This is a genomic window from Caballeronia sp. SEWSISQ10-4 2 (assembly GCF_030464885.1).
In the GTDB taxonomy this organism is placed as follows: domain Bacteria; phylum Pseudomonadota; class Gammaproteobacteria; order Burkholderiales; family Burkholderiaceae; genus Caballeronia.
Window position 1 is genome coordinate 115,343 of sequence record NZ_JALPRJ010000003.1, and the last position, 57,671, is coordinate 173,013.

Consider the following 57,671-nt stretch of genomic DNA (forward strand, 5'->3'; position numbering starts at 1 on the left):
GCGTTGGCCACGTTCGCAAATGCACCTATGGCTACAATCATGCCAAATGACCTTTTCATATTACGAGTCTCCAATTATTTAGTATTACTAATTTAAAATGATGATAGCAATCTTGACTACGATGTCACTCGACCCACGAAAATCGAAGAACCGCCCGGAGCTCCCGGTACATCACTCCCGGAACGCGACGATCAGAACCCGTGCTCGAAGCCAACGCCAGTCTGGGTCGTAGATCTGGCGCCTCATCGCTTCGGGGAGTGCAGGTATCCAAAGCTGAGCCGAACGTATTGAAACGTTCGCCATCGATAAGGCCCAAGAGGTTGCCGGCAGCCAACCAACCATTAGCACGGCAAAGTCCAGTCGCTGTCGGCACGATCCCACGGGCCGGGGTATCAAAAAATTTCGAACAGGCCGGCGGCGCCCATGCCGCCACCGACGCACATGGTGACCACGCCGTACTTAGCGCTACGCCGCTTGGCCTCAATCAGGAGATGACCTGTCGTTCGGGCACCCGTCATGCCATAGGGATGGCCGATCGAGATGGCGCCGCCCGACACATTGAGCAGTTCGTTAGGGATCCCCAGCCTGTCACGGCAATAGAGCAACTGGCTCGCGAACGCCTCATTGAGTTCCCAGATTCCAATGTCGTCAATGGTCAGGCCATGCTGCTTTAACAGCTTGGGTACGGCAAAAACTGGACCGATTCCCATCTCTTCAGGCGAGCAACCTGCGACGGCCATGCCGCGATAGGCACCGAGAGGCGTAAGACCTCGGCGCTCGGCCAGCTTTGCGTCCATAAGCACGACCGCCGACGCTCCGTCAGAGAGTTGGCTAGCGTTGCCGGCTGTTATGTTCCTGCCTTCCTTGGCGAAGTCGCCGCCCTTCCACACAGGCTGAAGCCGCTGAAGATCGCCAAGTGTTGTCTGTGGACGATTGCCCTCGTCAGCTGACAGGGTCACCTCCCGAAAGCTCTGGGCACCGGTCCCCTTGTCCACCACCAGCATGGTAGTGGTCATTGGTACGATTTCCAGATCAAATCGGCCTTCCGCCTGAGCCTGCGCCGTGCGTTGCTGGGATTGGAGCGCATACTGGTCCTGAGATTCGCGGCTAACCTTATAGCGCTCGGCGACGACCTCGGCGGTCTCGATCATCGTGACATACATTCCCGGAGTCGCGATCAGCAATTCAGGATCCTGCGCACGGAAAGTGTTCATATGCTCGTTCTGCACGAGCGAGATCGATTCGACGCCGCCACCAACTACGACGCTCATACCGTCCACTATGATCTGCTTTGCTGTTGTCGCAATCGCCATAAGGCCTGACGAACACTGCCGATCCATGGACTGTGCGGAGACCGTACTTGGTAGTCCAGCACGCAGCCCGGACTGCCGAGCGATGTTATACCCCGTTGCCCCCTGCTGCATGGCAGCGCCCATAACTATGTCATCGACCTCTTCGCCCGCTACGTTGGCGCGTCCCACGGCATGGGCGATGGCGTGGCCACCGAGCATCTGAGCCTGGGTATTGTTGAAGGCGCCGCGATATGCCTTTCCGATCGCGGTACGGGCCGTTGATACAATTACTGCTTCGCGCATATGGATCTCCTTCGGGCAGAATCCACCCGTCACCAAATGGGTTTCACAGGGTCGCCGCTACGGTGATGTTTCGGAGCGCCGACGTCACACGAATTTCGTATTTAGCATTGGAAAACAGCACCGATCTTTATGAGGGAGTCAATCTCTTTCAGCGAAAAATCCCAGTCAGCGAGAACCGCCCGACTGTATTGTCCAGGCTTACAGGGCTCATCGGGCGTCTGCGGAACGGTTCTGCTGAAACGCGGCGCCGGCATGGGGTGACTTACGCCCTTTAAAGTGGCGTACGTTTTCCGTGCTTTGATATGAGGATGTTCGGAAGCCTCAGTGATAGACAGGACCGGAGCGAAACAAACGTCCTTATCCTGGAAAATTTCGCACCACTCGTCTCGCGTGTGTTTAGCAATTGTTGCTGCAATTTTTTCCTCCTGTATTCGCCACTTCGAACGGTCATTCTGTGGCTGCATGTCAGGGTCCTGAGCAAGACCCAGATGTGCAAGGAGGGGGTCGTAGAATTTCTTTTCAATGGCCCCAACCGCAACGTATTTGTGATCTGCCGTTTCGTACGTTCTATAAAAAGGCGCACCACCGTCGAAGGTGTTTGCACCTCTCTCCTCGCTCCAAACGCCCGCCTGTAGGAACCCCACGACCATCGTAAGAAGACTAGCGGCGCCGTCGACCATGGCTCCATCGACTACCTGTCCAACACCGTCGCGCTTAGCGGCAAGGAGACCGCAAACAATTCCGAACGCCAGGTAAGCGGCCCCTCCAAAATCGCCGACCAAGTTCAACGGTGGGATAGGTCTGCCGTTTGGCGGACCAATTGCATGAAGCACACCGGTGAGCGCGATATAGTTAATATCGTGACCGGCTTTTGCTGCGTATGGCCCGTCCTGCCCCCATCCCGTCATGCGGCCATACACCAGGCGCGGGTTCTTCCCAATACATACGTCGGGCCCGAGACCCAGACGTTCCATGACACCCGGGCGGAAGCCCTCAATCAGTGCATCAGCATTTGCGATCAAGCGCAGGACAGTTTCGCGTCCTTCAGGCTTCTTCAGGTCAATGGCAACTGACCTTCTTCCCCTACGCACAAGATTGTATTTAGCCTCGACCTCGATCCCGAGGCCCGCAGACTCGGTGCGATCCACACAAATAACTTCAGCCCCCATGTCCGACAGCATCATTGCGGCATGAGGCCCAGCACCGAGGCCGGCGATTTCGATAATTTTGCATCCCGCAAGAGGTCCTGTGCGCATCACGATCAAATCCCTCCTTCGCGCCGTCCGACTATCCCGAGCAAATCGTTCTCATCAGTCTCAATCTCATCTCGAGCAAGCCCGGGGTCTCGAGCCATGTCAACGCGACCGCCTGCTACGACCGTCACGCAATCACGCATCCAGGTATCCATCGTCTTATTTCCCTTGTCCGGTGATTCTTCCTTCTCGTCCAATGCAAATTCGGATCGAACTAGTCGGCATTGAGTTGATGAGATCTCACCGATTCGCAGAGCTCAATTTCTTTCGTTCGATGAACGCCGTGAGTCGCGTTGCAACATCTTCGGAAGCGAACAGCGTAGCGATATGTCGCCTCTCCATCGCGAAACCCACAGACAGCTGTGAACAAAAGCCGTCATAAATCGAACGCTTGATTTTACTTATTGCCGGCGTCGCCGCTGACGCCATTTGCTTGGCATAGGCGAGCGTCTGCTCAGTGAGCTCCGCCTCAGTGAACAGACGAGTTACCAATCCGAGCTGGAGCGCCTCTTCGGCTGTGACCGTGGTCCCGGTAATCATGAACTCCAGCGCTCGGGCGGGACCGATCAGAGAAGCGAGACGCTGGGTACCTCCGGCTGCAGGGAATAGTCCCAGTTTGACTTCCGGCAGGCCAATTCGATAATTCCCTGTGGACGCGAAACGCAAATCACAAGCCAACGCGATTTCGTAGCCGCCACCGAGAGCATGACCGTCGATTTCTGCAATGTAGATTTTCTCGCTCTGCGTCAATTTGCTGAGTGTTTCGTGCAGAAATGCAATCATCTCCGTGTTCTGTTGCGGCGCATTCTCTCGGAATCGATTAACGTCTCCGCCGCCGGAAAAAAATCCCGACAGGTTGCTGCGGACAACTACAACTAAACAATCCGTGTCTCTTTCGGCAGCCTCAATGGCCGCGTCGAAGTCTCGCACGAAGCTGATGTCGATACCGTTGGCTGGCCCTCGACCCATTACAATCGTTCCAACCCGGTCATGCCGAGAATATGCTATCTGGCTCATGTCCTTTTCTCCACTTTTTGATCGGCGAGAAGTCTCAGGTTGCTTTCACGTTGTCCCGCAGTTTCGACTTCACCACCTTCCCCGTGGGATTCCGTGGCAGTGTGTCCACAAACACGAATTCACTTGGAATTTTGTATCTACCAAGATGCACCTCGCAGTGGGCGCGGATATCTTGTGATTCGATCGTACTTGCTTGCTGCCGGACGATAAAAGCGCGACCAACTTCTCCCCATTTAGCGTCGAGTATCCCCACGACAGCGCATTCGGCTATATCAGGCAGAAGACCAAGAACGCGCTCCACTTCGGCCGGATAGACGTTCTCGCCACCTGAGATAAACATATCCTTCCGGCGATCTACAATATAGAAGTAACCCTCATTGTCTCGATAAGCAACGTCACCGGTGCGAAACCATCCAGACGAAGTAAATGATTCGCGAGTCGCTTCATCTCTTTTCCAATATCCTGAAGTGACGGTCGGCCCACGCACCAATATTTCACCAAGCGTGCCATTTGGCACGGGCTCGTCATCCGGACCAACGATCATTATTTCAGCCAATATGCTTTGAAGACCGGCCGAACGATACTTTTGAGCCGGCATCGCAAGCGGCGAAACGAGTGAGAACCGCCCCGCCTCTGTCATGCCCCAACACTGCCGCACCGGCACCTCCACGTCAGCATATCGTTCAATCGTAGAGGCAGCGCAGGGAGCTCCAGAGCAAGCGAATCCTTGAAGCGACGCCGAACGAAGTCTTTCAAATCCGGGTTCCTTGAGCAGCATCTCGAGAATCGTTGGAACGCCTAACGTGTGTGTTATGCGTCTCTTTGGGTCTATCAGAAGCTGCAGCACCACGCTCGCTTCGAAGTCGCGAACGACGACGTTGGTGCCCCCGAAAAAGAACACGGGATTGGTAAAGGGCAGCAAGCCTCCAGCATGAAACTGTGGCAGCATGACCAGATAGCGACTGTCGGCGCTCAAGCGGAACGCCGAACCCATAGCAATAGCGTCGGCCAACTGCATGCCGTAGGTGAACTGCACTCCCTTCGGAAGGCCAGTTGTTCCCGATGTGTAGAGCAAAGCCCAGATGTCCTCTTCCTTGCGGGCTCCGTAGTTTTCCCGCATCGGTTCGACATTTAAGAACGATTCATATTCACTACTTTCCCCAGCCCTCATTTCAATCGAGTGCTTGACCGAAGCAGTCGAGGCTAACTTTTCAGCCACGCTTCGAAACTCTGCTCCGTAGAAAATAGCGACGGGTTCCGCGTCAGCCACAATCGACTGCAATTCATTTATCGACAGTCGCCAGTTCAAAGGCACAAAAATCGTTGCTGTCCGCATGCAGGCGAACTGTATTTCAAGGACATCAGTATCGTTGCGCGAAAGAACGAGCACGCGATCGCCCCGAAGGGCGTTAAATACCGTCACGAATCCGTTCGTCAAGCGCGCAATCCGATCATCGAATTCAGCGTACGTACGCACGCGTCCCGAACTCACATCTTCACAAGCGACACTGGCCGGCGACACCCTCGCATGATGGGCGATCCAGTCCACCGAAAAAATCCCGTGTTCCATTGCGTCTCCCATGTTTTTAGAATTCATCGCGTCCGTTTTTCGCGATATCTGATTCAATATGGACCAACGATTCTTCCCTGTCTTGAATGAAATTGCGGACTGACTCGCATCTTTTGGATTTGGCCCGCTTAGTGAAAAATATTCAGGTCCTGCTACTTGTCCGCGAGAACGTCGCGATCTTGCAAATTTGGCTTCCGCGACTAGCTGATCGACTACATTCCATTGCCCAATTCGAAAGATTGCGCTTAGAGGGAGCACAGCGCGGCCGGACGCCTGTAAGCGGCAAGTGGCGCTGTTTGTGCAGCGTCAAAAATAATGCCGGGTAATGAACTCGGCAACACATGCTGGCTTGTCGCCGCCTTCAATGTCGAGCGTCACGTCCCACAGCACTTGCACACCTCCGCCTTCGACATCAGTCACGTTCATCACCTGGAAGCGGGCACGCACACGCGTACCCACACGCACCGGCGCGGTGAAACGCACGCGATTGAGTCCGTAGTTGACAACCGCCCGTTGCCGCAGCTCGATCGTCCGGCCGAGCAGTGCGACAATCAGCGACAACGTCAGAAAGCCATGCGCTATGGGCCCGCCGAACGGCGATTCGCGCGCAGCGCGTTCGGGATCGACATGGATCCACTGATGGTCTCCCGTCGCGTCAGCAAACTCGTTGACGCGCGCTTGATCTATTTTGACCCAGTCACTCTTGAGCGGTGCTGCGTCGACCAAGGCCCGAAGAGAATTGATATCGGAGACTCGTATCACGTTGTCGGTTTGTTCCATCTTTGACTCCTTCGGTGTTTCGCTCGTTGTTTGAGCGACAGCGGAACATCTTCAGGCGCACAGAATGCGCGATATCACGGGCTTGAAATTTCTCCAATCGTGAAATCTTTTCTCTCAATTCCTAACTGCGTCCCAGCCGGTCTTATCGAAACAAGGCTTCGCAACCTGTTCCCGCAAGGATCTTGTCGACCGTTGCGCGATCAGCATCCCACAGTGCTTCGTGTCCAGCCCGGAGCCACTTCAAACACTTGCCTTGATACGAAAACGGCACCTGCATCCACGGCTTGCCATCGACCTCTGTCTCGACGGCATCGGAGCCGAGCGCTAATGCCCGAGCGTTGGCTAGCATCACGGGTGGGTAGACGCGTCCGATCTCGCTTAACAAATCGATTAAGGTCGCAGGGACTGAGTCCAAACTCATCCAGTCGCCGTCTACTGGTTCCAGCCCTGACAGATCTTCCATCAGACCAACCCACGCGAATACGCGAGGCGCGATCTTCAGGGTCAGGTCCATGGATGTCGGGTCAAAGCCGGCCAACTGCGTCAGTTGACCATAGACACCAAAGTCGCACGCACCGGGACGGTGGCCAAGAATGAAAGGCTGTAGTTTCAGATGCGATTCGAACGCTTCAAGAAACCGGCGGTAGCTGGCCTCAATCACCGGACCTGTGACCGCATTTGATCCGACAACGTAGAGCCGATTGATTTGGCGCTCGGAGAATCTCCTGACCGATGCCGCATACGCTTCGTCTGACATCGACACGCCATGCCATAGCGGCAAAACACGAGCCGACTTGTCTATATCCTCATCGTTGGACCAGCGATAGTGGTACATCGCCTTGGTCAGCCACTCGTCGGCATAGTCTTCGATCAAGGCATCCAGGAACGCAAGTGCTGGATCGTTTGGGACGACGTTGCGACCCTTTCGCTCAGCATCGAGTCGACAGATGATTGGGGTGGAATCCACGACAGCTTCCAGCACTCCGCCAAGACCAGGCAGGTAGAAAGTCGGCATCAGTTCGACCTTTGGCTTTGGCAGACTGGCAGTGATGTCGCTGCCGGTAATCAAAAGTCGATAAGGAATACGACGATAGCGCAGCACAGCCAGCATCTTGCGTGTGTAGGGTGATCCTGGGGCGCCACTCAGGGCAATACGATCGGTCTGCGTCATGAAGAGGCTCCTTCGTTTATCTGGCTACGACCTATTTTGACGATCGGTCCCGAATGCGGAAATCGTTAGTGATGTTCTTAGTGGGTCGCGTTGGTAACATCCCGCGGATCAACCAGAATCAAGTCAATGCTCGAAACACCCCCTAGATCACAATGGCACCGCCGTCGACGACAAGAATTTGCCCCGTTATATGCCCACCTGCGTCGGAAGCAAGGAGTAATGCAGCCCCCTTCAAGTCGTTCTCTCCGCCAAATCTACCAAGCGGTGTTTGAGCTAACAGGTAGTCACCATGCTGGCTGATAGTCACCCGCGACATTTTCGACGGGAAGTAGCCTGGTGCCAAAGCGTTGACGCGGATACCTCGTGGTCCCCATTCCGCAGCAAGCGCCCTCGTCATGTTCACGATTGCACCTTTCGCCGTGTTGTAGGCAATGGTGCCGATCATCTGTGGATGATGACCGCCAAGCCCTTCGGCCGAAGCGATGTTTAGCACTACACCGCGTCCGTTCGGCAAGAAGGCCTCCTTCGCCGCCGCGCGTACTAATGCGAAAGGTGCAGTTACATTTACACGCATCACGCGCTCCCATCCGTCGGTCGGATAGTCTTCCGCGGGCGCCCCCCAAGTAGAGCCAGCGTTGTTTACAATAATGTCGATTCGCCCGTGGCGACGCATGACCTCCTCCACGAGCGTCTCGGCAGTTCCTTCAAGATTTAAGTCAGCCGCGATAGCGTCCGCTTCAATCCCATCGGCGACAAGAGCGGCTACCGCCTCGTCCAACTCAGCCTGTTTCCGTGCAACCAACACGACGCGCGCGCCAAACTCACCGAGCGCTTCGGCGATTTGAAGGCCAAGCCCGCGTGATCCACCAGTAATGAGGGCTAGGCGACCTGAGAGGTCAAAGAGGTCGCTAAGATGTTTTTTCTTGTCAGACATATTGTTCTCAAAAGTGAACTTGAATGGCTCAGACTGTCGACCCCACAACGGGCACCGACGTTGGCCGAACCGCCTATCTCGACGAACTTTAGGAAGCTTAGAAACCCCGATGTCGGCGACGGACACGGCACCGATTAAGAACGTATCTATTCGCTACATCAAGAACAGCGAATACGGTCGCGAGGTAATCAAAAGTCAGCCCCAGCAAGTTTCTGATCGTTCTCGACCCGCGGAACGAGGAGCGTGCTACGACGGCACTCGGTCTCTTCGATTCGCGGATTTGTCACGTCGTAAATCACGTCTAGTAAAAATTTCAGACAGACTCTAATTAATCCATCAAGCTGTATTCACCGGGAGTTACTCCATATACTTTCTTGAAAATACGAGTCAGATGTGATTGGTCAGAAAAACCGCATTTCATTGCAACATTCGATATGGCGTCCTTTTTAATAAGAAGTTTTGCGGCCTCCCCGGCGCGCGCTTGCATACGCCAAGCATGAGGGGATAAACCATAGCGTTCCGTGAAGCGACGAATAAGCGAATACGTCGAAAATCCAACCTGCTCGGCAACACTGTCAAGCATTGTTCTTTCGAACAGGGTACTGGCCAGTATGTGTCTAGCTCGTTCGAGGCGTATATCCGGGTGCCCGACCCACGGCATCCGTGGCCCGAACGAATCGGTATTTTCTAAAAACCAATGGATCAGTGGCTGCAACAGCCGTTCTTGTTGCGCCGCCGGCTCCGTCGCTTCTGAAGCGCGGTGGAGATCATAGAACAACGCAGCGTCTGGACCTCTGTTCCCGCATACGGGATTAGCAAAGCTAACCACGCCCTTCGCAGTTCGCCACGCATCGTCATGTTTGACGAGCAAACTAGGAGGAAAATGCAGGCTTCGAATTCTCCAACCGTTTCCATCAACGGGATATGCCGATTGGACTTGATGCGCGCCGACCAGAATCATTTGCCCCGCGCCTACGCGCTGAATCATTCTGTCAACGGTCACCTTCACAGTCCCAGCGGTCACCAGAATTGCCGTCATCACGTCGTGCGAGTGAGGAATGAACTCCTGATCATAGTACCCATGGAACATTACGATGTCCGCCTGCGTCTTCAAGCGCCAACATTTTCGAGTGTCGAGTGCCTCTTCTTGCAATACGTTACTGGAGCGCAACATTGGCCCTCTCCTCATTAAGATCACGCCCAATAGTGCCCCGCTAAACGCACGAAATTTGACTGCCTGTTAGACTTCAAGTGTCGAAGCGCAGATGTCAATTGACTTGACGCGAGAGACTTTCCCAATACGGTTTGCGCAGTAGATATTTCTGTAGCTTGCCACTAGCAGTTCGCGGAAGTTCATTGCGAAATTCGACGCGTTTTGGGCACTTGTACCCAGCCACGTGTTGACGGCAGTGTGCAATAAGCTCCGCATCAGTCACGTTTTGACCAGCTTCAAGAACGACGAGCGCAGTAACAAGTTCGCCCCATTTCTCGTCTGGAATGCCAATGACCGCGACATCGCGCACAGCAGAGTGCGCCGTCATCGCGTTCTCTACCTCAACGGAGTCAACATTCTCGCCACCTGAAACGATAATGTCTTTGATTCGATCGGTAATTGTGAGATAACCGTCTGAAATGAATCCACCGTCACCCGTTCGAAACCAGTCGCCATCATGCGCCTTGGCAGTTGCCTCGGGGTCGTTCCAGTATGAGTCGAGAATTCGACTAGAGCGTGCAAGCAATTCTCCGCTGGGATCAATCTTCAGTTTCACATTGAGAGTCGGTACGCCCGCGCGTCCAAGCAACCGGGCTTGCTCAAACGAGTCCAGATTATCCCACTCTGCACGCATGCGATTGAACGTAAGTAAGGTACTAGTCTCCGTCAAGCCATACACCTGGATCAACTCCCAGCCGAGTTCGTCACGCACGCGCTGGATTGTTCGGGTCGGTGGGGGCGCGCCCCCACAAATCATACGCAAGCGACCGTGTCCGGGAATCGGACCATTCCAGGTCTTTGCTCCATCAAGGATCGCCGTCACCACAGCTGGGGCAGCACCTAGATACGTCACGCCGTGCGTCTGGACACGCCTGAGGAGCTCGGTTCCATCCATCTTCCTCATAACTACGTGCTTGACCCCCATCGCAGTAGCGGCATAGATTTGCCCCCACCCGTTTCCGTGGAATGCTTGAACAGCATGCAGATAAACATCCCGATCAGAGACAGACGTCTGCCAACCGAACACTGCCGCATTTAGCCATAGGTGCCGGTGCGACATTTGCACACCTTTTGGCTGCCCTGTGGTTCCCGAGGTGTAGTTGATGACGGCCGTGGCCATCTCATCTTCGACCCACGGCACTGGGTCCGCAGCGCTGCTCCAGATTTTGTCATCGTCGTCCCCAAGCACAAATGTTCTCTGGCATGGGACGAGCTCCGCAAGATGCCGGAACTCAGGGTCAAGCAAAAGAACCTCCGCACCCGAGTGGGCCATGATGTGACGGATCTCGGCAGGGGCGAGGCGGAAATTCACCGGCACGAGAACGCGGCCCCACCCTGACACTCCATAGAAGGTACAGATAAGTCGCGCAGAATTCTGGGAAACGATAGCAACACGAGCACCCACGGGAACTCCCATCTCGTCCAGGGTTGCGGCCTGCGCGCGAGCCTTACGCCCGAGTTCCGCGTAAGTCATCTCGCCCCAAGACTTGGCGGGCTGAACCTCTTCATCGACTATCGCAATGCGGTCGGAGTACGCGGCGAGCGCACGGTCCAGAAAATCGTTGATGGTTAGTGGCTTGTACATAGAAACTCCGAAATGATTCTTGTCGGCGAAACACTCGAGGGCTTTGGGGAGGTGTGTTCACCCCGGGCCAGGATGAGCTGACCGAGTCAGGATCGAAACCTTGGCGAAGACCAGTGCCGACGTATTTCGGTAGTCGAGAAACTCATAGAACTCAATGCCTGTCCCGGTCATGCTAGCGTCTCCAACCGTTTTCGTGCTGTTGCTGCCAACCTTCCCAGGTGGCACCCCTTTACCCACGACTTATCCTTTTAATCTTAACGTCGCCATGCAGAAGAACCCGTACATTACGCTATGCGAACGAAATCAAATTGTGCCCTGCCACAGACACAACATTCGCCGAGCAACGCGTCTCACTGTTGACTAGTTTGACAAGTCTGAGTCAAAACTCTGTATCAACGGATACAGCGCGATACAGGGGTTTTCCCGTGCGGTCGAAGTCCTGAAGAGATCGAAGGTGAGTGATCGCCGTCAGCGGTCGTCGTCGAACGTCGAACTCGAAGGTCGAGGCGAAACGTGTCGCCATCCGGCACGCGCAATCAGAACGTCTAGCAGGCTGTTGAGTTTGGATCCCGTGTAAACGGGGTTTGAGGGACAGGCGATATGAATATTGTTTTCATGATCCTTGGTGCGGATGCGATGCGCGAAATGAATGAGATGCAAGAACCTCTGTCTTTGACGGTCAAGCTGGAGGATTTCGTTTCAGCGGATCACTCGCTGCGACCAATCCGACTGCTGGTCAACGAAGCCTTGAAACAGCTCAACGGGGACTTTCAGCGTCACCTATGCAGATAGCGGCCGGGCCTCGATCGCCCCAAGAAGCTGCTTTGTGCGCTGCTGTTGCAGGTGTCCTACTCGGTGCGTAGCGAGCGCATGCCACTGGAACATGATGTCGTGAAAGAATGTTTCACCGAAGTCATGAGCCTGGCGGAAAATGCATAGACGACGAGGCAGTCCTGGCTGAGGCCTCAGCCACCAATGAAACGGCGCGTCCCGAGTACTCGGTCAGACAGAAAAGCGCTCGTCGCGCTGAAAACTCGCGGCGAGGTGTTCTACGACCGCGCGGCCTGCGGCCCGCGTCGCACGCCCCATGGGGAAATAAGCGTGAACCGGGATGTCAACCGTCTCCCAGTCCACTAGCAACCTGACGAGCGATTCGTCTTTCAGTTCGCGGCGACACGCCCACTCGCTCGTGGAGGTAATGCCAATGCCCGCCGCTGCCGCCGCTACGGAACCTTCGTTTTCGTCGGTCAGAAAGCGCGGTTCGAGATCAATGACGATCTCGTCGACCCCGCGCTTGAACTTCCACGCGGTGGGGATCCCAAACCTGCCGGACAAATGGCTCCATAACGAAGCCCGGGTATCGACACGGTACTGTTCTGCGACTTCATTTCCCGGTGGCCGACACTGTCAGCCGTCAGGCACGCACACCGGAAGACCTTTGAGACGTTCTTCCATTCGCATAACTGCCGGCGACCACGGTTGATCGAAACGCGTCTGGAATCGATCCGCCGTGCCATCGCACTTACCGACGATCCCGGTATCGTCTCACCGTACCGGTTACACGCCCTGATGCTGGTGACACAGCTTCGAACAGTACTCGATGCGATCGATGTATTCGACAAGGAGATTGCGGCAGTTGCGCACACGCTACCCGACTTCGCTCTCTTTGAATCTCTGCCCGGTGCGGGTCCGCATCTGACGCCTCGCCTGCTTGCTGCATTCGGTAAGCAGCATGACCGCTCCCAGAATGCGGCTGAATTGCAGGAGTACTCCTGCATCGCACCGGTCACGCAGCGCAGCGGCAAGAAATGCTGGGTACATTGGCGCCGGCATTGCCCAAAATTCCTGCGTCAGACATTCGTCGAATGGGCCGGTCAGACCATCAACAAATCGTTCTGGGCCAGCGCTTTCTACCGACAGCAGCGCGCGAAAGGCAGCTCCTATCAGGCTGCCGTTCGGGCGCTGGCATTCAAATGGATACGCATCCTCTACCGCTACTGGCAGACTGGAACACGATACGACGAAAGCGTCTATCTAAACGCATTGCGGAAACGAGGCTCACCCCTTCTCGCAAACCTCACGCCCCCCCTCTGCAAGCCTACGGACTGACTCAGGGCGTGAAGCGGCCCGTGGCGCTCGCTGGAAGCATGCATTCAATCGGCCTAGCTAGTCCGTTGATCGACCGCTTCTGGCACATCTCGGCCGGATGAGGATATTTCTTTCGTTTTCATTCGAATTACCAACATTTAAATAACGACCATCTGTCTTCCCTAAGTTTGCGCGACTAATCGTCTCGAAAAGCGCCTCGCTACAGTCGACATGTGACGCTGCATGTGGGGCTCCGAACATTTGTGGCAAAAGCAGCTGGATATGCTTGACCTCGCTTCAGCCGCCGCTTGAAGAAGTTGCACAGCAACCGCATGGCTTATGAACCAACCTTTCCGGCGATCGCAACAAATTACTGAAGGGTTAACGGCTTCTGAAAACTGTAGTCCTCGATTTACCTAACGTTCCTTTCTCGCCATGATTAGGCGGATCGCGAGCAGGCGCTGCTGTCCATTCAGCTTCGTTGTTCACATAGCCTTCGAATATCTCACGCACCACTCCGAAATGAGTCCCGCACCGCACGCAGTCGAGATCGAATGAGGTAGCGAATTGAAAACGCATTCCGGCAGTTGGAAAATGGTCGCGACAATCCTGATTGTATGGATGCTCGGAGACTTGATATTCGCCCATGCGGCCTCGTCCACCGCTGTGCAGCCGATGTTGCGCATTAACACGGAAATGCATTCGGGACCGGTAACGTCGATTGACACCGACGCTGCGGGTCGGTTGGCGCTGACTGCATCGAGCGACGGCACCGCGCGTCTCTGGTCGCTCCCCCAAGGGCATCTACTTCGTGTGTTGCGCGCGCCAGTCATTTCGAACGATCCGTCGAGTTCCGGCCTCGACGTAGGCGCGCTGTCGCCCGATGGAAGAATCGCGGCCGTCACCGGCACGTCGACTCACGACGTCGGCGCCGGAACATATGGCATTTTGCTGTTCGACACATCGACGGGCGCCGTGATCAGAGAAATCCCCGGCATGCCGCAACGAGCCAGAGCGCTGACCTTCTCCCCTGACGGCGCAAGCCTTGTCGCCGCAGTAACATTCCACGGCTTTAGCGTCTGGCGTACCTCGACGTGGGAGCTGGTTCGAAGCGAGCCCGAGGATCGCACTAACCTGATCGTGGATATCGCGTTCGGTCGCGGCGGCCTTTTCGCGACTGCCGACATGCACGACACGGTCAAGCTGTACGACGAGAAATTTCGTCCGCTTGCTCAAGCGTCCGCGCAGGGCGCTCAGCCTGGACGGACGCAACGTATCGTGTTGAGTTTCTCGCCTGACGGCAAACAGTTGGCGGTTGGCCGACAAAGTGGGCGCGAGATAGACATCGTGGCCGCAAAGGATCTGTCGGCGAGGTTCGTTATCAATGCCGAGGCCAGCGAAGCGACAAGCGGAGCCAACTACAACACAGAAGACACAAGCCGGCTCGCATGGTCCGCCGACGGGCGGACGCTGTACGCCACCGGCTACAACCGCGATCAAAATGCGCACATCTCCGCATGGGATGACGTCGGACACGGGCGAGAACGAGTGGTGCCAGTCTCGGCGCCATGGATGATTACCGGCATGAAAGCTTTGCCCAAGGGCGTTGCCTACGTCGCTCTCAGTTCGGCTTGGGGTGTAGCAGACGCCGGACCGAATACACTCGACAAGGCAGCCGAGCTTCCAGACTTCCGTGACGGGCAGAAAAATTTCCGGATTTCCGCGGATGGCATGACGGTATCGTTCGGGCTCGCGCGCTTCGGGAATAACCCCGTCATCTTCTCGCTGGCGACGCGCAGGCTCACGCAAGCGACCACGATACCCTCAACTCTTGTCGCGCCAGTCGCCTCGACTTCAAGCAGCGCTTATTCGGGTAGCAATTACTCTGTCGTCACGGCGACGCGCGTCCTGCTTGGTAGCCCTTTTAGCTTCGGTCTTTCGGACACGAATGGCTCGAGGATATGGAATCGCCCCTCTCCGATTTCCGTCCAGCTGGCCAATCTGTCGGGTGATGCCCGCATGGTTGTGACCGGCAACGCGGACGGCACGATACGCTGGTATCGCGCCACCGATGGTCAGGAGTTGCTTGCGCTGTTCGTCCAACCTGACGGCAAGCGCTGGGTCCTCTGGACGCCATCCGGCTATTACGACGCGGCTCCCGGCAGCGAGGATCTCATTGGATGGCTTGTCAGCCGCGGCGCAAGCCAGGCACCTGATCTCTATCCGGCCTCGCGATTCGCCGACACTCTGCGACGTCCTGATGTCATTTCGCAGTTACTCAAAACGTTCGACGAAGATCAGGCGCTACGCCTCGCCAACGCCGCATCCGATCGCAAAGACGAACGCGTCACGCCAGCCGTTGTTGCTACTCAACTCCCACCAGCGCTGGTACTGGTCTTAGCGCCGCAGCGATTCGACTCGGACCGTATTTCGCTCGACTACAAAGTGAACGCATCGAACAATTCAGAAATAGTGGGTGAGCCGAGAGTGAAAGTGAACGGGCAGTGGCAACCGCGAGCACGCGCTGCCGAACGTGACTCTGTCGACGGCGTGCATCATCTGACCGTGACAGGTTTGCCCCCGCACGACTCGACAATCGAACTCTATGCGGACAACCGCAACGGCACGTCTCCGGCACTCGTTATTCCAATCTCATGGGGCGGTGGGGCTTCGCTGTCTAGCGGCGCGCAGGGCACCGCGGCGGCGCACAAACCACGTCTGTTCATTCTGGCCGTTGGCATTTCACAATATCAGCGCACCGACCTGCAGCTTAATTTCGCAGATCACGACGCTCAACAGTTCGTGGCTGCGATGCAATCTCAGCAGGGCAAGGCTTACGAGAGCGTCAATACGAAGCTCCTCGTCAACGGCGAAGCAACGCGTGCCGCGATTCAGGCGGGCTTGACGTGGCTGCAAGGTCAGGTGACCGGAGACGACGTTGGCATCCTTTTTCTCTCGGGGCATGGATTTCAAACACCCGACCAGAACTATTTCTTCGCACCAACCGAATTCAATCCGAATCAGCCACGGGATACGGGCGTGGATTACAGACAGATTCGCCAGGCGCTGATGACCTTCGCAGGCGCCGGAAACAAAGCGATATTCCTGATCGATACCTGCTACTCGGGCGGTGCGGTCGGCGGTCATCTCAGCGCATCGAATGGGGAATCGCTCGCCACGACTCTCGGCCGTTCGGAGTACGGGGTCGTGGCATTGACCGCCGCCAAGGCAGATCAGCCATCATACGAGGACGCCAAGTGGGGCGACGGTGCATTTACCAAGGCACTTCTGGAAGGCATCGTCGACGCAAAGGCGGATCCGGAGCAGTCCGGCACCATCACTGTTCTTGATCTCGGACGTTATGTGAGCAAACGTGTACCGGTCATGACCGAACAGCGTCAAGCCCCCCTGTTTATCATGCCGACAGGGGGTTTCGAAGACTTCACGCTTGCTACCCGCTGACATACGGTGAAACCTTCAACAGCAAGCCACTGGACCCGGTTCATAGCAACCATCAGGCGCCTTGGCGCGTTGGTAGCTCGTTTGCCACGCGAACCAGCTGACCTGCTCCTCGACATAAGACGAAGGTCCAAGCATCACGTAGAGCACCTTGGAGAATCCACTCACTCATTGGCTTCCCATGCGCGTGATCGATGGCATGCCATCGATCATTGGAAAACGCATTGGATTGTCAATATCGCGATTGGCCTTGGCATCGACTTCTTACTCAGCTTCGCCGGCGATCACGGTCTGGCGATTGGCATGAAAAATTGGGCGATGGATGCGGCTATGCGCGGCAATGCTGCTATCGAATCAAGTGTGGCGCGAGGTGCCCCGCCAGTAACGATGATTGATATCGATGAAGAGACATGGCGGTCTCCAGAGTGGGGCAATGGCCCTTATCGCGCGGCGCGCGCCCCGCTGTTGAATCTGATCAGCTACGCAACGGGCTCCGGCGCGCGACTCGTCCTGGTCGACGTAACCATTGAGGCGCCGAATGACAACGAGGACGAGGTGTTCAAGACTGGCATCCAGCAACTCGTTCCCAGCCTGAAACCCGAACAGCATATTCTGTTCATGAAAACCGCTCGCCGCCCATTGGTTTTCGCTGACCGGCTTGCTCCGGTGTGGCAACCGTCGATCCTTGATCCAATTGTGTCCGCGTCACATGGCAAGTTGGACTACGCCGCGCCCTACTTCGAGGTATCGACAGACGGGGTGGTGCGCAGCTGGTTGCTATGGCGCGCAGGCTGTCAGCCGGATTCGAACGATGTTGCCGGCAACAATACGGGGCTCGGCCGCTGGACGGTGATTCCCTCCGTCCAGCTCGCCGTGTATCGACTCGAGCACGGCCGCCCCGCTCAGACATCGACAAAGCCGGGCGGCGTTTGCCTGACCGCTCCCGAGGGCATTGGAAAAGAACCGGAAGAGTCTCCGGACAGCGACTGGCGACGTGAGACGGCGCACTTGTTTGGAAACGAAGCTGAGTCCGGAATAGACGAACCGAAAATTAATGGCATACCCCGGTTCGACCCTTCCAGCCGGATTCTCTACCAGGAGCGATATCCCCCTCAAGCCGCGGGAATTAGCGTGTTGTCTGCGTTGAAGGTGCTCCAGCACGATGCGCACGTCCCAGCAAACTTGAGCGGACGTATCGTTGTAATCGGTCAATCTTCCGACTCCGCGCGCGACTGGCACTCCACGCCCCTCGGCGCGATGCCTGGCTCCATGATTATCGCCAATGCACTGCAGTCGCTGCTCACGTTCGGCCCGATCAGGGAATTGCCGAAGTATCTGGAAATGCTGAGCAGCATCGTGCTGATTGTGGTTGTTGGACTGGTGTTCGCGCGGGCGGATTCGTGGGTCGGCGGGGTCTTGATACTGGTCACGTTCGTGCCACTTCTGATTCTTCTGAATCTGGCGGTCCTACGCTCAGGTTACTGGTTCGAATTCTCGACGCCTCTGCTCGCTATGTATGTCCACCGAATCGTATCGAATTTCGAAGAATATCTTGTGTACCGCAAATGGCGACAAGCTCACGAGGCAAACCACTCTGCAACACACCATTCAGGCTGATAACCATGCGAAAGATCCGATTGCTGGCAGTCTTCGTGTTCACTATGTTGGCCGTATGGTTCGGTGCGGCGCGCGACGCGTTAGCGGCTGCGGAACCCGTCGCCTACATCGAACACGTCTATCCAAACAGCCTGAAAATCCGTGATGTCGTACGCATCAAGCGAGATGGTCAATGGGTCAATGTAGCCAATGACAGCGTTCCCCTGTATCCGGACGATCAGATTTACGTGAGCGACTCCAATGGCGTCGTAACGCTGCGATACATTGCGGATAATCTGGTGGAAGGCGCGCGGAGTCATTCACACGGCGCATCAGATGCTTCGCCTGATTACGTCGTCCGGCGCCCGGCACTGTCCGGCCTGCCTCACGCCCTGGGTGCCTGGTTTGAAGCTCAGTTGAAGGGAGCGGATCAAAGCGAAAACGGTTTGACGCTTACTGCTAGCAAAGGTGCCTTTGACCAACAGACCTGCTACAACACCGGCGGAAAGACAGACGAACCAACCAAGTTTGACGTTCCGATTTTCGCGGCAGATCAGTCGGAAATCCTGTCCGGTGATCGCGCTTTGTTCGTAGCGTGGCACGGCGGCGCCGCACCATTTGTGGTCCGACTGAGCCCTGTGGACAACGGCACCCCCGTAGCAGAAATTTCGAACATTCAGAGCCGATGCTCGGTCACGCTACCCCGCACGCACCTCTTTCCCGGTCGCTACCGCCTCTCAGTCGTCGATGCAAACGGCACGGCCGAAACAGAAACAAGCCTCATCGCAGTAACGCAAGTACCGGGCATGCCTGCGACGCTTGAGAGTGCATCGTTGCCCGACAACGAGCGCGCCCTTTACTACCAAACCTGGTTATCAGCCACGGATCGCGGCCGCTGGGCATTCGAGGCGATGCAGAACGTTGCCGCGATGGATTGCAAGTGGGCACCTGCGAAAGAATGGCTCGCGCGTTGGGGAGACGTGCCGGAGTGCCAGCCCTGACTCATGATCAATGGCGGGACCGCAGAAACAGACTTCTACTTATTGGAGATTGGCCATGCCGAAAATCAGACTTGCTTGCGCGACCTTACTTGCTACATGTGCAATACCTGTATGCGTCGTCGCGCAGGACGCGCCACGTCCACCAGGTATTGACCCATACACCGAAACTTGGGTTCAGGTGACAGGCAAGTACTGCTGGCTTTACATCTACGACGCAATGGGAGGGTCCAAGGCCGAATGGACTGGCGCTTGTAAGGACGGATTCGTAACGGGCCCCGGCACAGCCACGATCCATTCCGGTTATAGCGGAACCAAAGTGATTTTCGGCAACTTTACAAAGGGCTTATTTAACGGACACGCGGTAGTTGATGTGATATTGGACGGCGTCCATACGCGTTTGGAAGTCGATGACGCAGAGAGCGGCAGGACGGGCGGCCAGGGAACGATCAACCGTGACAGCGCAGGCCAAAAGATCTTTGAATATACGGGGCAAATTCGAGGCACCTATCCACAGGGCCAAGGGCATGGAGTGCTCTACGATCCGCAAAGTGGAGCGGTTGTTGCGGATTACACCGGTCAGTGGATAGGCGGCAAACCGGCTGACGCCAAGCCGAAGTGATGCGCATCAGTTCGCAGCGCGCGGCAATGACGGCCTGAAGCACATCCGTTGCGCAGTCCCGTCTTTTCTACGCGAACATGAACCAGAAACGAAAAATGATTAAAAGAGTATCGTTGATTATTAATGCAGCAGCAGCGGCGGCTGCCGGAATGCTCATGAGTCAGCCACCGGCTCAAGCCGAGCCGGTCTCGATCGTTGTGATCGGGCCGATGCCCTTACTATTCCCGCGAGTAAATTCGAGGAGATGCTAACGCCCCCAAACCTCCGGTTGGACAGATCAATGCGCGAATCACCGCCTGTGTGCAAGATCAAACGTTTAAGATCGGCGGCCGCGAGCGTCTGCCAATCCTGTCCGCGTCCGGCGACTTGGGCTACGCAGTGTATGAAACGAAAAGTTTCCGCCGCGACGCCTTGCACAATGCCGGTTGCCAAGCAATTGCTGGCGCTCACCGCTATGCTGAATTTGTTCAGATCTCCCCGAGCGCTCCTGATTTTCTAGGCAAAAGGTCGTCCCTGCTTTGAGGGCACCGTGTCTTCGCTGTGACTAACTTTGTTCGCGACTATACAGATTCCCAGTTCTATCGACCTAACTGTAAAATAGAGGAATACAGATTATTGGACCGTTTCTCTACGGAGCATGGTGCGATGCGGATCCAACAGATGTTTGGCGAACAACAGTTTCTTGCAAAAAAAGTGAGTTTGCGCGGATTGCTACACGAAATTGGTAAACCCGGCATCCTAAAAAAACGAACAACATGATGAACTCCATTGCGTTTTTCTGCGAATAATGTCCGAGCGTCTCCGTTGGGAGACTAGAGGCATCATAGCCGAACCATCCATTCGACAACGTCTCACTTTGAACGAGCACACGCAGGCGTTGTTGTTTGACGGCGGCGTTATACCACTACATCGTGCTGACCGCTCATGCTCGATCGTCCGAAACAAGTTCCGGCGGCAAACCGCGCGGGCTATGCTTCATTGTGCGCAAGTTTTCGTGTCGCATAGCACGCGCCTATAGTCTTTCGGTTTTCGTTAAGTCAAGGGATGAGACGTCTATAAACGAATTTAGATACCAGTGGCTTGCCGCTTCCTACTTATGCTGACGGCGGCCTCATTTGGGCGCAATACCGGAGCGATATAGAACGCGCTGTTGGCCTCACCAAGCCCCTGCAAGCGCCGCTCGTTGCTTGCCTCATCATAGAGGTCACCGATCGCAACCTCCGCCGCTCCCAGCAGATGCACGCGTCCGCCTACTCCGGTTTGCGAACTAGCCTCCGAATCGTGCATCCGCACTTCGCGAGCACCGGTATCGCTAGCCTTGCAAATTTTTCAGCTGCGCCGGTCGCTAGAACGCGACCAACTGTACCCCTGTTGATTTTCCCGATAGAAACCATGCTCCAGACCTTGGTTCTCTCAAAACACGAACCAGTTGGCAGAAGATATTTCGAGATTTCCAAAACTCCCACCATAAGGTACAGCTTCGTAGCAGTATTTGGCTGGGTCTGTACCCTAACGCACATACGTGGATTAGCAAACCGAATCTCTTTGCGTAGCGCGCTCGTTCTTGTGGTGGGCCTGATCTTCGAGATGGGCTATTGGCAATCGGCGGCCAACTCTTACCGGTGCGATTTATGCTTCGCCCGAGCAAACGCTCCGAGATAACAGCTGGATCACCGGCGAGGTGCTCAGCCGGATAACTTTTCTCTCCTAGCACCCGAAACACTGCGTCGAACGAAATCTGTATCCGCCTCCCGAGGAGATGACCCTCTACCGTCAGGAGTTTATGCTTCAATTCGCGCGACCATCTGCTCGTTGGCCCAAAACCGGAGCTGGGATGGCTCAAGGGGCTTGGAGAATAGATAGCCCTGCAGTTCGTCGCATCCAATGCTTCGCAGAATCTGCGCCTCGCGTTCGCTCTCGACGCCTTCAGCGACTACGCGCAATCCCAGCTCGTGGCCAAGTTCGATGATCGCCTTAATGATGGCCAGATCAGCTGGCGTATCAAGCATGTCGTGAACAAAGGCGCGGTCGATTTTGAGGCGGTCGAGCGGAAAGCGATTCAGGTAGCTGAGGCTTGAATAGCCTGTGCCAAAATCGTCGAGTGAGAGCTTGACGCCCAAAGCCCGCAGCAACTTGATAGGCTCAAGGTAATTCTCGGCGCTGTCCATCAATACCGTCTCTGTAATCTCGAGTTCGAGCATTGAAGCTGGTATGTCATGCCTGGCAAGGCTTTCGCTGAGGATAGTCACCACTTCTGTGCCGCGCAACTGGACAGCTGATATATTGATCGACACTTGGATGTCGATCATGTCTTCATTGCGCCACAAGGCCATCTGGCGGCAAGTTTCATCGATCACCCATGCGCCGATCGGAATGATGAGACCCGTTTCTTCTGCAATGGGAATGAACCGAGATGGAGCGACACATCCGAGATCGGGATTGTTCCATCGCAGCAATGCCTCGACGCTCACTAGCGCACCGGTCCGTGCGTCGAGACAGGGCTGAAACGCCAGGCTGAGTTCGTTTCGCTCGATCGCGCAACGCAGGCTGGTTTCCAGCGAGAGTCGCATCCGCGCATGCGCGGCCATTTCCGGTGAAAAGAATTTGACGAGGCTGCCTCCGGCAGCCTTGGCCTGATACATCGCCACATCGGCGTTCTGCATCAGCATGCCAATGTCTTGCCCATCGGTCGGGTACATGGCGACGCCTATGCTGCATGAAACCTGCAGCGTCATTCCACCAATCCGATGCGGTTCGCGCAGGAGCGAAATGATCCTTTCATCAATGACTCGGGCCGCATCCGCTGCATCGCCCACACCGCCAAGAATAACGGTGAACTCGTCGCCACCCAACCGGCTGACCGTATCTCCGGAGCGAACTGCCGCGAGCAGTCGGCGCGAAACGGACCGAAGCAAGGCATCGCCGACATGATGGCCCAGTGAATCGTTGATGTTTTTGAAGCGATCGAGATCGATGAACAGCACCGCGACGCAGGCTTCGCCGTCTCTTGCTTTGTTCAGTTCGCCGCCGAGACGTTTCGCAAACAGTGCCCGGTTCGGAAGCTCGGTAAGCACGTCATGTTCGGCAAGGAACTGGATGCGGGCTTCGCTGCGCTTGCGCTCGGTCACGTCGATCAATGTACAGATGTAATGCGAGACATTTCCGCCCCTATCTCGCACTGCGCTGACGATCAGCCATGCGGGATATTCGCCGCCGCGTGCCAGCTTCACGTGAGCCTCGCCGCGCCAGTTGCTCGTGCGGTCGACCGCCGCCGCAATGCTCGCGATTGCGCCTTCACCCAAGTGCTGAGCCGAAACGAAGTCGGCTTGCTTGCCCGTCACGTCGTCAGCCGCATAACCAGTCGCGCGATAGAATGCTGCGTTCGCGCTCAGCAGGCGGTGCTGGTGGTCGAGGATTAAAATCGCTTCGGACGAGGCCTCGAATACCTTCGCCCAGAGTTCCAGGCGCTGCTCCATTAGCTTGAGCTGGTTGATCGGCGTGAATGCGGTGAGAACCGCATCCCGCCCTTGGAACGTCAACCGTCGGGCGGATAACATCACCCACGTCGGCTCTGCCACTGCTCTCCAGCGCACCTCGAACTCATCCACGGCGTCGAGATCCGAAAGCTGCTGGAAAAAGCGGGCGCGTACGGCGGAGTCCAGACCGCGCGCAAACGGATCGGACTCGATGTCGTTTAGCCAGGAAAGCGCGGGCCCGTTAGCATGCAGAATTTCATGACCGGGTATGGCTGTCACCATCATAGGCACCGGGGTCGCTTCAACCAAGGCGTATTGAGCAGCCGACGCTCGCGCGGTTGCGGCCAGTTCCTTCTGTACATCGCGCTCGCGGTCGAGTTGCTCGAGCATCTCGTTGAACCCCGTGACAAGTTTCCCGATTTCATCCTGGCTGTTCCAGGTTGCACGCAACGAGTGATCACCCGTTCGCCGAACGGTGTCCATCACGCGCGCCAAGTGACGAAGAGGGCGCGAGATTTGCTGCGCCACGAAGTACACCAATACGAGGATTGAACAAAGCAAAAACAACGCAGTGCCGAGATGCAACCACATTTTGGCGAACAGGCCGTGTATCCGCGCGCGCAGGAGGCCGTCGAGGTCCGAGCCGGTCCTACGCCAGGTATCCTGCACGCAGTCAATCACCGCTTGCTGCGCCGCTGCGGCGTTGTCTAGCGTCAACCGGTCGACCGACGCGCCGCTACCGACGAAATGGCGCGCTACATCGCGATACGTTTCAATGGCCGCGAGCATCCGCGTGATCGACGGTATAAGCGAAACAGTCAACACATTGTTGGCCGAAGTCGCCTCGGTGGCGTCAGACCTCAGTCCTTGCACGACGCTGTCGAGCTGCCCTTCAAGAACAAGATAACGCGTGCGCATCTCCTCGGTTTTTGACGGTGATATCTGCCCGTTGTGCAACTGCTGGCCGATGCGATTGATTGCGTCGAGCAGGGCCGGATAGCGAAGGATCAACAAAGACATCGAATAATAGCTGTCGAGGTCGGGGTCGAGAATGAGGTTTGACTGATTGCCTATGCGCGTGACGAGTTCTCGGCACGCGTTGAGTGCGCTGACAACCGAAGCGGACGTCGTGATTGGCTGTTGCGCGAGCGCTTCGAGTTCGCCGCGCACACGTTCGTTAAGCGCGGCACTTTGCATGGTCGCGCCGTATTCCCGCTCGGCCTTGGCGAGGTTCTCTGCATCGTCTCGCAGCGTCGACGTCGGCAAGCGTCGACCCGCGCCCAGCAGCGCCACATCGACTAGTACACCGCGCACCGTTCGGATGTAATTAGTCAGCCTTGCAGAAGTGCGTAAGGCCCCGTCTAACTTGGCGATGCGGTTAGTTGGCGAGTAAGAGAACTCCCAGAACGAATATCGATCTGATAAAGATTCTGGGAGTTTCGGAGTGGTCGCCAATGAGCACGCCTGATTTTTTTTGTAGCCGTCTGGACGCGATGATTGATCTGCGTCACCCGCTTGCCGTGTTGGCAACGAAGATGTCGTGGGCTTCAATCGAAACGACACTTTCTCCCCTGTTCGAGCGACGCTCACGCGATGGGCGGGTAAGCGAGGCGGTTGACCTGTTTGGCTCGAACTCGCTGGAACTTGCCGGTGGCGTCAGTGCGGCTGGACGTCCGCGCCTGCCTATGCGGCTAATGGTGGGTCTGCTGTACCTGAAGCACGCCTACAACGAAAGTGACGAAACGGTGTGCGAGCGCTGGGCGCAGGACGTGTATTTCCAGTTCTTTTGCGGCGAGGAGTATTTTCAGCCGCGCCTGCCGTGTGACCCGACCAACCTGGTGCGCTTTCGACAGGCGCTGGGCGAAGCCGGTGTCGAGGAGTTACTTGCGGCGACGATCGCGGCTGCGGTGCGGATGAAGGCGGTGACGCCCGTCGAATTCGAGCGCGTGATTGTCGACACCACGGTTCAAGAGAAGGCGATTGCGTATCCGACCGACAGCCGTCTGCTTGAGGTGACGCGGGCCAGACTCGTGAAGTTGGCGCAGCGCGCCGGGTTGGCGTTGAAGCAAACTTACGAGCGTGAAGGCAAGCGGCTGCGGCGCCGCGCAGGCGGCTATGCCCATGCGAAGCAGTTCAAGCGCCTGCGTCGTGTACTCAAACGTCAGCGCACAATCTTGGGACGGTTGCTGCGCGATATCGAACGCAAGCTCTCCGGGGCTTCGGACGAACGGCAGGCACAACTGCGCGTCTGGCTTGAGCGGGCCTGGCGCATTTGCCGCCAACGTCCAAAGGACAAGAACAAACTCTACGCACTGCATGCGCCTGAAGTTGAATGCATTGGGAAAGGAAAGGCGCGCCAGCCCTACGAGTTCGGCGTCAAGGTGAGCCTCGCGATCACGGAGAAACAAGGGTTGATCGTCGGTGCCCGGGCATTCCCCGGCAACCCCTATGACGGCCATACGCTGGCCGAGCAACTCGAACAGAGCTCCATTCTGTTGCAGGACCTGCCCGGTACACCGCAGCCCAAGACCGTATTGGTCGATCTCGGGTTTCGTGGCGTCGACTCGGAGGTATCATCAGTACACTTGATTCATCGCGGAAAACACAGGACGCTGACCAGCACGCAGCGCCGCTGGCTCAAGCGACGGCAGGCGATCGAACCGATCATAGGCCATGTGAAGCACGACCACGGTATGCGTCGTTGCTGGCTCAAAGGGCAAACCGGCGATGCGCTGCATGCCGTGCTGTGCGCCACGGGCTACAACCTGCGCTGGCTGTTGCGTGCGATTGTTCGCCTGGGTCTGCGGCCCATCTTTTTTATCCTCGTCTGGCTCCATTGGATCGTCAAAGTCCCGTCGCATCCGCTACTTGCGCACCGGGAACGCTTCCGGCCGCTTAGCCTTGCCGATCCGACAAAATGCGCCATCGGCGTCGTGCATCAAGCAAACTGAATTTTGCAGGGCCGACTAATTATTTCCGACGATTTCCTTGTTGGAGAAATCGATGGCAATGTACTTCTCATGAATCAAAATGCCGCTGATAAAGACGACCGCACTCAAGTCAAGCAGATAGATGAGCAGAAGTTTACGGCCGACTTGAAGGCGAGCCAGCAACCGGAAAAATAGGGTCCGCTTCATGGTGTGCAGCCAGTTCAATGTTGGACGATCGATCGTTGGCGACGATGAGCCGCGATCCTGTCGGCGCTTGGCCAGTACTGGCCAAGCGTTGGAGGCGCATTCGGTGACGAGCCCCGAACGTATGACAGTTGGATGACAACGACACGCCTACTCATGTCATATCGGCGCGTCTTCCGATTACTTGAGCATTCGCTTACTCTTCACCCTGGAGGTGCGCGTGTTATCGCTTTGGTGCGGGACGCTCCGCTTGAAACATTCCGTCGCCTTTGGGGTCTGGCTCGTTCACAGCGGCTGAATGCGCTCGTCGTCAACCCCTCAGTAGAACCGCTGCCGCCGCGTTGTTGCAGCGCATCCTCGATCAGTCGACATCGAGTTGCTGCGGTGTGTTCTTCGTCGTTCTTATTTCGCCAAACTCCCTACTATCAAGATAATTTTTCTTATCTTCAGTGCCATGATTTCCGGCCAAACTCGCCTTCATGAAAACGCGCCTCGCGTGCCCCTCCGATTCTGTCCCGACACCGGACGGCTTTCGCGATGCAGACTCACTAGCCGCGCTGCGCGCCTGGTATGTCGGCCAGCCTACGCGTGAAACGATCAAGCGTTACTTGCCCGGGAGCGTGAGCGAGGGACAGTCCGCGCGTGGCATCCTGGGATGCATCCGTCGCCAACTGGTCGACGTGGCTCGCAGCCTTCACCGCAAATATCTCGCCATGCTGTTCGAGCATCCTGCGGCCGAACGTATCGAGCGGGCCAGGGCGGTGATGCACGCGATCGGGGTGCTACGGTCGTTGCAGGCGCCGGCGCCGCAGGTCAGCGATGATCGAGAACACGGGGGTACGATCGTCGAAATATCTAAACAACGTGATCGAGCGGGACCATCGCCACATCAAATCCAGAACGAATGTGATGCTCGGTTTTAAACGGTTCAGGAGCGCCGCGATTACGATTTCAGACATCGAGATAATGCATCGAATTCGCAAGGGCCAGTTCGATCTCGCGAAGCTCGGCATCAAGGATACCGCTTCACCTGCCGCATGGAATGCGGTCTTGTCCGTTCGATAAGGTATCCATACCTATATGGAACTTCTTAACCGGCTCACACATTTGCACCGGAACCCCGGATATCGCTGTCCATGTGTCGTGTGTCGTCGAGCAGCGTTACGCGGACGGGAGATACGCCTCATCGAATAACGATTCGCCTTTTATCCCTCGCGCGCGCAGGAGCTGCTCAATCTCAGACAGCACTTCGGGATCGTCGATTGTGGGCGGAATTGATATGGTTTTCCCGTCAACAATTTGGAGGAGCGACCGCCTGAGGATTTTTCCCGAGCGCGTCTTCGGCAATCGGTTAACCACGAATGCGGCCTGTACGGCTGTCACTGCGCCGACATGCTCCCGTACGGCCTGCATTGCTCTGGACTCGGCCTCTGCAGAATCAATGTTTGCCTGGTCCTTGAGGACCATGAAGACCACGGGTACCTGCCCCTTGAGCGGATGGGACATACCCACGACGGCGCACTCAGCTACCGGAGAAAGCCTCGCAACGACTTCCTCGATCGCACCCGTCGAAAAACGGTGACCTGCAACGTTAATGACGTCGTCTGTACGTCCCATGACATAGATGAAACCATCCGCGTCAATGTATCCGGCGTCGCCCGTATCGTACCAACCTGGGAATCGCTTGAAGTAAGAGCTTTCGTAACGTGAATGAGCCTTCCAGATGGTCGTCATGACACCCGGGGGCAAAGGCAGTCCGCAAACGATATTACCGGAGACGCCCGCAGGAACCTCATTCCCATCGTCGTCGATACAACACACGTCCCACCCAGGCATCGCGCGACCCGCCGATCCTCGACGTCTTTCCTCCCCCGCATCCTCTTCCACTGTTGAAGCGGCAATCGCCCAACCGCTCTCGGTCTGCCACCAATGATCGATGGCCGGTACGCCCAGCAGATCTTCCGCCCACTTCACTGTCGGTGTGTCACAGCGCTCTCCTGCAAGAAAGACCGACCTCAAACAGCTGACGTCGTGATGCCACACGCGCTTGTCCATGCAAGGCTCCCACAGGAACTTGCCGTCTGGATCTTCTTTCCTTATCGCACGCAGAGCCGTCGGCGCAGTGAACAGAACATTGACCCTGTGCTTGGCGACGACACGCCAGAACGATGCCGGGTCGGGTGTGCCGACCGGTTTCCCTTCGTACAGTACAGTGGTACATCCGTTGAGAAGGGGGCCATAGACCATGTACGAATGGCCAACCACCCATCCGATGTCCGAGGCTGCCCAGAAAACGTCACCTGGCAGGCACCGGTAGATGTTGTTCATCGACCAGATGAGCGATGTCATGTAGCCGCCAGTGTCCCGTACGATACCCTTGGGGGCGCCGGTGGTGCCGGAAGTGTGCAGAATATAGAGTGGGTGACCTGACGGAACGGAAACCGCGCTTGACGGGTGTGCGTCGCGCATGGCCGCATCCCAGTCGATATCCTCAGGTTTCGGCGCGACAGTTGCGGTCTCGCGTTGGTACAGGATGACTGGCCCTTCCCACGCCGCGAGTTCGGCCGCTTCGTCGACCGTCTCCTTGTACGGTATGCGGCGCTTGCTTTCAAACCCGCACGACGCCGTGACGATTGCCTTCGGACGAGTATCGCTCAACCGCGTGGCCAGCTCTTTGGCGGCGAACCCTCCGAACACGACGCAGTGCGTTGCCCCGATTCGGGCGCAGGCTAGCATGGCAATGATCGCTTGCGGAATGACGGGCATATAGATAACAACAATATCGCCAAAGCCCACCCCCTGGCTTTCCAACACACATGCGAATTTCCCTACTTGATCAGTGAGCTCAGCGTATGTGATCGTCTGCGCAACACCGGTCACCGGACTTTCGTATGCGATCGCGACTTGCTCGCCACGGCCTGTCTCGACATGCCGGTCAAGACAGTTATAGCTCGCATTGGTGAATGCACCATCGAACCACGAGAAGCGGTGTCCCGGCTGCTCCTCAAGCACGTCGTTCCATCCATCCATCCAAGTCACGTACTTGGCCGCATTTGCCCAGAAGGCAGGCGCGTCAGTCTTCCAATCTTCTCGAATTTCGGTGTACTTCATAGCGTCTCCTGCACAATTTCCTTGAACTGACAATAGCCCTCGACCGCTTTCCGAGCGGGCGGGCACGAGTGTCCTTGGTGTTCGCCAGCATGCTCAAGAGCCGATCGTGCGGACCTCGAACCGAGCGCTGACGGCAAGCTCCATCCATCCGACGTTGTCACGACTAGTCGTGTCATCGTGCTTCTTCGCATATGTTGTGGTTTCCGAATGATTCGTGAATGCTTGCTTTTAAAATAAAACGTGGACTTATTTTAGGGTGATCCGGAAACAAGATGGCGGTGATCAAACAGAAACACACTGTTCCCTGGATGGAAACGGTAGTCGTTGAAACGATCTGACTTGGAGGACCGGATTTCACATATCGTCTCGTCCTCTTCGTCTGAACAACCGTTCTGGATATTTTCGATTCGGAAACAACTTGTTCTGCGTTACGGGACACCCACCTCCTGCCTAAGTTCGTAGAATGGTTTCCATAGACAGTCCGCTCCGTTAGTTCGGGAGACTTCTTGCATGGAACACGTAGCGCGCTTCATATCAAATGCTTTCCCAAGAGGGCAAAATGCAGATTCAATATCTCACCAACAAGAGGTAGCGGTAGTCACCGGAGCGGCGTTGATCAAGCGACAGCACGATTGCTAATTTCAGAGGGTATCGCCACCCTCCCGTGCTGACGCAGACACAGCACCGCTTTTACCGTTGCCTTGACCGCTCCGACCATGACGGACCACTCGCAGTGACCAGCAGTGGCCTGCGCTGGCATCGTCAGGGGCAGTCGGCGACCGGTCATGATGCCCTCGCTCGCGACAATGCATGACCGGCCGGCTGCGCTACGGGTTACGCATGTGATCAGCAACCCATTCGTCGTCGAATCGAACTTGGATGAATGCAGCACGGAGTCGTATATGACGGCATACCGGTTCGATGACGGTAGCGAGCACGAGGGGCCGGCAAATCGCGGAAAGTTGGCACTGCGGCGGGAAGGCTCGGTTGCGCTTTACTCTTTCCAGCACGCTGACGATACGTGGCGCGCGGGCCCTCCTGAGACAAGGCACCGGACAATACGCGTCTACGCAAGTGCCGGGTGAATGCAACATCGGCAGCCCGAACATCAGCGAACGCGTTCAGAAAACTACCTGGGATCACTCTGATGGATGAGTCAAAATACCTCGCCCCCGAAGACCTGCGGGAACTGGAAACGTGGGCGATTGCCTGGTATGAGGAAGCGGTCAAGGCAGAATTTATAGGTACTTCCTATCATCCAGATACCGCGACCGTGGGCCGTCTGCGGGGCTACTTTAAAGTCGGGCTGTCGCCCGCAGAGGCCGCTCACGCGTGCTTCGGCGGCAAGCACTAAGGAAAGGCTGGTTTATGTCGCACAGGCTGTCGTCGAAATTGGTGCGCGGCCTGGTCAATGGTGGCACCGTAGGATGATGCTCAATTGAGATCGAACCGATCGTAACCGTTGAAAGAAAGCGTGGACCTTGCTAGCTCCATAAGCTGAGACTCAGTGATTGCTCGTCCAGAACAGCTAGCAATCGGGAGTGGTCGCAATTGTCTGGGGCGCTTTGGCTTACACCGTTACGACGATTTTCCCGAACTGGCTGTTGCTCTCGAGGTAGTGATGCACTTTCACCATCTCATCGAACGCGAACGTGCTATCGATCACCGGTTTGAGCGCGCCGCTTTGGAGGCCCTTCAGGACGTAGTCCACCGCAGCCTTCCGGCGTGTTTCGTCACCCACCGTCAGCCAGATGTTGTACCCCTTAATAACCGGAGTTTTGGCGATCATCGCCATCACGGGTAACGGAGTCTCGCCCTCGGCGAGCGCGCCATAAATGTACACGGTGCCCTGGACGGCCAGCGCCGAGACCAACTTCGGGAAGTTCGGGCCGCCGACCGCGTCGAAGGCGACGCGTGCCCCCTTGCCATCGGTGATGTGCATCACTTGTTCCACCAGATCAACTTCATCTGTTACGATCACGTGCGCGGCGCCGGCATCGAGCAATTGCTTCGCCTTAGCTGACGTGCGTGTTAGTGCGATGGAGGTAGCGCCGGCATAATTGGCGATTTGAATTGCCGCGAGCCCCACGCTGCTTGAGGCAGCGGGAATGAGGACGAAATCACCTTTACCCACCTCGGCGTCCTCGATAAGCACGCCGTAAGCTGTCAAGAACATCATCCAGACCGACGCCGCTTGCACGAGCGAAAGTAACTTCGGGTGCTTCACAACAGCGTAATCCGGTACGGTGATGACTTCGCCATATGTGAAGTACTGATTCAACGAGAACGACGGAATCACGCTGACCTCGTCACCCACCGCTAAACCGGTCACGTCAGAGCCGACGGCATCGACGAAGCCTGCAGCCTCGTATCCGAGACCCGCCGGAAATTTGACCGGTTCCATGTACACGTCTTTGCGCCACATCGAGTCGGCGCGGTTTATTCCGATGGCCTTGACGTTGATGCGGACTTCGGCTGGACCGGGAGCGGGCACTGCTGTCTCGACGAATTCCAGGACTTCAGGGCCGCCCGCTTCGGCAAACTTAATGGTGCGCAACATCACAATCTCCAGGTTTGACCGGCGAGACGGGCACCGCTCGACTCGGACGGTTTCGACGGCTGCCAAGGTGCTGGCGCGCCGGCACAAGGCGTTAAGCGGCGGCACTGGGCCTGGCGGATACCACGTCGTACCATCGCTGAAACGCGGTGAGTTCTGCCGGTATCGGCATCTTCAACGCGTTGGTCGCGAAGTCGACCGTTACCAGCGTCGTGATGTCCGCCGCTGAGAATTCGGCCCCAGCGACGTATCGCACCGTTCCCAACCGCTCGTTGAAGTCCGCGAAGAAGTTGATCACACGTTGTTTGCTTCGCTCAGTCAGTTCGGGAATCTGATCATAAGCGTGCGGACCCGACAGCGCGCGGCCTTTCAACCCGGCGGCCGCGTTGCGCACGCCTTCCATCACCGGCGCGAAACCGTCCAGTTCCGCGCGCCGCTCCCACATCGTGACGAGCGCCTTCGACGTGGTCGTCGTGCCGAGCAATGGCATCTGTGGATACGCTTCCTCCAGATAGCGCCAGATAGCGGGCACTTCTGCGATGACGGAACCGTCGGAAAGTGCCAAAGCCGGCACCTGGCTGCGCGGATTAATTGCGCGAAAGGCGTCCGAGAACTGCTCTTTGGCACCGAGGTCCACAGGCTTCGTCTGGATATCTAGTCCCTTCTCCGCGACAAAGATACGCACACGGCGCGCGTTCGGCGAGCCCTTGTATTCATACAGCACAGGCGCGGCGGTTGTCATTTTGAATTCTCCTTTGGATCCGCTATTACTCGGATGACGCGGTTCAATCGAATTTCCGATGTACAGAAGCGTTGTTCGCCTTTGTTAAACCGTCGGGTTGCAAACATTGGCGAGCGCGACAGTCGTAAACCGGAGCATTTCGTCGACCCGCCAGTGACCATGCGCTCGCCTACACCGTTACAACGATTTTCCCGAACTGGCTGTTGCCCTCGAGATAGCGATGCACTTCCACCATCTCGTCAAACTTGAACGTCCGATCGATGACAGGCTTGAGCGCACCGCTAGCAAGACCTTTAAGGATGTAATCCACGGCTACTTTCCGCCGCGCTTCGTCAGCGACAACGGCAGAAAGGCTGTAAACCTTGATCGTTGGCAACTTGCGAAGCAGCTTCAGGATCGGTATCGGGGTTTCACCTTCGTCAAGCAAGCCGTATAGGTAAGCGATGCCCCGATGAGCCAATGCCTCAATCAGTTTGGGGAAGTTTGGACCACCCACTGGGTCAAAGATGACACGTGCACCCTTACCGTCAGTGATACGCATCACTTCTTGCAACATGTCATCCTCTTCTGTGGCAATGACATGGGCCGCCCCGGCCTCGATAAGTCGATCCCGTTTCGCCGACGTACGCGTGAATGCAATGGGCGTCGCCCCAGCGTAGTTAGCGAGTTGAATGGCAGCAAGGCCAACACTGCTGGATGCAGCCGGAATGATAACGAAGTCGCCTTTAGTCACCTGGGCATCTGCAATCAGCGCACCGTAAGCTGTCAGATACATCATCCAGATCGACGCGGCATCGGTGAACGAGAGCGACTTCGGATGCTTTACGACGACGTTATCCGGCATGAGCACTACTTCGCCGTAGGCGGCGTATTTGTTCATTGAAAACGCCGGGATCGTGCTCACCTCGTCGCCCACCACGAGTCCCGTGACCTCCTCGCCCACTGCATCAATGACGCCGGCGATCTCGTAACCGAGTCCCGCCGGGAACTTCACCGGTTCGATGTACGCATCGTTGCGCCACATCACATCTGCGCGGTTCAACCCGATTGCCTTGACCTTGATTCGTACTTCATGTGGTGCCGGTGCGGCCACTTGCTCGTCGATGAATTCGAGGACTTCAGGGCCGCCGGCCTTCGCGAATTTGATGGTGCGTGACATTAGATGCTCCTGGATGGAATGAGATACTGACTTGCGCAGAAATCGACAAACGATGACCTACGCAGTTTTCACGCTCTGATGCGAGATGCACGAATCTGCGGGATAAACGGGCGCAAACGGTTCCGTTTCGATAAGGAGAGTAGTGATGGACCAACACCATCGCGTGGCGAGACAACACCAGGCCGTGAGCTCGAAGCTTTTTGACTATCGATACATCGCTGGTTAGATCTACGCTCGGCTGCTATCAACGAACAATTCGATAACCGTTAGGTTGCCTTAAGCTGCAAGCGCATATCGATGACGATCACCATCGTTCCATAGATCATGACGACGCAGACCGCGAATGTCAACAGTGCCCACCATCGTGGTGTGGGTAAATATTAAAATTGACGCGCAGGTGAGGAGAACAGTTCATGGATGTCTCAACACAGCAACCATTCAGAATCGGCAGCCGATCAGCGGCGCGTCAGCGAGCAACGCCTTGTTCACGCCTGCAATCCTCCCTACTGCATCCGCAGCTGCTTGTGTGTTGTAACCCGCCACGAGCACGTGAATGCCGCTACCGATCTTCTGCGCTGTTGCGATCGTGTTCAGCGTCGCGGCCTTGATCGACGTGTTGTCGTGTTCTGCCAATTACAAAATTCGTCATTTCGTCTGTCTCCGCGTTCTGCTTAAAACACCGTGCCTAAGTTCTATAGCTTCTCGACCAGCGTTTGCACATCTGTGTCAACGGGCCATCCATCGAACCCGTTCGAGCGTCATCGCGTCCAGAGGATCCCCTGCTCCTTCAGAATGACCGACATATCGACCATCTTGCCATCCATGGCCGTCACCGCGCCCGCGCCTGTCCTCGGCTTCCATCACGCGTGTCGCCGCCCACTTACGCTCGACGTCGCTCCTTGCGAGGGCTGAAGCGTGGCATCGAGCTGCCTCGGATGTTCGACGAGCATGATGAGAATCGCGTTGAACACGGCCAACTGCTTCGGCGTCGTGCCCTTGCCGGTGAGCTGCAGGAGCACGAAATCGCCGAAATTCTTGTGCCCAAGCTACTCTTCGGGTAATTCCTTGCCGCGCACGAAGATACAATGGGGTAGGCTGTATGCGATATCAGATCGCATCGGCGGTTTCGGTTTATCTTCAGCGAAAGATGGGATCGATCCGTGCTTTCGCACAGTTCCGCGTAACCGTTGTTGAGCACGACCACGCTGCGATAGATCACGCTGGACCGGAACCGTACGACGCTGCCCCCTTGTCGGCCACCTTGCGCTCGATCAACACGAGCGCGCCCTTGCCCGGCCCCTTGTCGACAGTGCGCGCCACGCGCGAACGGCCGATTACGGTCACCGCGGAAGTCAACGGTTTGTGAATGTGCAACGTCTGCTCGCTGTGCAGCATGCGGACCCAGTCGATCCCGCTGCGGGGATCCCTGACCCAGAAGCCCGGATAACCAAGCACGACGGCAAATGTCGGCGGCACGCGCAGATGCTTCTCGTAGACGAACGCTCTTTCGTCCGGGTCGAGCGGAAGCAAGCCATACCTATGCCGAGGCCGTACAGGATTGCATCACGGGGCCGTGTAATGCTGCTCGATGTCCTCGAACGGCCAGAAGTTGTGGCAGCTGATGGTCATGATGACCGGTCAAGCATTGATCTTGGAGGGCCATTGGAACAGCAACGCCGCCGCTTCCTCGAAGCGGCTGTAGCATACATGCCTAACCACCCACATTACGCCCTCGACATGATGTTGCTGTGCGAGCGGTAGTCCGTCGCCTACTCGCTGAGTTTGTATAACCTCGCGGAGATGAAGGTCGAGAGTCGAATTGCCGTCGATCTATTCGACAGTGCACCCCGGATGATCAAGATGGTGCCGCTTTTGGAAAGGACGTTTCGTCGTCGTAAGAGGCCGGTGGGCAAAAGCTCGCAGGCGGACGAGATCCTCATTCGGTTTAAAGGTGAAATGATCTGTCTCTACCGCTCCGGCGCCTTGAGATCCCAACCGAAGCAACGACGTCGCATCGGTTAGGGTGATGCAACTGTTCGTTGCCCGCGCAGCGATACCTGCGCCCTCACACGGGCGGTATTGAATGCGGCTGCTTCCTGCTTTCGCCTACTTCAATGGTGAGAAGTCTGTCGGACGCATGATCCGCGACTCCATGCTAACCAAGATGTCCAGCGACTTCACCTTACGACCAAATTCCTGCCAGCGGCTGTCGGCGGCCATCCTGTCTCGGCGCTCAAGCCGATCGTCAAGGCTTTTGTAGGCCCAGATGTGAGCAATCTGACTGATGTCGCCAATTTCAGTGGTAAAGAAACCAATCAGTTCGCCGAGAAATTCCTGCTGAAGCGGAAGCCCCTCTCTCCTGTACAAAGCGAGCCAATCGGCACCGCGCAGTGGCTTGAAAGTATAGGTTCGGATTTCGTAAAGCACCTGATATCTCCATAACGATATAAAAGATCCTGAAGAACTCAAGGTATGGGCAGCCTCGATAAGTACTTCGATACACTGCGGCCGGCCCATACAAACTCTTGATTCAATTCATAGTTCGCTGGATGCATGTTATGCGCATCGTCAGGACTAGCTTTTTACAGCGAAGCTGCCGGCGAAACTCATTGCAGCCGCGACCATCATGTAGAACGCTGGGGAAAGTGCCGAATGTGTCATCGAAATTAGCAACGTGATGAAGAACCCCGCAAATCCGCCAAATACGGTCACCGCCAGATTGTAGGATACGGATATACCGGTCGACAGTACCCGTGACGGAAACAGTTCCGCCAACGCCGCCAGCAAAGGCCCTGAATAGCATGCACTGAATACACCAGCGACCACGGAAAAGACCGTTAGAGAAAGAAGCGTCGGCGTGCGCGAGATGTAAGCAAACATCGGGCAGGCGGTCAAGAAGATCGCGGCAGCCGATATCATCAGGAACCGCCTGTGGCCCCATCGGTCTGACAAGATGCCAACCAGTGGCGACAACACCATAAACACAAATCCCCCTACTGTCACCGAAATGAATGCGAGCTTCTGCGACTGGTGCAAAGCAGTGACGACATAGGTTGGCATGTAGTGCATGTATACGTAGGTACACGTGGTCCACAATGCAACAAGCGCGCAACTTGCTAAGGTTTGCAGACGAAATTCCTGGAGCACTTCGGTGAGCGGAGACGACGAGCGCTCAGTCATATGAGCCGCAACCGGACTCACATCAATTCGAGTACGAATGTAAAAGCCCACCGGACCGACTACGATTCCAAAGAGGAACGGAACGCGCCAGCCCCAACTGTATAGCTGATCGTGGGTTAACAGGATTGTCGCAAGCGCCCCGATCAACGCACCGAGCACGATGTTCAGCGCAATGCTGGACTGAATCCAACTCGTGTAGAACGCCCGACGTCCGGCGGGCGCGTATTCGATCAGGAACGCACTCGCACTACCCATTTCGCCGCCGGCCGAAAAACCCTGCAGCAAACGCGCGAATACGAGCATGATTGGTCCAAGCATGCCAGCCGACAGGTAGCTAGGCGCAAGCCCAATTAATGCCGTGCCGAACGCCATCATCAAAACCGAGAGCGACAACGCCTGCTTGCGTCCTACGCGGTCCGCGTAGATGCCAAACACCATCGCGCCGATCGGACGCATGATGAACGCCGCGCCATACACACCGACGGTCAACAAGAGCGAACTCAATGGGTTGTCCATCGGGAAAAAAAGCTTGGCGATGATCACCGCGAAAGCGGTATACACCGTGAAGTCAAACCACTCAAGACCATTGCCGATGGTCGTCGCAATAATGGCCTGTCGACGCTGTGAAGCGTTTGGCGCCGCGCACGTGGCGACCTCCAAACAGGGATTTACTGATATGGATGACATGGCACAACCTGTAAAATTTAAATCTGAATTTCGGGCAGCCTGGCGGCGAGCGCGGTCCGATCCGGCACGAACGCGCATGACGAACTGCCCGGTTTCGCTCATCCTTAACGATAATTCGGACACTCCGCGGTCTCATTTCTCTACAGCGCCAACAACCCACAGTCCGGGTCAATCGCAGCAATCTTGTTTCGCCCGTGGGCATAACGCGACGCTAAGAGAAAAGTGTTGAATTGCAGCATCAGTGAATCTTCGGTGCATATATCGCACAGCACCTGCGGCAGGTGCCAAATCGCGTAATAGCATGCTTTCACATCCGTCGGGTAGAGACAATCATTGCCTGCGAAAGCTCGTTACAGGTGGACAACGTATGCGGGCGCCGGTGCGGCATCTCGCGGCAATTCGTCGCTTGTCGAACAAACGCATGTATGAGGTGACGAGATCGAATCACCGCGCATTTTCTAGTAGCAAGGCCACCCGTTTGCGGGCGAATGTAGGATACAGCGGTGCATCGTCCAAGAGCAGCCGATACATTATCGGCGCCACCACGCAGTCCATCACATCGTGCAACTCCGGTGGCGATTCACCGCGTTCAATGGCACGTTCCAGGATTATCGTCACCTGGGAGCGGGTGATGGCAGCGCATTGGCGGGCTGGACCACTGCCGTCCTCGTTCGCGCCTGCCAGCAGATCGCGCATCAGCATCTGGCTCGACAGCGACAACATCTCCATCTGAAATTCCTGCGCCCACGTCGCCAGATCGCTTTGCAACGCCCCCGTATCGGCCGGCGTGTTATTCGGGTAGAGCCGTTGCACGGCGACATCGGAGAGAAGCGTCCGCAAGTCACCCCAGCGTCGGTAGATGGTGGTGCGGGTCACGCCCGCGCGCGCCGCGATCTGCGGCACCGAGATTGCGTCGCGCGGCATCTCCGCGAGCAGTGCGTTGATCGCCTGATAGACCGACGCCTGCACCCGTGCGCTGCGTCCACCGGGTCGCGATCTTCCTCCTGCCATACTTGTTTCACTCCTGTCATCCCGTTCGACCGTATCCATCAAAATGCGTGGAACCGCAAGTGTTACGGTTATGTCAACGTCGAGCGACGCTAAAAATCTAGCCAAGCAATTGTCAACATTTATTCTTCGAAAGGAGCACTGGCCTTCGATCCCGCTGCGAGTATTCCACTTCCGCGAGCATGGCTCGCGACGCATAGCGCATCACGCGTCTTGACACGAATTCTAGTGTGGAAATCGTGAGGCTCGAACAGGATTTCGGGAAACTGAATGTTCTCGATCTGGAAAAAGACACTTACTCGCAACTTCAAGTCCATCCAACTCTTTTGGAGCATGAAAACTTGCAACGCTCACGAGATTATTCTTAGGATTTTCGAGACGCTGTCATCTTAAAGCGATCGCGACGCATTAGCGGACAAGACGCAATTGCTCAGAAAGCGGGAGGATTTTGCACGGTTTTAGTGAAACGATGCCAAGCAGGAAAGACGGTCGATTCCAGGCTCGGCGCCAAATTGGCTCCCGCGAGCATCGAGGATGCCGGGCTAGAGCCTGACGTCTGCCACCAACCTATCAACATCGCATTTCATTCGATCAACCTATCGACGAATTTTAGAACTGAAACCTGACCGTCCAGTTTTTGGCAAACGGCTGCGTCTAACAGCGCAGCATTCGTCGGTCGCCGGCAACGAGGGTGCTCCGGCACAACGCTTACGCAAGTTTGCTAATCTTTTTTTGACAGATCGTTGACAATCTTTATGTCCTAGCTAGGATGTGAAGCGTCAACCAAGAGCACCAACATCCGCTTGATGACGGTGAGTTCTGACTGGTCGAGTGCTCGGATCCAATCTTATTCTCCTCGCCGCCCACAGCGGGGAGGTTGAGGACGAACAGATTGTTGGCAACTTATCTGTGAAACGTTGAGTCGCTGTGAGCAATACAGGTAGTAGTTCAAGTCTATAGCTTCGAGTTCGCTGTAACTGCATGCGCCCTCGCGTGGTGCTCAGCAATCTATCGTCGGTTAACCTTGGCAATCCCGAAAAGATGGTTGCTCATCGTCCTATCGACGAAGTTTGCCAGGCACATGAAATAAGGAAAATTTATGCTTTACTTCGATAAATATTTCGGATAACTAAATATTGAACTTAAAAAATGAAAAATCCTATGATTTGGGGCATCGCTGCACTATTGGGTTCAGCGGCTTGTCCTGCGTTTGCGCAATCGGTTACTTTATATGGTCAGATCGACACGGGACTAGCGTATGCCACCCATGTCGGGAATGGCGACAATTCGGTAATCAAGGCCCAGGATAGTATTTTGGGAGTATCGAGCTTCGGGCTAAAGGGCAGCGAGGATCTGGGTGGTGGTTATAAAACCATTTTTAATCTTCAATTCGGTTTCGATCCTTCAAACGGCAAGATGGACAATCCGAATGATCCTGGGTTTGACCGTAACGCGTACGTAGGTTTTGAGAGTCCGGAAGGGACATTGACGCTCGGTCATCAGTGGAATCTAAACGACGATTGGCTGGTCGGGACTGTATTTGGAGGAGGATATAACTCCGGCGCAGTCTTCAAATTTCACGAATTTGATGCGATTAGCGAATACTATAACAACGCCGTCAAGTACGTCACGCCCACTTTTAACGGAGTGCAGGGAGGCGCGATGTACTCCTTCGGAGGGGTCGCAGGGGCCTTTACGCAAGGCTCCATGGAAATGGTCGGAGTCCGCTATTCGTCTGGCAGTCTATATGTCGGGGGCACTTACGATCAGGAGAGCTCATCTTCAACGAGCGGAGCCAAATATAAACTGGTGACGTTTGGAGCACGATACGACTTTGGCATTGTCAGGGCCCGCGCCGGCTTTTCCCATGCCGACATCACCGGCGTAGGCACATTTCAATCGATTATCTCTCAGCCGGCTCAGCGCGCAAACGTCTATGAGGCAGGAATGGATTTTCCGGCAACGACAGCCTTCACTATTTCGGGTGATTATCTTTATAAGAATAATCCGAGCTTTTCGAACCACACCAACGAATACCGGCTTCTTGCGTCATACGCCCTTTCGAAGCGCACTCAGCTCATTGCGAATGTGGCATATCTGAAAAACTATGGCGGGGCGACCGAGGCGATGTACAACATGGACGACCCCGCATCTGGCACATACGGCGCGTTACCTAATGGAACGCAGACTGCGGTAACAGTCGGTATCCGTCACTCGTTTTAGCGAGATAGTCTCGACGAACGATGTTCTCGCATGGTGCATGCAGCGTCAGCGTAACGCAATCAACGCCTGGCGCTTCCAAGCGCTGACACTGCTCTGACCGCTGCCTTGGCGGCCCGCCATTTTCGGAAAGTCCAATGGAAATTTCGCGAGCGACCATCACGCGGCGTGCTTGACTTGCGCGAGGCCTTCGATAAACGGACCAGGAAGGGAGGCGGCGGCGACGCTGCTTAGATAGTGACGCTCGGCGTAGTGAACACCAAAATGGGGAAGGCGTTGACCAATTTAGCCCCATCAGACGTCTGGCCGTTGTCGCGGTTTAACGGACTCACATCTTTGACCAAGGATATCCCAGTGAATAACCTAAACGAAACGAAGTCCAATACAGTTATTTCGAACGAGACGCAGATTTCATCGACGGATACCTCCGCTTCGCACGTAGCAACTGCGGAGGCGCGTCCCGGGGCGCATCTTTCACGGCGAACCTTCATCAAAGGCGTTGCCGCGGTCGCCGGCATTGCTGGTTTCCCGTATGTCCACGCGCAAGAAAAAATCGTGCTGCGCTATCTGGGCACCGCGGTGAACCAGAGCTCGGACCTCGCCAAGAAGTTCAAGGAAGATACCGGCATCGAGATTCAGTACATTCCGGTCACTACCGACGATGTCGCCAAGCGCATCATCACGCAGCCAAACTCGTTTGATATTGTAGACACCGAGTAAGTGTTCAGCGGAAACGGATTTGATAAGTTGATCCGTAGGCACCGAGCAGCGTGTCGATTTCGGAGTCGATGGTGTCACGCGTCCAGGTGACGAAGCGTCGCCAATGATATTTGGCCTGCTTCCACAGGATCTCGATCATATTCAGCTCGGGACTGTAGGGCGGCAGATAGAACAGCATCATGCGATGCTCGATGAGCCAGCGCTCTAGCGTTTCGTGATCGATGTCGTGGTGGATCGACGCGTTGTCGAGCACAACGACCGTGGGGCGCTGATCGGCCTGTTGAGCCACGCGATCCAGGAATTGAACGACCGCAGGACGCTTGACCGATTGCTTGGTGGCTTCATGGATCAGCGTATTGGCGCCGAAATCGAGCGCGCCCATGACTGAGCGTCGGCAATGCGGGTTGGGCGTGACGCAATGCGGCTTGCCACGCGGTGACCAGCCACGCTGAACAGAGGGCGAAGCCGAAAAGCCGGCTTCGTCGAAATAGATCAGGCGGCACTGCCCATCGCGGGCAGCCTTCTGCAGTTTCGAGAGCGTGATGGCCTTCATGGCGAAGTCCTGCTCGTCGCGCTTTTTTTGAGCGAGTACCGGGCACGCTTGCACGAGAAGCCTGCCCGCTTGAGCGCCACGGCAAGAGTCTCCACACGGCAGGGCATCGGCTCGCCATGAACCGACTCAATGCGTTGTGCGATCTGCCTGAGTGTCATCGATTCAGCGCTGGCCGCTTTGATCGCCGTCGCGAGCATCGCTTCAGGCAAGGCGAGTGGGCGTCCGCCTTTATGGCCTACCAGCAGGCCGCCCACGCCGAATTCGCGCCAGGCGTGCGCCCAGTTGTATACGGTCTGGCAGCTCACTTCGAGTTCGCGCGCAACGTCTTGCACCTTCAGTCCGCGTGCACGCAACAGCAACCCGGTTGCCCGGATGCGGAAATCGCGATGACGGTGGTTCAGCGACAGTTGCTGCAAGGTGTGCCTCTCAACATCAGTCAGTTCTACGGTGCACTTCATCAGCAAGCCCAATGTGGCGATGCCTGTGAAGTTAACAAAAATCAAACCCGTTTACTAGCGACACTTACTTCTCGCTCAGGAAACTTATTCCCGCCGGTACGCTCGCAGGCATGGACGTGAAGAAGATCAAGCTCGCAGACAAGATCACGCCCGTGCTCACGCGCGGCGAAATCAATGGCAAGAAGATCGGCGACCAGGGGACTGCACCGAAGAAGGTCATGTTTCTCACGGGTGCGAAGTCCGTCCAGTTTTCGGCCACGCCGACCGAATGGATGACATTGATCCCGACAACGTACAACGCCGACACACTCGGCATTCGTCCCGACCTGATCAATCGTCCGATCGACAGTTGGGCCGAGCTGCTCAACCCCGAGTTCAAGGGCAAGACCGCGCTTCTCAACATTCCGGCGATCGGCATCATGGACGCAGCGATGGCGATCGAGGCAATGGGGCATGTCAAGTACGGTGACAAGGGCAACATGACCAAGGCTGAAATCGACCAGACCATGAAGATCTTGATCGACGCCAAGCGCTCAGGACAGTTCCGCGCGTTCTGGAAGGACTTCAACGAAAGCGTGAACCTGATGGCATCGGGTGAAGTCGTGATCCAGTCAATGTGGTCACCTGCGGTCACCAAGGTGCGCACGATGGGCGTGGCATGCAAGTTCCAGCCGCTCAAGGAAGGTTATAGGTCATGGGCGTCGGGCTTTGGCCTGCCGCGCTCGCTGCAGGGTCGCAAGCTCGACGCGGCGTACGAGTTCATCAACTGGTTCCAGGATGGCTGGGCTGGCGCTTACCTGATGCGTCAGGGCTACTATGCAGGCGTGCTAGACACTGCAAAGTCGCACATGCAGCCGTACGAGTGGGATTACTGGATAGAAGGCAAGGCAGCCGCACAAGATATCAAGGCTCCGGATGGCCAGTTGCTGGAGAAAGCCGGCACGGTGCGCGACGGCGGTTCGTATAACCAACGCATGGGTGCAATCGCATGCTGGAACGCAGTCATGGACGAGAACACTTACATGGTCCAGAAATGGAACGAATTCATTGCAGCGTAGCCGGTCATTGACTTGGCGCCGCCCCTTCCGAAGATCACATCCGGCCTGCCCTCAGGATGTCTGAAAGCGGCTTTGTGAGCTTGCTTAGAGTGAGTCAAGGTGAAGAGCATTCACAAAGCAGGCCACGGATGATTGGCCAGCTCGGTGGATCCACGCAAGGAAGCGAGCGGCAAGCTGTTTGCAGTAAAACGAAGCGCGTATCGGATGGCGCTCGTGCGCGAAGTGCTGCCGGATTGGCCCGAAGCTCAGCAAGAACGTCTGCGTGCGTTTTGGGTCTTGAATGCCGCGCACGCAAAGCTCTCGTTTGCGCGTGGGTCGGGGCTGTTTTGACCACAGTGGCCGACACCTGATTTCTCAGAATTATCAACCGCTAGGTGAATCATCGATGAATCTCAGTAGCATGAGTTCGACACCAAACTGATAAGCCCGATGCGTACATTTTTCTTTCAATCAGTGAGGGAATTTTCCATGCAATTCCTGAAGAATCTGAGGATGTCGACTCAGCTAATGCTGGGCTTCTCATCCGACAGGCCCACTTCGGCCCCACGTCAAGGTAAACAGGTCGAGCGAAGCTGGCATCATTATCATGACGCCAGCCAACCGCCCGGCCTGCCGCTGCCGCCAGCCTATCCCCATCGCATTCTTCTTGCCCAGTGTCGCTCTCACCCGAATTTGAGCATCGCCCGGACATCAGTTAAGCGACCTGATCTATAAAAACGCTGCCCAAAGAGGGTCGCCCAGCAAGGGGTACTTCCTTCCAGAATCCTCGCGGGTTTACGTGTAGCCCTACTAAACCTTTTTCTCGGATTGCGCTCACGTCCTGGTCCGAAAGCACCTGTGCTGCATTTCACAGCTGACCCGCGGCAGCGATACCGCTCAAGCGCGCCGTGGTCGACATCAGCTCAAAAGGTATGCCGCAGGACAGCACGGACAACAAATTGATGATTGTTTGATGAGTCGCCCAGATTCACGACATCGGCAACCGCAGGGGCGCCAGTCGATGACGTCCCCGACGCACGCTGCCAGGCGGCTTCGACGTAGACATCTGTGCGCTTAGACAACAACCGGTCGGCCAGGAAAGTGACTTGATGGTAGTGCTGACTCCCGACGGTTTGTCCGTTCGTGGCGGTAACGCCTTTGCCTGTCAGATAGTCATAGCCCACAGTAAAGAACATGAAAGAGCTGAAAGTATATATCGCTCCGAAATCAACATTGTCAAAACGGGCCGTCCCGCCCGAAAGCGTCCCACCAAGGTTCGCATACTGAATGTTCGAGAAAGACGTTACAAGGTTTACGGGACCGACTGCATAAGTTGCGCGGACGATCGCTACCTGATAAGCCGTCGCGCTTGCGTAACCTTCATTGAGTGAATTTGCGAGCTGAGAAGCCCCGTTCGAATTATCCGTAAACAAACCCGAACCCGCTGTAGAGGAAGTAGGTTTTTTGAAATATTCGAATGCGGTGCCGATCGATAATGGTCCGACCAAATACTTTGCCCCTACGGAATATCCGCTGTTCGCTGTGGTATTTCCTGGAACACCACCAACGCTGTATTCAGCACCGAACGAGAATCCGCTGTAGTCCGGGCTCATATAGCGTATTGCGTTGTTCACACGAACAGAATCGGCCGTGTTGGCCAGGTCGCCTGGTGGGGCGAACAGAGAGGTGCCAATCGCCCCGCTATTCCTCAATAGTGCGACGAAGTAAAACACCATGTCGTATTGCCGCCCAAATGTAAGGCTGCCATGCTGGTCGCTGTTCAGTCCAACGAATATCTGGCGGCCGAATGCGGTACCTCCCTGAGCAAACGCTCCATTGTTCAGATTGATCCCTGACTCGAGCGTAAAGATTGTGTGCAACCCTGCACCAAGATCCTCGTCACCTTTCATTCCCCAGCGGCTGCCGGTGAGGCCACTCGTTGAGTCAAGGAAGATTTTTTTTCCGCCGCTAGGACCGCCCGTGTTGCTCTGAAAGACGATCCCTTCATCGATTAGCCCATACAACGTGACCATACTTTGAGCATGTGTGACCGTAGAAAACGTGCCAAGAGCTGCGCAGCACGTAATTGCTACTTTTCCTTTAGTATTCATACATAGATCTCCTAATTGATTTGTTGTGTTAAACTCGATGCGTAGCGCAGTTTTGAAAGCATTGCATGAGTTAAATTCAGATCCACCGCCGTTTAGATCAGGTCAACGGACACTTCCGTCTAGCGGTAGATTAGCGAAGTTGCCAATAGGGATGACTCGCTGTTCATCTCGAATTCTGATAATTATTGATTAGCAGGCCATATAAAAATGGCGGCCCATTGGGTAGATACGACGCCGGCCAGCGCACCAACAGCGCTGAAGTTTGTCAAGGTCTTTGTCGTTTGCTGTCTCCTCTCGTTGTCAAAAAAATAAAATGTAGTTAGGGTGTCCCTCTTGGACCGCCATCGCCAAATACGAATTGCACCTAGCGAAGGAATGTTCCGTGTGCCCGGTCCGGTGCACGTACAAAATCAATCTGTCCCATTGAGCTCAGCGTCGTCGCGTTTTATGACACCAGCACTCAGCACGAGCTTTTCCTCATTTTTCTTGATGTTTCGACACGATTATCAGGGGTCTCCTTTGTTCTCCGCGCACAGAGTGACCATTGGAAAAACCTGACCAAACCCATTAACTTGCGGGAAACCGTCGTCTATCCAAAAAATTCGGTCTCGCCGCCATCTCCATGCCAGATTTCTACCGGCACTCTGTGCTCTGTGCATGGAGAACCAGTGGTCCCGCGGCACGGATCGTGTCTGCGAACACTCAATCAAGCATCGATTTTTGGTTGATGTGACACGTTCACGCCCGCACCACTGGCGTCCGTCTCAGCACCGATGCCATTGGAGGCGCCTCGATTACAACAACGTAAAGCACATTTTCGAAGCAACGGTTCGAACCGGGGCTGTTGACTGACTACTGCAATGGCCTGTCGATCATGGCAGCCTCAATGCGTGCTCTCATACAGATGAAGCGGTGAATATTGTGGACGCCGAGATGTTTCGGTTTGTGTCGAAAACGCTCTACGTTGCAGAGCGATTGCGCACGACGACGGATTGCTTCTCAGCGCCACGATAGTGTGTGAATGAGAGCGCGCATACAATTCAGTCCGTCCTTTCTGTCCCTTTTTGCCAGTGTCGCATCGGCACGCCGGCGACAGGTGACCGAAACGTAGCAATTCGGCTCATTTTCAGGGAGCCGACATAGACCGTCTGCAAGTCATCTCCGCCGAACGTCACACTGGTAGGAAAATCGATCGTCGTGCCGGCTGGATCGTCGAACACCGTCAGCGCCGTACCGTCCGGTTTCAGCACGACGATTTGGTTGCGCGTGACCTCCGTCACCCAAAGATTGCCATCGACATCGAACGCAATTCCGTCCACCATCGCACCTTCGAAGAACGGCATCGGACCAAATTTCTCCCTTTCGTCCAGCGAACCATCAGCGGCGACACGGAAGCGCGTGATGCCACCGGCCGTCGTCTCGGCCACGTACAGGAATTCCCCGCGGGAGTCGATTCGTATCTCGTTGGTAAATCGGAGCCCATCGGCAACGCGACGCGTTCCCTGCTCATCAATCAACAAGATGTAGCCGTCAGGTATCACCGAGACGAGCGCGTCGGAACGGGGCTCTGTCACAGTCGAGACCGCCACCCAAAGCCGATCCTTTTCGTCCAGGTAAACGAAGTTAACTGCGCCGAGCCGCTTGCCATCCAAGCTGTCTAGAATGATTTTCTTATCCCCACTGCGGTCGATTTGGTATATGTTTCCCGCGCCGATATCGGCCACGACGAAATCGCCCCGAGCGGTCATCGCAATACCATTCGGCACCCCTTCGTTCGGGCCGATTAATCGTTGGATACCGCTTTGCGCCTCGATGTGGGTTATCGAGCCGCGGTTGTCGGCGATCCACAGTGTACCGTCGCGTTCGGCGATAATGCATTCGGGCCGGCTCAGGTCGTGACCGATATATGTGATCTGGGTGGGGTCCACCACGAAACCGTCAATTCGATTCATCATAGTTCCTCTGATTAGGTGTTTTTCGGGATGACGAAACGAAGTGTTACGTCGCGTTCCGGCTTTCAGACGCCAGGCGCTGCGAAGTGGCGATATCCACCTCCGTTGGCAGCATCAGATGAGCGCACAGCGACCCGAGCAACCCAGCTGCGCCCACGTAGACAGCTACGGGCGTCAGATTCCCATAGTGCTGAGTCAATTTGGTCGCGACAATTGGCACAATGCCACCACCGATCGCCGCCCCGATCTGGAGACCCAATGAAAGTCCCGAGTAGCGTATTTCTGCGGGGAATTGTGCGCTGTAGAGAGCCGCTTCCGGCGCATACATAAGTGGATGCAGAAGTCCAAGCGCAATCGAGATCGCAAGCGTCAGATAGAGCGGCGTTCGCAGCTCCGCCAGTGCCATGACAGCCCAAATGGACACAGCGATGGCTACGCCACCGAACCTTGAGATGTTGCGCGCGCCGATCGTCGAACAAAGCCAACCGGCAGCTAGCATGCCCACGAGTTGACATGCTGCTCCGATCATCAACGCCTGGAGCGTATCACTCTTGCTGAAGCCGAGCTGTGGCCCATAGGCAATCAGAAACACAGACGCCACGTAGTAGATCGTGACTTCGCCGACCTTATGACCGATGCTCAGTAACAGAAGCTTCCAATGTTCGCGCAGAACGTCGAGCGACGGAATTCTTGAGGTCTTGTTTCGCTCTTGAACGATAACAAAATCGGGCGTCTCCGGTATCGACTGCCGGATATAGTACCCACCGACGACTAGCAGCACGCTCGCGACAAACGGCAGACGCCAACCCCAAGCAAGAAAGTCGCTCTCCGGCAGCCGCGTGACGATCGCGAACGACACGGCCGACATTAACAGTCCCACAGGTGACCCCGCGAGCGGCAAAGCGCCGAGAAAGCCCTTCAGCTTCGGAGGCGCGTGCTCGACTGCGAGCAGGATCGCCCCACCAAATTCCCCGCCGAAAGCAAGACCCTGGAGCAAGCGCAGCAATACGAGGAGTATCGGCGCCCAAGTGCCAATCGATGCATAGCTCGGTACGAGACCGATCAGGCCAGTGGACAGGCCCATCATGATCAGGGTGACTGACAGCATGGTCTTGCGGCCAATTCGGTCTCCGTAGTGCCCGAAGATAAGCCCACCGAGAGGGCGTGCGAGCAGTCCGCTCGCAAACGTGCCAAAGGATGCAATCGTCGCCGTCGCGGGATCGAGATTCGCGAAAAATACCTTGCCGAATACGAGCGCCGACGCCGTGCCATACGCAATAAAGTCGAAACCTTCGATCGCGGAACCTGCCACCGCTGCCGTGCACACACGCCACAGCGACGGCTTCTCAAACTCTTTTAATTGTGTATCCATCTACGTCTCCTTAGATTGGGGTTCGCTGGCGTCAACCAAGAAACTTCAGTTTGTTCCTGCGTTTTATACGCGTGCGCGCTCAAGCCGCTACGCGCCATTTTCGGTGGCGCGTCTCCATTCTCCAGTGCTTCTATGCCAGACTTCAGTAGCTTCCTATTTCATTTGCATAACTAACTTCCCGTTGAGATGATGTAGGCGTCGACATGTGTAAAGCCCGCTGCCGTGCGCGTGTTCGAAGCGCGGATTAGGCACCCGCCGCTACCTCAACGTGCGCCCCTCTTCAACGCTGGTGGATGTCTCGAGTACGGTAATCGGTCTGCCCTTCCGTGAACGCAGCTGCCTCCGCTGTCCACTTCGGCAGCGGTCAAGTCAAGCTGCCACCACACGATTCTGGAGCGTTCCGATGCCCGCTACGTCCATTCGAATCCGGTCACCGGGCTTGAGCCACAGTGGCGGGTCGCGGAACATGGCAACGCCCGCCGGCGTGCCCGTCGCGATGACATCACCCGGCTCCAACGTGATGTATTGGCTCAGATACTCGATCAGTACTGGAATCGGAAAGATCATCTGACCGGAGTGACCACGCTGTACGAGTTCGTCGTTTACGCGGCATTCGAGCACGATGTTGTCCAGAGAGCCGACTTCGTCAAGCGTAACGAGCCATGGTCCCATCGGGCAGAACGTGTCGAGACTCTTTGCTAGGCTCGTCGAACCGGACTTCGGCATCATTTGAATCGATCGTTCACTGACGTCGTTGACGATTGTGAGGCCAGCGATATGACGAGCTGCCTCGCTGCGGGGCACATTACGCGCGGCCTTGCCGATCACCACTGCGATCTCGACTTCGTAATCGAGTTGACGGATCGCGGGCGTGTGGCGAATCTCGTCACGATGTCCAATCACCGATCCTGGCCACTTGAAGAAGATCTTCGGTACGTCGGGTGTTTCAACGGCCATTTCGCTCGCGTGGTCAACATAATTTCGCCCCACGCCTATGATCTTGCCAGGCCGTTCGACAGGCGCAAGCAAGCGCACCTGTTCGATCGGCAAGGTCGGTTCGCCAGTGCGGCCCCAACCAGCGGTTTCGGGTAAGGCCTGACTGGCCAATGCAGCAAGCAGTGCGGTAACCGGATCAGTCGCAGCCGGGCTTTGCTTGCTGGGTGTGATGGCGACGATCCGGTCGTTGTCGACAATGCCGAATCCGATACGGTTGGCATGCAGGTAACGTGCGATCTTCATGGTCGTCTCAGGGTTAGTTGGTTTTCATGCAGACGCCGGAATAAAAGCACCGCGCGTTCCGCCGTCTACGGGAAGCACCGTACCCGTCACGTAGTTCGACTGCTCACCTAGATAAAACTCGATCACCGCGGCCACGTCGTCGGGTGTCGCGACCCGGCCGAGCGGCGATGTGCCTGACGGCCGGTATCGGCCCGTGCGGGTAGGATCGCTCATCGCCTGAATCATCGGGGTGTCGACCGTGCCTGGCGCCACAGCGTTGACAAGGATCCCCTCGCCGCCGACTTCGGCCGCAAGCACGCCTGTCAACGTGTGCAACGCTGCCTTTTGCGCCCCATACGCCCCGTTTCCCACTTTCGGTCGAATCCCCGAAATCGACCCGACGAACACTATGCGGCGTGGCGCGTCGCTTCGTTGCGCACGCATCGACTGGATCGCAGCACGCGCACAGAGCCACGCGCCGCGGGTGTTCACCGTGTACAGCGCGTCGAAGTCGGCGGGTTGCATGTCAGCAAGAGCGCCAATTCGCAACACGCCAGCTGAACAGACCAGCGCGTCCGGCGCGCCGAAACGATCGGTGATCTGTGCGAACGCCGAATCGATCGACGCACTGTCCGCGACATCGCAATGCAACGCGTACAAACGCTCATTGCGCGTTGTCATGCGCGCGTCGAACGCGACGTCGAGCATGACGACAGTCCACTGCGCGTCAAACAAACGTTGCGCGGCAGCCTGGCCAATGCCTGATGCCGCTCCGGTGATGACAACGATTCTGTTCATATACTGAGCTCCATCAAAAACTGAATGACAATATGAGCCGGCGCGTCCCGCAGATGCGGGCCAAACTGCGCTCTCACGGCTGCTGTGGGTCGCTGATGCGATTGCTCGAGAGCGCATCCTCACGAAGCAGCGCACCCGCCACCCCGCTCACATGACGGCGAGAAACGCGGCGCGCACGATGCTCCGCAACCTTGAGTGCCTTGCGCATTTCCCGGAAGTAAATGAGGTGGGGTTCCTCGATGGTGTGACGCAGCGAAGCTTTGTAATACCGCTTGATGAATTCCTTCTTCGCCTCGATAGCGGTATACATCTCTTTGGCCGTAGGTAGCGCAGCGCGACCCAATTCGAACGGCAGAATCCAGCGCATCTGGTGCTCAAAGGCATTGGGAAGCGACGTCGTCGTATTGAGCATTCCAATGAAGTACAGACCATCCCAGCCTGGAGGCACGATTCGCTGGTAAAGGTCAACTGCGTTGTCCTTGATCGGGACGATCGAATCGGAGATAAAAGGCAGTTCAATCTGATAGCCGGTGGCAGCGATCAGTACGTCGAACTCTTCACTAGATCCGTCGACAAAGTGGATGCGTTTGCCTTCAATCCGATCAATGCCCTGTTTGACGGTGATCCGGTCGTAGACGATGTGCTGGACCAGGACTGCACTGCTAGTAGTGTGAGCACGCTGGGAAAGCGCCTTGAAGCCGAGATCGGTCATACGCCCGTGGAACAGTCGGACCAGTGTCGACGTGATGCGATTGCGCAGCCAACCGGGAACCCACTTGTGTTCAAGCTTGATGGTAAAGTCGGTGAAGGGACGGCCGAAAATCAGTTTCGGTACGATCATCACGCCGGAACGCGCGACCATAATGGTGCGTTGGGCGTTGACACAGACGTCGCTGGCGATATCGCAGGCGCTGTTGCCGACGCCGACAACGCACACGCGCTTGCCGACGAATGGCTCCGGTTCTCGATAGTAATGCGAATGAATATATTCGCCAGCGAATTTGTCGCGAAATTGTTCGACGTGCATCGGCAGCGACAAATGACCGCTGGCTACCATGACGCGGTCAAACGTCAGGACTTCCCCGTGCGCTGTCTCGACTTCCCAGAGCGGGGCTTCGGCCCGATAGCATTTGGCCGGCCGGACATCGAGGACCTCGGTATTGAAACGGATGCGTCGCGTCAGATCGAAGCGGTTCGCATAGTCCACGAGATACTGGTGCATGTCCCTGTGATCGGGAAACATCTGTACGCCGTCACGGAAAGGGACATCGCTAAACTTGGTGAGATTTCGGGCCGAATTGATGTGGAGGGTCCGATACGCGGAAGACCGGTTATTGTCGTTTCCATAACACCAAACGCCGCCGATCTGACTGCCGATTTCGAAAATCGTGACATCCTGGAAGCCGGCCTGGATCAAATATTTGGCGCAGCAAAGGCCCGCTGCGCCCGCGCCGATCACGGCGAATCGCCGGGTCTTTGCATCGAGCGCCGGCGCTGATGCGGGTGTTCGATTCTGATATTTCATTTTGACTCTTTCCATACGTGTCGTGACATGATTGGATTCCGGATGATCCGACTAGGGGCGAAAGTACCCTTTTACATCCGGAGATTTGAAGCAACTCACTGACTCGGGAAAGGTATGCTTCACCAACCACAGAGTTCGCGTCAGTCGTTGCCAGGCACCGACCCGCTGGCGTACGCCGGTGGCGCCGCCTTGCGGCGCGTCCGCTTTCCTGCCAGCACTGCGTTACCCTCGCCAGCACTGCGTTTCCCTCCGAAGTTGTCCCATGAACTACTGACTAGCCAGCCGCAGTCCACCGGCAGGTTAATTCCGGTAATCGCTGAGGCGTTATCCGACAGCAGAAACAAGCAAGCGTCCGCTACCTCGTTGGGCTCGACCATACGACCCATAGCCGAATTGGAGTACACGTTGGGGTCACGATCGCCAAGCTCGAGACGGCGCTCTACCCGTGCCGTGCGAGTGAATCCTGGTGATACGCAGTTGACGCGTACGCCATCTCCTCCCCACTCAGCGGCGAGACATGCAGTCATCGAAATGATTGCCGCCTTTGCGGGTCCATATGAATACAGTGGCGACGAGCGCATGCCTGCCACCGATGAAATGTTGACGATGCTTCCGCCACCTCGCTTCGCCATCGCCGTGCCGAACGCCGCGCAACTGAGATAGGTCCCGCGCAGATGGGTCTGCTGCACCGCGTCCCAAATCTCGAGCGGCAACTCGTCTGGCGCAACCGTCGGCTGTGAAATGCCCGCCGAGTTGATGACTCCATGCACCTGTCCAACCTCACCTTCAATGCGTGCTGCGAGCGTTCTCAATTCGTCAACCTGAAGCAGATCGAGCGGGTAGAACGCGCCGTTCAGTTCATCGGCGACCTTTTGTCCCGCCTCGGCTTCCCGATCGAGAATCACGACCCGCCAGCCCTGTGCGTGCGCAAGTCGTGCACACGCCTCACCGATGCCGTTGGCCGCACCGGTGATGGCTAACGTCCGTTGCTGTGAATTGCGTTCCATCGCCTCCTCCTCAGTAGTGGTTTGCGCTCATCGACTCGACGTCCAAGCCGCGAGTCGCTTGTCATTTGCATAGTTATACGAATTATTAATACAACCTAATTTTGCATTTCATCGCGAAGCGATGTGCGGTCTAACTGACTTGCTAGTGAACGCCCTCTTGCTGAACGTGCTTTGGCGTTTCCGACCAGTTCTGCCGCCCGCCGATATGCTCACGCAGAAAGTCGACGAACGCGCGCACACGCGACGGCAAATGACGGCGGCTCGGATACATCGCATAGATGTCCAGCCCGATCGGCCTGGATTCCGGCAATACGATCACGAGCGCGCCGCTCGCCACATCGCCCTCTATCATGTAACGCGGATGCATCGAAATGCCGTGCCCAAGACGCGCCGCATGTAGCAACGGCTCGCCGAAGTTCGCGCGAACCGAGCCCTTGGGCCGAATCGAGCGCGCGCCGTTCGTACTCTCAAAGGTCCATAGCCCGTTGGGCGATTTCTTAGTGTTCAATAAGCAATCGTGCTTGTCGAGATCGTCGATGCTCGATGGCGTTCCGCGCTGCGACAGGTACCTCGGCGACGCGACCAGATATTGCGGCACGCGGGCAAGCTTCACCGCGACATAGCTCGTGTCCTTGAGTTCAGAAGCAATGCGAATTGTCAGGTCGAGACGCTCCCCGACCAGATCAGCGCTGCCGTCGTCCAGATAAAGAACCACCTGAACGTCCGGGTAACTCTCAGCGAACGCGGTCACCACGGGCACAAGGTGGTAAGCGCCGAACGACGGCTGCGTTCCAACGCGCAACACCCCGCGCGCGCCGCCGACTGATTGTCTGAGACTCCCCTCCATGTCCGACATCTGTTCAAGCAACGCCTGTCCGCTCTCAAGCAATGCCATCCCGGCTTCGGTCATGCTGACGCTCTTTGTCGTGCGCGACAGCAACTGCACGCCCAAGTTCTGCTCGAGCCAAGCGACGTGCTTGGTGACGTTTCCCTTTGACATCGCAAGCCGTTGCGCAGCGACCGAGAAGCTCGCGGCGTGAGCCACTTCGATGAACACCTCGATACACCGCAGACGATCCATACACGCTCTTACAAAAAAGGTGGGCGCAGACCAGTGCCTGCATCCCTGTCTCCGTGAGGCCAGCAGGGCCGTTTTAAGCGGCACTTATTGTGCTGAAACCTACGCTTCTGGGTACTAATTCTAGTGCGAGGACTGCATGGCACAAAGGGAATGCAGGGAAACAAATTGTTCTCGTTATGGAAACAGACTTTCGCTTCAGATTACAAACTTTAGCAGCTAGTCGGACTTGCGGAGGCCCACGGGTTATCCCTTATCAGTTCGACAATACTTCTTCTCTGCGCTCTGGTTATCCCCTTTTTGGAAACAAGCTGTTCTCGCCTGCCCCCCTTCCCGCCCTCCTCGTTGGAACCCTAGAATCCGTAGCAAATGATGATCGATTCGACCTCAATCACTGGAGACCATCCATGCCCGCAAATAAAGATTTCTCAGATTTCACAGCCGCCACGCTCCCGTTGCTGACGCAAACGCAGCACCACTTTTACCGTTGCCTTGATCGCTTCGACCATAACGGGATGCTCGCCGTGACTTGCAATGACCTGCGCTGGCATCGTCAGGGTCAGTGGGTGGTCGGTCACGATGCCTTACTCGCGACAATGCATGACCGGCCGGCTACGCAACGGGTCACGCACCTGATCAGTAACACCTTCATCGTCGAATCGAACCTGGATGAATGCAGCACGGAGTCGTATATGACGGCATACCGGTTCGATGACGGCAGCGAGCACGATGGGCCGGTGAAGATCGATCGTCCCTTCCGGATCGATCGCGTCGCCACACGCTTTCGCCATACCGCGGACCTGGGCTGGCAAATCTCGGAGCTGGTGCCCACAACTGTATTCCAATTTTGAGAGGTCACGTGACCCGCGTCCAATCGCAGAAGGAAACTACCGTGCAGATCACTCGAAGCTCCCACCCGTTAGGCGCAATGGTCGAAGGCGTCGACTTAAGTCAGCCGCTTTCGGACGCGTCATTCGCGGAGTTGAAACATGCATTGGGAAAGTATGGTGTCTTGTGGTACCCGCACCAGCAGCTCGAAGCGGCGCAACTGAAGCAGTTCGCCCAACGGTTCGGCACGCTCGAGATCAATGTCGCGAACAACTTTCAGGAGCCGGGCATTCCCGAGGTAATGGTGTTGTCGAACATCGTTCGCGACGGCAAACCAATTGGGCTGGCGGATGCGGGACAGAGTTGGCATACGGACATGTCGTATAGCCGCACTATCGCTTTCACGAACATCCTGTATGGAGTCAAGATTCCATTTCGCGATGGTCATTCGCGCGGTAACACGGAGTTCTGCAACATGCACGCTGCGTATGACGAACTTCCAGAAGAACTGAAGGCATATCTGGAAGGCATGACCGTCGAGCACGATTTCAACAAGTTCTGGGAAATGATGCGGCGCGAAAAAGGCAGCGCCCGGCCACCGCTAACCGCGGAGCAACGCGCGGCCAAGCCGCCCGTGTCGCATCCCATCTTCCTCACGCATCCAATCACGAAGCGCCGCGTGTTGTACGCGAACCCCGGCTACGCGATGCGAATTAACGAGTTGCCCGAGGATGAAAGCGCGCAAATCCTGGATTTTCTCTTTCAGCATCAGGTCCAGAACAGGTACCGGTACAAGCACCAGTGGAGCGTAGGCGACGTACTGATGTGGGACAACATCGGTACGATCCACAATGCAGTGGCCGACTACCGCGCGGACGAACACCGTCTGATCAAGCGTTGTCAGGTCATAGCTGACCGGGTTTTCGAGGAGGCAGTGTGAGCGCAAGTGCGCGCGCGCATTCGATCGATGATCTGCGCGATTTGGCGAAGCGCCGCCTGCCACGCGCCGTATTCGATTTCTTCGACGGCGGCGCAGAGGACGAGCAAGCGCTGTCTGGCAACCGCACGGCGTTCAGGCAGTACCAACTGGTGCCGAGAGTGCTACGGGATGTCAGCGACGTATCGCTCGGCACGACGTTTCTCGGCGAGCCGAGCGCCCTGCCTATTGCCATCGCTCCGACAGGCGCGGTCGGCTTCGGTTGGCGTGGCGGCGACATCGCAATCGCGCGCGCGGCCGCGCGGCATGCCATTCCATACGGATTATCAACATCCGCGACAGCTTCGATCGACGACATTGCCAACTATGCGAACCCCTCGCGCCGATGGTTCCAAGCATACATCTTGCGCAACCGAACGTTCACGGACGCGCTGATCGACCGTGCGCAAGCAGCTGCCTACGAGGCGTTGATGATTACCGTCGACCTACCGGTCGGCGGTAAGCGCGAACGCGATTTTCGCAACGACTTTGCGATCCCGTTTCGCTACACGGCGCGTAACGTGCTCGATTTCGCGTCGCGGCCGCGATGGGCGCTTTCGATGCTGCTGCATGGCGTTCCCGAGATGCCGAATCTGCTGGGCCTCGATGCAGTCGCAAGCGACGCTAATGCGATAGCGTCATCGGTCGGCCGCAATTATGACCCGTCATTCAAGTGGCATGACCTGGAGCACATCCGCGCTCGCTGGCCTGGGAAGCTGATCATCAAGGGTATCGTCCATCCCGACGATGCGCGTCGCGCAGTGGAACTCGGCGCGGACGCGTTGGTTGTGTCGAATCATGGCGGACGTCAACTCGACGCAGGAATGCCTACCCTTGCGGCATTGCCCGCAATCACCGCTGCGGTGGGTGGGGTCGTCGACGT

Annotated in this window: 44 protein-coding genes and 8 pseudogenes (2 of these 52 running past the window's edge); 16 read left to right on the forward strand and 36 right to left on the reverse strand. The window is 56.4% G+C overall.

Annotated elements, in window-relative coordinates:
* From M0D69_RS03195 to M0D69_RS03240, 10 genes are all read right to left on the reverse strand, one after another.
* A protein-coding gene (locus M0D69_RS03195) for a porin (RefSeq protein ID WP_301780628.1) crosses the window boundary here: on the reverse strand, positions 1–59 show its start. The gene continues 1,156 nt to the left of window position 1, outside the view; the window shows 59 of its 1,215 coding nt (coding positions 1–59); the start codon lies at positions 57–59; its stop codon lies beyond the left edge, outside the window.
* Positions 60–392: 333 nt separating this feature from the next.
* Positions 393–1,595 (reverse strand): acetyl-CoA C-acyltransferase, encoded by a 1,203-nt coding sequence (locus M0D69_RS03200; RefSeq protein ID WP_301780629.1) that lies wholly within the window; start codon positions 1,593–1,595, stop codon positions 393–395.
* Between the two features lie 101 nt (positions 1,596–1,696).
* Positions 1,697–2,851 (reverse strand): CaiB/BaiF CoA-transferase family protein, encoded by a 1,155-nt coding sequence (locus tag M0D69_RS03205; protein WP_301780698.1) that lies wholly within the window; start codon positions 2,849–2,851, stop codon positions 1,697–1,699.
* Positions 2,852–3,088: 237 nt separating this feature from the next.
* Positions 3,089–3,865, reverse strand: coding sequence for an enoyl-CoA hydratase/isomerase family protein (locus M0D69_RS03210; RefSeq protein ID WP_301780630.1), 777 nt, complete (start codon positions 3,863–3,865; stop codon positions 3,089–3,091).
* 34 nt (positions 3,866–3,899) lie between these two features.
* Entirely contained in the window at positions 3,900–5,435 is a 1,536-nt protein-coding gene (locus tag M0D69_RS03215; protein ID WP_301780631.1) for a class I adenylate-forming enzyme family protein, read from the reverse strand.
* Between the two features lie 306 nt (positions 5,436–5,741).
* Positions 5,742–6,215: a MaoC family dehydratase gene (locus tag M0D69_RS03220; protein WP_301780632.1), complete on the reverse strand. Its 474-nt coding sequence runs from the start codon at positions 6,213–6,215 to the stop codon at positions 5,742–5,744.
* 142 nt (positions 6,216–6,357) lie between these two features.
* Positions 6,358–7,386, reverse strand: coding sequence for a glutathione S-transferase N-terminal domain-containing protein (locus M0D69_RS03225; protein WP_301780633.1), 1,029 nt, complete (start codon positions 7,384–7,386; stop codon positions 6,358–6,360).
* Positions 7,387–7,528: 142 nt separating this feature from the next.
* Positions 7,529–8,320, reverse strand: a complete 792-nt coding sequence (locus tag M0D69_RS03230) for an SDR family oxidoreductase (RefSeq protein ID WP_301780634.1) — start codon at positions 8,318–8,320, stop codon at positions 7,529–7,531.
* Positions 8,321–8,648: 328 nt separating this feature from the next.
* Positions 8,649–9,494 carry an AraC family transcriptional regulator gene (locus M0D69_RS03235; protein WP_301780635.1) on the reverse strand — a complete coding sequence of 282 codons (846 nt, stop codon included), beginning with the start codon at positions 9,492–9,494 and terminating at the stop codon, positions 8,649–8,651.
* Between the two features lie 94 nt (positions 9,495–9,588).
* On the reverse strand, positions 9,589–11,118 hold the full coding sequence (locus tag M0D69_RS03240; RefSeq protein ID WP_301780636.1) for an AMP-binding protein: 1,530 nt from the start codon (positions 11,116–11,118) through the stop codon (positions 9,589–9,591).
* Positions 11,119–11,763: 645 nt separating this feature from the next.
* On the opposite strand from M0D69_RS03240, the pseudogene M0D69_RS03245 reads away from it, so the two are divergent.
* Positions 11,764–12,048, forward strand: a pseudogene (locus M0D69_RS03245) (IS5/IS1182 family transposase); the annotation flags it as partial.
* Between the two features lie 72 nt (positions 12,049–12,120).
* Here M0D69_RS03245 and M0D69_RS03250 read toward each other — a convergent pair.
* Entirely contained in the window at positions 12,121–12,453 is a 333-nt protein-coding gene (locus M0D69_RS03250; protein ID WP_301780637.1) for a LysR substrate-binding domain-containing protein, read from the reverse strand.
* Between the two features lie 144 nt (positions 12,454–12,597).
* Here M0D69_RS03250 and M0D69_RS03255 point away from each other — a divergent pair, with 144 nt between their 5' ends.
* Complete coding sequence (locus tag M0D69_RS03255) at positions 12,598–13,227, forward strand: transposase (protein WP_301780638.1); 630 nt, start codon at positions 12,598–12,600, stop codon at positions 13,225–13,227.
* Positions 13,228–13,587: 360 nt separating this feature from the next.
* Here the strand turns inward: M0D69_RS03255 and M0D69_RS03260 are convergent, their stop codons facing one another.
* A complete protein-coding gene (locus tag M0D69_RS03260) occupies positions 13,588–13,854 on the reverse strand; it encodes a hypothetical protein (protein WP_301780639.1) in 267 nt (88 codons plus the stop codon).
* A gap of 48 nt (positions 13,855–13,902) precedes the next feature.
* Between M0D69_RS03260 and M0D69_RS43680 the strand changes: the two are divergent.
* The 5 genes and pseudogenes from M0D69_RS43680 to M0D69_RS03280 all read left to right on the forward strand — a co-directional run.
* A pseudogene (locus M0D69_RS43680) lies at positions 13,903–13,983 on the forward strand (hypothetical protein); the annotation flags it as partial.
* Positions 13,984–14,391: 408 nt separating this feature from the next.
* Positions 14,392–16,668: a caspase family protein gene (locus M0D69_RS03265; protein ID WP_301780640.1), complete on the forward strand. Its 2,277-nt coding sequence runs from the start codon at positions 14,392–14,394 to the stop codon at positions 16,666–16,668.
* Between the two features lie 6 nt (positions 16,669–16,674).
* Positions 16,675–18,282: a CHASE2 domain-containing protein gene (locus tag M0D69_RS03270; RefSeq protein WP_301780641.1), complete on the forward strand. Its 1,608-nt coding sequence runs from the start codon at positions 16,675–16,677 to the stop codon at positions 18,280–18,282.
* A gap of 5 nt (positions 18,283–18,287) precedes the next feature.
* Positions 18,288–19,262, forward strand: a complete 975-nt coding sequence (locus M0D69_RS03275; RefSeq protein WP_301780642.1) for a hypothetical protein — start codon at positions 18,288–18,290, stop codon at positions 19,260–19,262.
* Between the two features lie 55 nt (positions 19,263–19,317).
* Positions 19,318–19,881, forward strand: coding sequence for a hypothetical protein (locus M0D69_RS03280; protein WP_301780643.1), 564 nt, complete (start codon positions 19,318–19,320; stop codon positions 19,879–19,881).
* 1,781 nt (positions 19,882–21,662) lie between these two features.
* Here M0D69_RS03280 and M0D69_RS03285 read toward each other — a convergent pair.
* Positions 21,663–24,683 (reverse strand): annotated as a pseudogene (locus M0D69_RS03285) (EAL domain-containing protein); the annotation flags it as partial.
* A gap of 128 nt (positions 24,684–24,811) precedes the next feature.
* Here M0D69_RS03285 and M0D69_RS03290 point away from each other — a divergent pair.
* Positions 24,812–26,308, forward strand: a complete 1,497-nt coding sequence (locus M0D69_RS03290) for an IS5 family transposase (RefSeq protein ID WP_301780644.1) — start codon at positions 24,812–24,814, stop codon at positions 26,306–26,308.
* A 15-nt stretch (positions 26,309–26,323) separates the two neighbouring features.
* Here the strand turns inward: M0D69_RS03290 and M0D69_RS03295 are convergent, their stop codons facing one another.
* Both M0D69_RS03295 and M0D69_RS03300 read right to left on the reverse strand, forming a co-directional pair.
* A complete protein-coding gene (locus M0D69_RS03295) occupies positions 26,324–26,512 on the reverse strand; it encodes a hypothetical protein (RefSeq protein WP_301780645.1) in 189 nt (62 codons plus the stop codon).
* Between the two features lie 527 nt (positions 26,513–27,039).
* Positions 27,040–27,261: a hypothetical protein gene (locus tag M0D69_RS03300; RefSeq protein ID WP_301780646.1), complete on the reverse strand. Its 222-nt coding sequence runs from the start codon at positions 27,259–27,261 to the stop codon at positions 27,040–27,042.
* Between the two features lie 67 nt (positions 27,262–27,328).
* Here M0D69_RS03300 and M0D69_RS03305 point away from each other — a divergent pair.
* Positions 27,329–27,556: pseudogene (locus tag M0D69_RS03305) on the forward strand (DDE-type integrase/transposase/recombinase); the annotation flags it as partial.
* Between the two features lie 96 nt (positions 27,557–27,652).
* On the opposite strand, the gene M0D69_RS03310 reads toward M0D69_RS03305, so the two are convergent.
* Positions 27,653–29,602, reverse strand: coding sequence for an AMP-binding protein (locus M0D69_RS03310; RefSeq protein ID WP_301780647.1), 1,950 nt, complete (start codon positions 29,600–29,602; stop codon positions 27,653–27,655).
* A 1,147-nt stretch (positions 29,603–30,749) separates the two neighbouring features.
* On the opposite strand from M0D69_RS03310, the gene M0D69_RS03315 reads away from it, so the two are divergent.
* Entirely contained in the window at positions 30,750–30,956 is a 207-nt protein-coding gene (locus tag M0D69_RS03315; protein ID WP_301780648.1) for a hypothetical protein, read from the forward strand.
* A gap of 216 nt (positions 30,957–31,172) precedes the next feature.
* Here the strand turns inward: M0D69_RS03315 and M0D69_RS03320 are convergent, their stop codons facing one another.
* The 9 genes and pseudogenes from M0D69_RS03320 to M0D69_RS03360 form a co-directional block, all read right to left on the reverse strand.
* Positions 31,173–32,162 carry a zinc-dependent alcohol dehydrogenase family protein gene (locus M0D69_RS03320; RefSeq protein ID WP_301780649.1) on the reverse strand — a complete coding sequence of 330 codons (990 nt, stop codon included), beginning with the start codon at positions 32,160–32,162 and terminating at the stop codon, positions 31,173–31,175.
* Positions 32,163–32,253: 91 nt separating this feature from the next.
* On the reverse strand, positions 32,254–32,901 hold the full coding sequence (locus M0D69_RS03325; protein ID WP_301780650.1) for a glutathione S-transferase: 648 nt from the start codon (positions 32,899–32,901) through the stop codon (positions 32,254–32,256).
* A 169-nt stretch (positions 32,902–33,070) separates the two neighbouring features.
* Positions 33,071–34,060, reverse strand: coding sequence for a zinc-dependent alcohol dehydrogenase family protein (locus M0D69_RS03330; RefSeq protein ID WP_301780651.1), 990 nt, complete (start codon positions 34,058–34,060; stop codon positions 33,071–33,073).
* Between the two features lie 453 nt (positions 34,061–34,513).
* Positions 34,514–34,693, reverse strand: a pseudogene (locus M0D69_RS03335) (electron transfer flavoprotein subunit alpha/FixB family protein); the annotation flags it as partial.
* Between the two features lie 227 nt (positions 34,694–34,920).
* Positions 34,921–35,079: a hypothetical protein gene (locus M0D69_RS03340; RefSeq protein WP_301780652.1), complete on the reverse strand. Its 159-nt coding sequence runs from the start codon at positions 35,077–35,079 to the stop codon at positions 34,921–34,923.
* 196 nt (positions 35,080–35,275) lie between these two features.
* Entirely contained in the window at positions 35,276–35,590 is a 315-nt protein-coding gene (locus M0D69_RS03345) for a MaoC family dehydratase N-terminal domain-containing protein (RefSeq protein WP_301780653.1), read from the reverse strand.
* 576 nt (positions 35,591–36,166) lie between these two features.
* Positions 36,167–36,487, reverse strand: coding sequence for an NIPSNAP family protein (locus M0D69_RS03350; protein WP_301780654.1), 321 nt, complete (start codon positions 36,485–36,487; stop codon positions 36,167–36,169).
* Between the two features lie 147 nt (positions 36,488–36,634).
* Entirely contained in the window at positions 36,635–38,050 is a 1,416-nt protein-coding gene (locus M0D69_RS03355; RefSeq protein ID WP_301780655.1) for an MFS transporter, read from the reverse strand.
* Between the two features lie 321 nt (positions 38,051–38,371).
* On the reverse strand, positions 38,372–38,938 hold the full coding sequence (locus tag M0D69_RS03360) for a TetR/AcrR family transcriptional regulator (RefSeq protein ID WP_301780656.1): 567 nt from the start codon (positions 38,936–38,938) through the stop codon (positions 38,372–38,374).
* Between the two features lie 1,146 nt (positions 38,939–40,084).
* Here M0D69_RS03360 and M0D69_RS03365 point away from each other — a divergent pair.
* Together M0D69_RS03365 and M0D69_RS03370 are read left to right on the forward strand one after the other, a co-directional pair.
* Entirely contained in the window at positions 40,085–41,158 is a 1,074-nt protein-coding gene (locus M0D69_RS03365; RefSeq protein WP_301780657.1) for a porin, read from the forward strand.
* 405 nt (positions 41,159–41,563) lie between these two features.
* Positions 41,564–41,872: pseudogene (locus M0D69_RS03370) on the forward strand (twin-arginine translocation signal domain-containing protein); the annotation flags it as partial.
* Between the two features lie 7 nt (positions 41,873–41,879).
* Here M0D69_RS03370 and M0D69_RS03375 read toward each other — a convergent pair.
* Both M0D69_RS03375 and M0D69_RS03380 read right to left on the reverse strand, forming a co-directional pair.
* Positions 41,880–42,428 carry an IS630 family transposase gene (locus M0D69_RS03375; RefSeq protein WP_301780658.1) on the reverse strand — a complete coding sequence of 183 codons (549 nt, stop codon included), beginning with the start codon at positions 42,426–42,428 and terminating at the stop codon, positions 41,880–41,882.
* A complete protein-coding gene (locus M0D69_RS03380) occupies positions 42,425–42,886 on the reverse strand; it encodes a helix-turn-helix domain-containing protein (RefSeq protein ID WP_301780659.1) in 462 nt (153 codons plus the stop codon). The genes M0D69_RS03375 and M0D69_RS03380 overlap by 4 nt, the downstream gene beginning before the upstream one ends.
* Positions 42,887–42,951: 65 nt before the next feature.
* On the opposite strand from M0D69_RS03380, the pseudogene M0D69_RS03385 reads away from it, so the two are divergent.
* Positions 42,952–43,944, forward strand: a pseudogene (locus M0D69_RS03385) (PotD/PotF family extracellular solute-binding protein); the annotation flags it as partial.
* Positions 43,945–44,028: 84 nt separating this feature from the next.
* Here the strand turns inward: M0D69_RS03385 and M0D69_RS03390 are convergent.
* From M0D69_RS03390 to M0D69_RS03430, 9 genes and pseudogenes are all read right to left on the reverse strand, one after another.
* Positions 44,029–44,262, reverse strand: a pseudogene (locus M0D69_RS03390) (hypothetical protein); the annotation flags it as partial.
* Between the two features lie 584 nt (positions 44,263–44,846).
* Positions 44,847–46,034, reverse strand: coding sequence for a porin (locus M0D69_RS03395; RefSeq protein ID WP_301780660.1), 1,188 nt, complete (start codon positions 46,032–46,034; stop codon positions 44,847–44,849).
* A gap of 1,040 nt (positions 46,035–47,074) precedes the next feature.
* Complete coding sequence (locus tag M0D69_RS03400) at positions 47,075–47,986, reverse strand: SMP-30/gluconolactonase/LRE family protein (protein ID WP_301780661.1); 912 nt, start codon at positions 47,984–47,986, stop codon at positions 47,075–47,077.
* A gap of 46 nt (positions 47,987–48,032) precedes the next feature.
* Entirely contained in the window at positions 48,033–49,358 is a 1,326-nt protein-coding gene (locus tag M0D69_RS03405; RefSeq protein WP_301780662.1) for an MFS transporter, read from the reverse strand.
* A 369-nt stretch (positions 49,359–49,727) separates the two neighbouring features.
* Positions 49,728–50,597 (reverse strand): fumarylacetoacetate hydrolase family protein, encoded by an 870-nt coding sequence (locus M0D69_RS03410; protein ID WP_301780663.1) that lies wholly within the window; start codon positions 50,595–50,597, stop codon positions 49,728–49,730.
* Between the two features lie 24 nt (positions 50,598–50,621).
* A complete protein-coding gene (locus tag M0D69_RS03415) occupies positions 50,622–51,374 on the reverse strand; it encodes an SDR family NAD(P)-dependent oxidoreductase (protein ID WP_301780664.1) in 753 nt (250 codons plus the stop codon).
* 73 nt (positions 51,375–51,447) lie between these two features.
* Entirely contained in the window at positions 51,448–52,833 is a 1,386-nt protein-coding gene (locus tag M0D69_RS03420; RefSeq protein ID WP_301780665.1) for an NAD(P)/FAD-dependent oxidoreductase, read from the reverse strand.
* Positions 52,834–53,039: 206 nt separating this feature from the next.
* Complete coding sequence (locus tag M0D69_RS03425) at positions 53,040–53,906, reverse strand: SDR family NAD(P)-dependent oxidoreductase (RefSeq protein ID WP_301780666.1); 867 nt, start codon at positions 53,904–53,906, stop codon at positions 53,040–53,042.
* Between the two features lie 142 nt (positions 53,907–54,048).
* Positions 54,049–54,987 carry a LysR family transcriptional regulator gene (locus M0D69_RS03430; RefSeq protein WP_301780667.1) on the reverse strand — a complete coding sequence of 313 codons (939 nt, stop codon included), beginning with the start codon at positions 54,985–54,987 and terminating at the stop codon, positions 54,049–54,051.
* Positions 54,988–55,391: 404 nt separating this feature from the next.
* On the opposite strand from M0D69_RS03430, the gene M0D69_RS03435 reads away from it, so the two are divergent.
* The 3 genes in view from M0D69_RS03435 to M0D69_RS03445 are tightly spaced (at most 8 nt apart) and all read left to right on the forward strand, a layout consistent with a single transcriptional unit that may run on beyond the window.
* Positions 55,392–55,835: a nuclear transport factor 2 family protein gene (locus M0D69_RS03435; RefSeq protein ID WP_301780668.1), complete on the forward strand. Its 444-nt coding sequence runs from the start codon at positions 55,392–55,394 to the stop codon at positions 55,833–55,835.
* Between the two features lie 8 nt (positions 55,836–55,843).
* Positions 55,844–56,752, forward strand: a complete 909-nt coding sequence (locus M0D69_RS03440) for a TauD/TfdA family dioxygenase (RefSeq protein ID WP_301780669.1) — start codon at positions 55,844–55,846, stop codon at positions 56,750–56,752.
* Positions 56,749–57,671 carry the 5' portion of an alpha-hydroxy acid oxidase gene (locus M0D69_RS03445; RefSeq protein ID WP_301780670.1) on the forward strand. It continues 226 nt past the right edge of the window, so 923 of the gene's 1,149 nt are visible here — the first part of the coding sequence; the start codon lies at positions 56,749–56,751; its stop codon lies beyond the right edge, outside the window. Before M0D69_RS03440 ends, M0D69_RS03445 begins: the two co-directional genes overlap by 4 nt.

Excerpts from the sequence above, each read along its gene's own strand:
- M0D69_RS03275 (WP_301780642.1), top strand. The coding sequence starts at position 18,288 with ATGCGAAAGATCCGATTGCTGGCAGTCTTCGTGTTCACTATGTTGGCC.
- M0D69_RS03200 (WP_301780629.1), bottom strand. The coding sequence starts at position 1,595 with ATGCGCGAAGCAGTAATTGTATCAACGGCCCGTACCGCGATCGGAAAG.
- M0D69_RS03240 (WP_301780636.1), bottom strand. The coding sequence starts at position 11,118 with ATGTACAAGCCACTAACCATCAACGATTTTCTGGACCGTGCGCTCGCC.
- M0D69_RS03365 (WP_301780657.1), top strand. The coding sequence starts at position 40,085 with ATGAAAAATCCTATGATTTGGGGCATCGCTGCACTATTGGGTTCAGCG.
- M0D69_RS03395 (WP_301780660.1), bottom strand. The coding sequence starts at position 46,034 with ATGAATACTAAAGGAAAAGTAGCAATTACGTGCTGCGCAGCTCTTGGC.
- M0D69_RS03330 (WP_301780651.1), bottom strand. The coding sequence starts at position 34,060 with ATGTCACGCACCATCAAATTCGCGAAGGCCGGCGGCCCTGAAGTCCTC.
- M0D69_RS03415 (WP_301780664.1), bottom strand. The coding sequence starts at position 51,374 with ATGAACAGAATCGTTGTCATCACCGGAGCGGCATCAGGCATTGGCCAG.
- M0D69_RS03225 (WP_301780633.1), bottom strand. The coding sequence starts at position 7,386 with ATGACGCAGACCGATCGTATTGCCCTGAGTGGCGCCCCAGGATCACCC.
- M0D69_RS03405 (WP_301780662.1), bottom strand. The coding sequence starts at position 49,358 with ATGGATACACAATTAAAAGAGTTTGAGAAGCCGTCGCTGTGGCGTGTG.
- M0D69_RS03310 (WP_301780647.1), bottom strand. The coding sequence starts at position 29,602 with ATGAAGTACACCGAAATTCGAGAAGATTGGAAGACTGACGCGCCTGCC.
- M0D69_RS03315 (WP_301780648.1), top strand. The coding sequence starts at position 30,750 with ATGGATGAGTCAAAATACCTCGCCCCCGAAGACCTGCGGGAACTGGAA.
- M0D69_RS03205 (WP_301780698.1), bottom strand. The coding sequence starts at position 2,851 with ATGCGCACAGGACCTCTTGCGGGATGCAAAATTATCGAAATCGCCGGC.
- M0D69_RS03260 (WP_301780639.1), bottom strand. The coding sequence starts at position 13,854 with ATGGGCGAATATCAAGTCTCCGAGCATCCATACAATCAGGATTGTCGC.
- M0D69_RS03320 (WP_301780649.1), bottom strand. The coding sequence starts at position 32,162 with ATGTTGCGCACCATTAAGTTTGCCGAAGCGGGCGGCCCTGAAGTCCTG.
- M0D69_RS03230 (WP_301780634.1), bottom strand. The coding sequence starts at position 8,320 with ATGTCTGACAAGAAAAAACATCTTAGCGACCTCTTTGACCTCTCAGGT.
- M0D69_RS03410 (WP_301780663.1), bottom strand. The coding sequence starts at position 50,597 with ATGAAGATCGCACGTTACCTGCATGCCAACCGTATCGGATTCGGCATT.
- M0D69_RS03220 (WP_301780632.1), bottom strand. The coding sequence starts at position 6,215 with ATGGAACAAACCGACAACGTGATACGAGTCTCCGATATCAATTCTCTT.
- M0D69_RS03235 (WP_301780635.1), bottom strand. The coding sequence starts at position 9,494 with ATGTTGCGCTCCAGTAACGTATTGCAAGAAGAGGCACTCGACACTCGA.
- M0D69_RS03435 (WP_301780668.1), top strand. The coding sequence starts at position 55,392 with ATGCCCGCAAATAAAGATTTCTCAGATTTCACAGCCGCCACGCTCCCG.
- M0D69_RS03215 (WP_301780631.1), bottom strand. The coding sequence starts at position 5,435 with ATGGAACACGGGATTTTTTCGGTGGACTGGATCGCCCATCATGCGAGG.
- M0D69_RS03360 (WP_301780656.1), bottom strand. The coding sequence starts at position 38,938 with ATGGCAGGAGGAAGATCGCGACCCGGTGGACGCAGCGCACGGGTGCAG.
- M0D69_RS03380 (WP_301780659.1), bottom strand. The coding sequence starts at position 42,886 with ATGAAGTGCACCGTAGAACTGACTGATGTTGAGAGGCACACCTTGCAG.
- M0D69_RS03425 (WP_301780666.1), bottom strand. The coding sequence starts at position 53,906 with ATGGAACGCAATTCACAGCAACGGACGTTAGCCATCACCGGTGCGGCC.
- M0D69_RS03325 (WP_301780650.1), bottom strand. The coding sequence starts at position 32,901 with ATGACAACCGCCGCGCCTGTGCTGTATGAATACAAGGGCTCGCCGAAC.
- M0D69_RS03280 (WP_301780643.1), top strand. The coding sequence starts at position 19,318 with ATGCCGAAAATCAGACTTGCTTGCGCGACCTTACTTGCTACATGTGCA.
- M0D69_RS03430 (WP_301780667.1), bottom strand. The coding sequence starts at position 54,987 with ATGGATCGTCTGCGGTGTATCGAGGTGTTCATCGAAGTGGCTCACGCC.
- M0D69_RS03375 (WP_301780658.1), bottom strand. The coding sequence starts at position 42,428 with ATGAAGGCCATCACGCTCTCGAAACTGCAGAAGGCTGCCCGCGATGGG.
- M0D69_RS03400 (WP_301780661.1), bottom strand. The coding sequence starts at position 47,986 with ATGAATCGAATTGACGGTTTCGTGGTGGACCCCACCCAGATCACATAT.
- M0D69_RS03210 (WP_301780630.1), bottom strand. The coding sequence starts at position 3,865 with ATGAGCCAGATAGCATATTCTCGGCATGACCGGGTTGGAACGATTGTA.
- M0D69_RS03265 (WP_301780640.1), top strand. The coding sequence starts at position 14,392 with ATGCACGACACGGTCAAGCTGTACGACGAGAAATTTCGTCCGCTTGCT.
- M0D69_RS03290 (WP_301780644.1), top strand. The coding sequence starts at position 24,812 with ATGAGCACGCCTGATTTTTTTTGTAGCCGTCTGGACGCGATGATTGAT.